General features: G+C 63.7%; 48 protein-coding genes and 4 pseudogenes (1 of these 52 running past the window's edge). 31 read left to right on the forward strand and 21 right to left on the reverse strand.

Features of this window, described 5'->3' with window-relative positions; translation table 11 throughout:
- Positions 1-202: 202 nt before the first annotated feature.
- The 7 genes from FDW84_RS16965 to FDW84_RS16995 form a co-directional block, all read right to left on the reverse strand.
- Entirely contained in the window at positions 203-1,870 is a 1,668-nt protein-coding gene (locus FDW84_RS16965) for a thiamine pyrophosphate-dependent enzyme (protein ID WP_138610678.1), read from the reverse strand.
- 206 nt (positions 1,871-2,076) lie between these two features.
- Complete coding sequence (locus FDW84_RS16970; protein WP_138610679.1) at positions 2,077-2,385, reverse strand: hypothetical protein; 309 nt, start codon at positions 2,383-2,385, stop codon at positions 2,077-2,079.
- Between the two features lie 34 nt (positions 2,386-2,419).
- Positions 2,420-2,704, reverse strand: coding sequence for a hypothetical protein (locus FDW84_RS16975; RefSeq protein ID WP_138610680.1), 285 nt, complete (start codon positions 2,702-2,704; stop codon positions 2,420-2,422).
- Positions 2,705-2,772: 68 nt separating this feature from the next.
- Positions 2,773-2,964, reverse strand: a complete 192-nt coding sequence (locus FDW84_RS16980; RefSeq protein WP_138610681.1) for a hypothetical protein — start codon at positions 2,962-2,964, stop codon at positions 2,773-2,775.
- A gap of 559 nt (positions 2,965-3,523) precedes the next feature.
- Positions 3,524-7,102 (reverse strand): proline dehydrogenase family protein, encoded by a 3,579-nt coding sequence (locus tag FDW84_RS16985; protein ID WP_138610682.1) that lies wholly within the window; start codon positions 7,100-7,102, stop codon positions 3,524-3,526.
- A gap of 124 nt (positions 7,103-7,226) precedes the next feature.
- Positions 7,227-8,186, reverse strand: coding sequence for an ornithine cyclodeaminase family protein (locus tag FDW84_RS16990; RefSeq protein ID WP_138610683.1), 960 nt, complete (start codon positions 8,184-8,186; stop codon positions 7,227-7,229).
- A 654-nt stretch (positions 8,187-8,840) separates the two neighbouring features.
- Positions 8,841-9,536 carry a GntR family transcriptional regulator gene (locus FDW84_RS16995; RefSeq protein WP_138610684.1) on the reverse strand — a complete coding sequence of 232 codons (696 nt, stop codon included), beginning with the start codon at positions 9,534-9,536 and terminating at the stop codon, positions 8,841-8,843.
- A 299-nt stretch (positions 9,537-9,835) separates the two neighbouring features.
- On the opposite strand from FDW84_RS16995, the gene FDW84_RS17000 reads away from it, so the two are divergent.
- From FDW84_RS17000 to FDW84_RS17025, 6 genes are all read left to right on the forward strand, one after another.
- Entirely contained in the window at positions 9,836-10,603 is a 768-nt protein-coding gene (locus tag FDW84_RS17000) for an amino acid ABC transporter ATP-binding protein (protein WP_305775694.1), read from the forward strand.
- Between the two features lie 2 nt (positions 10,604-10,605).
- The gene (locus tag FDW84_RS17005; RefSeq protein WP_138610685.1) at positions 10,606-11,244 is read left to right on the forward strand and encodes an amino acid ABC transporter permease; all 639 of its coding nucleotides are present in this window, start codon (positions 10,606-10,608) and stop codon (positions 11,242-11,244) included.
- A complete protein-coding gene (locus tag FDW84_RS17010; protein WP_138610686.1) occupies positions 11,241-11,906 on the forward strand; it encodes an amino acid ABC transporter permease in 666 nt (221 codons plus the stop codon). Before FDW84_RS17005 ends, FDW84_RS17010 begins: the two co-directional genes overlap by 4 nt.
- Before the next feature lie 55 nt (positions 11,907-11,961).
- The gene (locus FDW84_RS17015) at positions 11,962-12,810 is read left to right on the forward strand and encodes a substrate-binding periplasmic protein (protein ID WP_138610687.1); all 849 of its coding nucleotides are present in this window, start codon (positions 11,962-11,964) and stop codon (positions 12,808-12,810) included.
- 124 nt (positions 12,811-12,934) lie between these two features.
- The gene (locus FDW84_RS17020; protein ID WP_138610688.1) at positions 12,935-14,182 is read left to right on the forward strand and encodes an FAD-dependent oxidoreductase; all 1,248 of its coding nucleotides are present in this window, start codon (positions 12,935-12,937) and stop codon (positions 14,180-14,182) included.
- A gap of 276 nt (positions 14,183-14,458) precedes the next feature.
- Positions 14,459-15,193, forward strand: a complete 735-nt coding sequence (locus FDW84_RS17025; RefSeq protein ID WP_138610689.1) for a GNAT family N-acetyltransferase — start codon at positions 14,459-14,461, stop codon at positions 15,191-15,193.
- A gap of 200 nt (positions 15,194-15,393) precedes the next feature.
- Here FDW84_RS17025 and FDW84_RS17030 read toward each other — a convergent pair whose 3' ends face one another.
- The 7 genes from FDW84_RS17030 to FDW84_RS17060 all read right to left on the reverse strand — a co-directional run bounded on the left by FDW84_RS17030 (position 15,394) and on the right by FDW84_RS17060 (position 23,802).
- A complete protein-coding gene (locus FDW84_RS17030; RefSeq protein ID WP_138610690.1) occupies positions 15,394-16,593 on the reverse strand; it encodes an MFS transporter in 1,200 nt (399 codons plus the stop codon).
- Between the two features lie 842 nt (positions 16,594-17,435).
- A complete protein-coding gene (locus FDW84_RS17035) occupies positions 17,436-18,614 on the reverse strand; it encodes a Gfo/Idh/MocA family protein (RefSeq protein WP_256371740.1) in 1,179 nt (392 codons plus the stop codon).
- The gene (locus FDW84_RS17040) at positions 18,611-19,390 is read right to left on the reverse strand and encodes a ThuA domain-containing protein (RefSeq protein WP_138610691.1); all 780 of its coding nucleotides are present in this window, start codon (positions 19,388-19,390) and stop codon (positions 18,611-18,613) included. Before FDW84_RS17040 ends, FDW84_RS17035 begins: the two co-directional genes overlap by 4 nt.
- Positions 19,391-19,440: 50 nt before the next feature.
- Entirely contained in the window at positions 19,441-20,193 is a 753-nt protein-coding gene (locus tag FDW84_RS17045; protein ID WP_371419184.1) for a carbohydrate ABC transporter permease, read from the reverse strand.
- 121 nt (positions 20,194-20,314) lie between these two features.
- Positions 20,315-21,334, reverse strand: coding sequence for a carbohydrate ABC transporter permease (locus FDW84_RS17050; protein ID WP_171046824.1), 1,020 nt, complete (start codon positions 21,332-21,334; stop codon positions 20,315-20,317).
- Positions 21,335-21,338: 4 nt separating this feature from the next.
- The gene (locus FDW84_RS17055) at positions 21,339-22,562 is read right to left on the reverse strand and encodes a sugar ABC transporter substrate-binding protein (protein ID WP_138610692.1); all 1,224 of its coding nucleotides are present in this window, start codon (positions 22,560-22,562) and stop codon (positions 21,339-21,341) included.
- Positions 22,563-22,596: 34 nt separating this feature from the next.
- On the reverse strand, positions 22,597-23,802 hold the full coding sequence (locus FDW84_RS17060) for a Gfo/Idh/MocA family protein (RefSeq protein WP_138610693.1): 1,206 nt from the start codon (positions 23,800-23,802) through the stop codon (positions 22,597-22,599).
- A gap of 231 nt (positions 23,803-24,033) precedes the next feature.
- Here FDW84_RS17060 and FDW84_RS17065 point away from each other — a divergent pair, with 231 nt between their 5' ends.
- Positions 24,034-25,071, forward strand: coding sequence for a LacI family DNA-binding transcriptional regulator (locus FDW84_RS17065; RefSeq protein WP_256371741.1), 1,038 nt, complete (start codon positions 24,034-24,036; stop codon positions 25,069-25,071).
- An 89-nt stretch (positions 25,072-25,160) separates the two neighbouring features.
- On the opposite strand, the gene FDW84_RS17070 is transcribed toward FDW84_RS17065, so the two are convergent.
- On the reverse strand, positions 25,161-28,064 hold the full coding sequence (locus tag FDW84_RS17070; RefSeq protein ID WP_138610695.1) for a beta-glucosidase family protein: 2,904 nt from the start codon (positions 28,062-28,064) through the stop codon (positions 25,161-25,163).
- 191 nt (positions 28,065-28,255) lie between these two features.
- On the opposite strand from FDW84_RS17070, the gene FDW84_RS17075 reads away from it, so the two are divergent.
- The 3 genes from FDW84_RS17075 to FDW84_RS17085 are packed head-to-tail and all read left to right on the forward strand — an operon-like array spanning position 28,256 to position 31,974.
- The gene (locus FDW84_RS17075) at positions 28,256-29,953 is read left to right on the forward strand and encodes an extracellular solute-binding protein (protein ID WP_138610696.1); all 1,698 of its coding nucleotides are present in this window, start codon (positions 28,256-28,258) and stop codon (positions 29,951-29,953) included.
- Between the two features lie 12 nt (positions 29,954-29,965).
- Complete coding sequence (locus tag FDW84_RS17080) at positions 29,966-31,024, forward strand: ABC transporter permease (protein WP_240721570.1); 1,059 nt, start codon at positions 29,966-29,968, stop codon at positions 31,022-31,024.
- The gene (locus tag FDW84_RS17085; protein WP_138610697.1) at positions 31,021-31,974 is read left to right on the forward strand and encodes a carbohydrate ABC transporter permease; all 954 of its coding nucleotides are present in this window, start codon (positions 31,021-31,023) and stop codon (positions 31,972-31,974) included. The genes FDW84_RS17080 and FDW84_RS17085 overlap by 4 nt, the downstream gene beginning before the upstream one ends.
- A gap of 29 nt (positions 31,975-32,003) precedes the next feature.
- Here FDW84_RS17085 and FDW84_RS17090 read toward each other — a convergent pair whose 3' ends face one another.
- Positions 32,004-33,029, reverse strand: a complete 1,026-nt coding sequence (locus FDW84_RS17090) for a LacI family DNA-binding transcriptional regulator (RefSeq protein ID WP_138610698.1) — start codon at positions 33,027-33,029, stop codon at positions 32,004-32,006.
- Positions 33,030-33,054: 25 nt separating this feature from the next.
- Between FDW84_RS17090 and FDW84_RS17095 the strand changes: the two genes are divergently transcribed.
- From FDW84_RS17095 to FDW84_RS19815, 5 genes and pseudogenes are all read left to right on the forward strand, one after another.
- A complete protein-coding gene (locus FDW84_RS17095) occupies positions 33,055-35,127 on the forward strand; it encodes a beta-galactosidase (RefSeq protein ID WP_138610699.1) in 2,073 nt (690 codons plus the stop codon).
- Positions 35,128-35,132: 5 nt separating this feature from the next.
- Positions 35,133-37,307, forward strand: a complete 2,175-nt coding sequence (yicI, locus tag FDW84_RS17100) for an alpha-xylosidase (RefSeq protein ID WP_138610700.1) — start codon at positions 35,133-35,135, stop codon at positions 37,305-37,307.
- Positions 37,308-37,627: 320 nt separating this feature from the next.
- Positions 37,628-38,413 carry a sugar phosphate isomerase/epimerase family protein gene (locus FDW84_RS17105; protein ID WP_138610701.1) on the forward strand — a complete coding sequence of 262 codons (786 nt, stop codon included), beginning with the start codon at positions 37,628-37,630 and terminating at the stop codon, positions 38,411-38,413.
- Positions 38,391-39,370: pseudogene (locus FDW84_RS17110) on the forward strand (Gfo/Idh/MocA family protein). Before FDW84_RS17105 ends, FDW84_RS17110 begins: the two are co-directional and overlap by 23 nt.
- A gap of 12 nt (positions 39,371-39,382) precedes the next feature.
- A pseudogene (locus tag FDW84_RS19815) lies at positions 39,383-39,661 on the forward strand (gfo/Idh/MocA family oxidoreductase); the annotation flags it as partial.
- Here FDW84_RS19815 and FDW84_RS17120 read toward each other — a convergent pair.
- Positions 39,649-39,857 (reverse strand): annotated as a pseudogene (locus tag FDW84_RS17120) (hypothetical protein); the annotation flags it as partial. The pseudogenes FDW84_RS19815 and FDW84_RS17120 overlap by 13 nt on opposite strands.
- Before the next feature lie 300 nt (positions 39,858-40,157).
- Between FDW84_RS17120 and FDW84_RS19820 the strand changes: the two are divergent.
- The 4 genes and pseudogenes from FDW84_RS19820 to FDW84_RS17140 all read left to right on the forward strand — a co-directional run.
- Positions 40,158-40,322, forward strand: a pseudogene (locus tag FDW84_RS19820) (N-acetylglutamate synthase); the annotation flags it as partial.
- 211 nt (positions 40,323-40,533) lie between these two features.
- Positions 40,534-40,860 (forward strand): ArsR/SmtB family transcription factor, encoded by a 327-nt coding sequence (locus FDW84_RS17130; RefSeq protein ID WP_138610702.1) that lies wholly within the window; start codon positions 40,534-40,536, stop codon positions 40,858-40,860.
- Positions 40,857-41,684, forward strand: coding sequence for a cation diffusion facilitator family transporter (locus tag FDW84_RS17135; protein ID WP_138610703.1), 828 nt, complete (start codon positions 40,857-40,859; stop codon positions 41,682-41,684). The genes FDW84_RS17130 and FDW84_RS17135 overlap by 4 nt, the downstream gene beginning before the upstream one ends.
- The gene (locus FDW84_RS17140) at positions 41,681-42,349 is read left to right on the forward strand and encodes a DsbA family protein (protein WP_138610704.1); all 669 of its coding nucleotides are present in this window, start codon (positions 41,681-41,683) and stop codon (positions 42,347-42,349) included. The genes FDW84_RS17135 and FDW84_RS17140 overlap by 4 nt, the downstream gene beginning before the upstream one ends.
- A gap of 202 nt (positions 42,350-42,551) precedes the next feature.
- Here the strand turns inward: FDW84_RS17140 and FDW84_RS19825 are convergent, their stop codons facing one another.
- A complete protein-coding gene (locus tag FDW84_RS19825) occupies positions 42,552-42,845 on the reverse strand; it encodes an ANTAR domain-containing protein (protein WP_240721571.1) in 294 nt (97 codons plus the stop codon).
- Between the two features lie 315 nt (positions 42,846-43,160).
- On the opposite strand from FDW84_RS19825, the gene FDW84_RS17150 reads away from it, so the two are divergent.
- From FDW84_RS17150 to FDW84_RS19835, 6 genes are all read left to right on the forward strand, one after another.
- Positions 43,161-43,913: a lytic transglycosylase domain-containing protein gene (locus FDW84_RS17150; RefSeq protein WP_138610705.1), complete on the forward strand. Its 753-nt coding sequence runs from the start codon at positions 43,161-43,163 to the stop codon at positions 43,911-43,913.
- A gap of 158 nt (positions 43,914-44,071) precedes the next feature.
- Entirely contained in the window at positions 44,072-44,947 is an 876-nt protein-coding gene (locus tag FDW84_RS17155) for an SMP-30/gluconolactonase/LRE family protein (RefSeq protein WP_138610706.1), read from the forward strand.
- 30 nt (positions 44,948-44,977) lie between these two features.
- A complete protein-coding gene (locus FDW84_RS17160) occupies positions 44,978-46,009 on the forward strand; it encodes an aldo/keto reductase (protein ID WP_138610707.1) in 1,032 nt (343 codons plus the stop codon).
- Positions 46,010-46,060: 51 nt separating this feature from the next.
- Entirely contained in the window at positions 46,061-46,720 is a 660-nt protein-coding gene (locus FDW84_RS17165; RefSeq protein ID WP_138610708.1) for a cyclodeaminase/cyclohydrolase family protein, read from the forward strand.
- A gap of 343 nt (positions 46,721-47,063) precedes the next feature.
- A complete protein-coding gene (locus tag FDW84_RS19830; protein ID WP_240721573.1) occupies positions 47,064-47,264 on the forward strand; it encodes an alpha/beta hydrolase fold domain-containing protein in 201 nt (66 codons plus the stop codon).
- On the forward strand, positions 47,198-47,641 hold the full coding sequence (locus FDW84_RS19835; RefSeq protein ID WP_240721572.1) for an alpha/beta hydrolase: 444 nt from the start codon (positions 47,198-47,200) through the stop codon (positions 47,639-47,641). Before FDW84_RS19830 ends, FDW84_RS19835 begins: the two co-directional genes overlap by 67 nt.
- A gap of 79 nt (positions 47,642-47,720) precedes the next feature.
- Here the strand turns inward: FDW84_RS19835 and FDW84_RS17175 are convergent, their stop codons facing one another.
- Complete coding sequence (locus tag FDW84_RS17175; RefSeq protein WP_138610709.1) at positions 47,721-48,422, reverse strand: SCO1664 family protein; 702 nt, start codon at positions 48,420-48,422, stop codon at positions 47,721-47,723.
- Positions 48,423-48,470: 48 nt separating this feature from the next.
- Positions 48,471-49,142 (reverse strand): MSMEG_4193 family putative phosphomutase, encoded by a 672-nt coding sequence (locus FDW84_RS17180; protein WP_138610710.1) that lies wholly within the window; start codon positions 49,140-49,142, stop codon positions 48,471-48,473.
- An 82-nt stretch (positions 49,143-49,224) separates the two neighbouring features.
- On the opposite strand from FDW84_RS17180, the gene FDW84_RS17185 reads away from it, so the two are divergent.
- The 3 genes from FDW84_RS17185 to FDW84_RS17195 are packed head-to-tail and all read left to right on the forward strand — an operon-like array spanning position 49,225 to position 53,677.
- Entirely contained in the window at positions 49,225-50,613 is a 1,389-nt protein-coding gene (locus FDW84_RS17185) for a sigma 54-interacting transcriptional regulator (RefSeq protein ID WP_138610711.1), read from the forward strand.
- A 53-nt stretch (positions 50,614-50,666) separates the two neighbouring features.
- Positions 50,667-52,670 (forward strand): vWA domain-containing protein, encoded by a 2,004-nt coding sequence (locus tag FDW84_RS17190; RefSeq protein WP_138610712.1) that lies wholly within the window; start codon positions 50,667-50,669, stop codon positions 52,668-52,670.
- 35 nt (positions 52,671-52,705) lie between these two features.
- A complete protein-coding gene (locus tag FDW84_RS17195) occupies positions 52,706-53,677 on the forward strand; it encodes a 5'-3' exonuclease (protein ID WP_138610713.1) in 972 nt (323 codons plus the stop codon).
- Positions 53,678-53,972: 295 nt separating this feature from the next.
- On the opposite strand, the gene FDW84_RS17205 is transcribed toward FDW84_RS17195, so the two are convergent.
- The gene (locus tag FDW84_RS17205) at positions 53,973-54,386 is read right to left on the reverse strand and encodes a CBS domain-containing protein (RefSeq protein WP_138134568.1); all 414 of its coding nucleotides are present in this window, start codon (positions 54,384-54,386) and stop codon (positions 53,973-53,975) included.
- 283 nt (positions 54,387-54,669) lie between these two features.
- Between FDW84_RS17205 and FDW84_RS17210 the strand changes: the two genes are divergently transcribed.
- The 3 genes from FDW84_RS17210 to hrpB form a co-directional block, all read left to right on the forward strand.
- Positions 54,670-55,017: a hypothetical protein gene (locus tag FDW84_RS17210; protein WP_138610714.1), complete on the forward strand. Its 348-nt coding sequence runs from the start codon at positions 54,670-54,672 to the stop codon at positions 55,015-55,017.
- Between the two features lie 64 nt (positions 55,018-55,081).
- Positions 55,082-55,609 carry a hypothetical protein gene (locus FDW84_RS17215; RefSeq protein WP_205754759.1) on the forward strand — a complete coding sequence of 176 codons (528 nt, stop codon included), beginning with the start codon at positions 55,082-55,084 and terminating at the stop codon, positions 55,607-55,609.
- 69 nt (positions 55,610-55,678) lie between these two features.
- On the forward strand, positions 55,679-57,671 hold the 5' portion of the coding sequence (gene hrpB, locus FDW84_RS17220; RefSeq protein WP_138610716.1) for an ATP-dependent helicase HrpB. 656 nt of this gene lie beyond the right edge of the window; the window shows 1,993 of its 2,649 coding nt (coding positions 1-1,993); its start codon is at positions 55,679-55,681; its stop codon lies beyond the right edge, outside the window.

The raw sequence follows: 57,671 nt of genomic DNA on the forward strand, positions 1-57,671 counted from the left end.
GGCCGGGTCTTCGACGTCGAAGGTCTTGCCGGAAGCGGCATTGCGCCACTCATCGTTGATAAGCAGGCCAGCGGGAACGTTGGCGAGGAGCTCGGTCTCCCGGGAGGAGGCTGTTGTTGCAGTAAGTGTCATTTATCTCTTCCAGTGCTAAGTGGTGCCGGGCCCAAAAATTGTTTGCCTTCGGCTGGTGAAATTGGCAGGGTTAGTACGCTTTGACGCGTTGTTCGACGATGAGGTGGATGAGTGCGAAGACTTTGTCCTCATCGATGGCTCTCAGGGCTGCCTCGAGTGCTTGGGGGACATTCTCATCGTTTTCGACTCTGATGCCGAAGCCGCCGAAGGCTTGGGCCATGAGAGCGAAGTCCGGGTTCTTCAGCTGGGTTCCGGAGACGCGTTCCGGGTAGTGGCGTTCCTGGTGGGTGCGGATGGTGCCGTATTCCTGGTTGTCCATGATGACCACCAGGGGTGTGGCACCGTATTGGGCGGCGGTGGCGAGTTCCTGCCCGTTCATGAGGAATTCCCCGTCGCCGGCGATGGTCACCACCCGTCGTCCTGGTGAGTCAAGCGACGCGGCGATCGCCGATGGTATGGAATATCCCATGGATCCATTGCGTGCGCTGATCATGGAGGCGTAGCGGCGGGTGGGGAAGTATCTGTGGGCCCAGTTGGTGTGTTCGCCGGCACCAAAGGTGACCATGGCATCGTCCGGAAGTGTCGGGACGAGGTTGGCCATGAGGGTATTCATGCGGGCCGGTCCGCTGCCCTGGCTCGCCGGCGGCAGCGCGGAAAAGCTTGCTTGCTCATCCCGCATGCGGGAAGTCCAGGCCTTCCATTCCTCTTTTACTGGCAGCTCGATGGTGATGAGGTCGCGGACGAAGACGTCGGGTTTTGCCAGGATCTGCCAGGAGACGGGGCCGGAGCGGCCCCGCAGGGAGGGGTCGATACTGACCAGGAAGTTCTGCTTGGTCCAGTCCTGCCTGCAGACGAACCCGTCAGTGATGACATCGCCCGGTACGGTGCCGACGAAAATCAGGAGGTCTGTTTCTTCCAGGAGGTCATAGGTGGGGCGGGGGCGGCCGTACCCGATGGGGCCAACGTACGAAGGGGAGTCGAAGGGGACCGTGCCTTGGGTCCGCCACTCCGCGGCTGCGGGGATGTGATGCCTTTCCAGCCATTCCGTGAGCTGGTCCGCGCCTTCCTGGGTCCAGTCGTTCCCGCCGGTGACGAACAACGGTTTCTTTGACTTCATCAGTGCTTCGGCGACTGCGGCAGAATCCACGGTTGTCATTCCGCCTGTTGCCACGGGGATGACCGGATGCAGTTCGGGATTGATGTGCTCGCGGATCACGTCTTCGGGAAGACCGACGACGACAGGCCCGGGCCGGCCGTTCATGGCTGAGAACATTGCTTCAGCGACGATTTCGGAGGCGCGTTCGGCGTGGTCGAGCACCATCACGCGCTTGGCTCCGGTGTCGAACCAGGCCTTGATATCGAATTCCTGAAAGGCTTCCCGGTCCCGATGGGCGAACGGGATGAGGCCTACGAAGAGGACGAGGGGAGTGGAGTCCTGCCAGGCGGTGTGAAGGCCAACGTGGGCGTTGGCTGCACCGGGGCCCCGGGTCACCATCGCAACTCCCGGGAGCTGTTTCATCTTGCCGTCGGCTTCGGCCATATAGGTGGCCCCGCCTTCATGCCTGCAGACGATCGTGTCAATGGGTGAGTCGTGCAGGCCGTCCAGGACGTCGAGAAAACTTTCCCCGGGAACCACATAGGTGCGCTTGACCCCGTGGGCGACCAGCGAATCGACAATAATGTGCCCGGCAGACTTGGTCAGCTGCGCCCCCGGATCCTCCCCGGAATCAGGCCTCACTGTTCTGTCCGGTTGGCCCGTCGGCGCGGGGGATCCCGGGGCTGGAGGGATGAGGTGGGGGGTTTGAAGGGAAGCTGACTTCGTTGTCACTGTTTTTTCTCGTCTCCTAGGTTTTTGCGTGGCTTGGTCAAGGCGGGTTTAAATGTGTCGGGCCGGTGTCTGTTTTTGAGATGGTTCTGTGCTGCGCGTGTACGGGGCGAGGGCATTTAAGTGGTCGATGCTCCGGCCCGAGATGGCTGCAGCCCAAGGAGGGTCAAGCGCGCCGCTTTCAAGCGCGTGAACCCGATTGATCTTGCAGTGGCGGACGTCAGGCCAGCCGTTGATGCCACAGTCGGGACATCAACGTCGTCCCAAATTGCCTGGGCGATCTCCTGGTCCCGTTGGCCGTCGAGTGTGGTGATCCTGGCGAATATGCCGGTTATGGCCCTGCGGTGGCTGAGGATGCCGAAGACAAGTTTCTGTTTCTGCTGCTCTGCCTGCTGGCCGGTGCCTTTGTTTCTGTAGGTGTAGCTCATTCAGGATCCTTGTGGGCGTTGTGGCTCTTGTTTTTCACAGGTTGATGGCGGTGTCGGACATCAGCGCGGTCGGGGGTTGTTGGCAGAGCATGGATGAGTAGAACTCGTCAGGTACGTCATGGGGATCAGCCCATATTTCGTATCCTTCTGCTGATTCGAAAAGTGCACGGTTTCCGTTCTGGTCCGCGGCCAGCCACAGGATGGTCGCGTCGGGCATGACTGTATCTACTACGCCGGCGCGGACCAGGTGTCCGAGCTTGTGGATTTCGACCTTCGCGCCGGCAAGGCGGCTCCAGTCATCGCAGCGGTATGACTTCATGGCGGTTCTTTCCTCATTGAGAGACACGCAGAGTCGTGTAGGGGCGGGTCGTTGGGGAAGGGATGGTGCTAGTCGGTTTCCGGACCCTCGCAGAAGTGGCAGCCCTCGTCGCAGCCTTCCGGGGCCGCGGGGAATTCCTTGCTGGGCACCCCGGCGTTGGGGATGAGGGTTGGGGGTCCTCCGCGGTCAGGGGCATCGCTAAGAACGCGCAGCGGCATCCTAAAGGCGCTTTGAGGGACGGTGGGGCTAGTAACTGTCAAGGGAGGCTCCTACTGCCGGGTGGGGGTGCCGTGGTTTAGGGGAGCCAGGTTTATGCGCGACCAAAGTCCAAGTGACGGACGCTACCTCTTCCGGTGGCATAAGGCTCCCTTCTGTGATGAACCGCCTATTTACGATCCCGGCGGTCAGCGTCCACCATCCGGTCAGGGGGCAGTGTTCGCCGGTTTTCGCCGCATGTGCCTTCTGGGAGTTTCTGCCGGGAAGATTGTTGTGGGGAATACGTTTTTTCATCGCTTATTCGGCCTGGGTCTTCTGTGGACTAGCTGCGGGCGGCCTGTTTGGTGTCGCGAGTGGTGACTCCGGCAGAAACCCCGCCTGCACCTACGGTAAGAAGGACCAAGCCGGCTCCAAGGCCGAGCGTGGACGTGGCGGAGACAGCACAGACCATCCCGGTTGTCGCCAGCAGAATCATTATTGAAAAGTAGATCCGCATCATTGAGGTACCTTCCTGGTGGTGGCAATAATGCCTTGGGGGACTGAAAATCGTTGGTCGGGTCTGCCCATCGAGATGGGCGGACCCGACCGTGTTGGTGCTTTGTTTTAGATCAGGGCGCCGGAGAGGTCGTTCGGGGTGCCGAACCGGTGTGCTGTGATGGAAACTGCCTGCTCCTGCAGGAAGGTCAGCAGCTCGACGCGGCTCGCGGCGACGACGTCGTTTGCGTAGATGGCGACGTCGGGCTTGCCGTTGGCGGCCTCCGCAGTCGCCAGTGCAGCTGCGCCGATAAGGCGGATGCGCACGCCTGATTCCGGTCCGGTCTTACCTGCGTAGCGCTTGACCCGCGCGGCCCAGGCTGCCGAATTTTCGACCACCATGACGACTCCGGCGTCCCTCAGGACGCGTGCTACTGCGTCGGTGAGCGGTTCGGGGGTGCTGACCGTCAGGGCGTTGAGTTCGGGGTGTCCGTTCCATGCGGTCAGGCCGGCAGAGACCACACGCAGCAACTCGGCCAGTCCGTGGCCGGAGGTTGCGGCCTCATAGCGGATCGTTACCGGAAGGGGCCGGTAACGGAAGATGTTCCGTTCTGCCCCGAGCCCTGAGACGTCCCGGGCTGCACCGAACTCCTTCTCCCATGCCTCGGCGTCAGAGATCAGCGCCGATTCGAGCCATGTGACATCGGTGGCCGAGATGGACCCGGCACTGGCTATGTCAGCAGCTGCGCTCAGGAGTTGCCGGGCCGCCGCGGGGAGCTGTGCCAAGGGGTTTGCCGTGATCGGGGCGTCCTTCCACTCACCGAGGCCGACAAGGTAGTTTGGACCGCCAGCTTTGGTACCGGCGCCGACTGCTGACTTCTTCCATCCGCCGAAGGGCTGGCGCCGCACGATTGCCCCCGTGATACCACGGTTGATGTAGAGGTTGCCGGCCTGGACGTTGTCCAGCCAGTACTTCAGCTCCTGGGGGTCCAGGGAGTGCAGGCCGGAGGTCAGTCCGTAGTCGATGTCGTTGACGATGCTGACCGCTTCTTCGAGGGTTTCGGCGGTCATGACGCCCAGGATGGGTCCGAAGTATTCGGTCTTGTGGTATTCGCTGCCGCGTTTGACTCCGGTACGCACACCGGGGCTCCAGAGCTTTCCGCTGTCATCGAGCTTGCGCGGTTCGAGCACCCAGGACTCTCCATGACCCAGAGTGGTGAGGCCGCCCAGCAGCTTTCCGTTGGCCGATTCGATGACCGGTCCCATCTGGGTCTGCGGGTCAACGGGGTACCCGACTTTCAGGGAGCGGGCAGCGTCGATAAGTTGCTGGTTGAAGCGGCGCGACGTTGCGACGGAACCGACGAGGATGACCAGCGAGGCCGCAGAGCATTTCTGCCCGGCGTGCCCGAACGCGGACTGCACAACGTCACGGGCCGCGAGGTCCAGGTCCGCGCTGGGCGTGACGATGATGGCGTTCTTGCCGCTGGTCTCGGCCAGCAGGGGCAGGTCTTTGCGGAAGGACCGGAACAGTTCCGCGGTCTCGTACCCGCCGGTGAGGATGAGCCGGTCCACCTTGGGGTGGGACACCAGCGCGGTGCCCAGTTCCCGCTTGCCGACCTGAACGTATTGCAGCACGTCCCGGTCGATGCCTGCTTCGTCGAAGGCTTCCCAGAGGGCTTCGACCATTACGGCACCGGAGCGGCGCGCTTGGCGGGCGGGCTTGATGACGACCGCGGAACCGGCGGCCAGCGCCGCGAGGACCGACCCGGCCGGGATGGCCACAGGGAAGTTCCACGGGGGAGTGACCACAGTCAGCTTTGAAGGGATGAACTCGGCCCCGTCAACAGTGTCCAGTTCCTTGGCCAGTTCGGCGTAGTAGTGGGCGAAGTCGATCGCTTCGGAGACTTCGGGGTCTCCCTGGTCCAAGGTTTTGCCGCACTCGGATGCCATGACTTCAAGGAGGTCTGCCCGGTGTGCTTCCAGCCGGACTCCTGCACGGTGGAGCACCGTGGCGCGTTCGGCGCCGGTGAGGGCGCCCCAGCTTTTACCGCGGGTAAGGGCGGTTTCGATGACGGCTTCGAGCTCGTCCCGGCTGTTCAGTTCAGAGGTTTTGGCTGTTTCTTCACCCAGAATCGAGAACGGCACCTGGTTGAGGATTGACCTGCCCCACGTGCGGTTGGCCGGAAGGTCCGGATCGGTGTCGGGAGTGTTGGCGAAGCTTGCGGTGGGTCCGCCGTAGCCTTTGCCTCCGTTTTCGAGTCCGGCCCGTGAGGTCGCCTCAGTCAGTGCGGTAACGGCGTCGAAGCTGGTGCGGTCCTGGACGCGGTTGGGTCCGGGCACCTTGTCGGTGAGGGCTGCGAGGGAGGCGAGGAAACGCTGCTTTTCGCGTTCGAACAGGGCTTCGTTTTTGTCCAGTTCGAAGACTGCGGACATGAAGTTTTCCTGGCTCGCGCCTTCTTCAAGGCGGCGGATCAGGTAGGCGATCGCGACATCGAACTCGCTAGGATGCACGACAGGGGTGTAGAGCAGCAATGACCCGACGTCGCGTTTGACGGCCTCGGCCTGTCCCGTGGCCATGCCCAGGAGCATTTCGAACTCGAGGCCGGAGGTGATTCCGCGGGCCTTGCCCAGCAGGTGGGCGAGGGCAACGTCGAACAAGTTGTGCCCGGCAACACCAATGCGGACGTTCCGGATTCGTTCGGGTGTCAGGGAGTAGTTGATGACGGCTTTGTAGGAGGTGTCGGAGTCCTGCTTGGCGCCCCAGGTGGCCAGCGGCCAGCCGTGCAGGTCAGCATCAACCAGTTCCATGGGAAGGTTTGCGCCCTTGACAACACGGACCTTGATCGGCGCGCCCCCGTTCGCGGTGCGGGCCGCTGCCCAGTCCTGGAGTCCGATCATGGCGCTGAGGGCATCGGGCAGGTAGGCCTGCAGGACGATGCCGGCTTCCAGGTCGCGGAACTCGGGCATCTCGAGCAGGCGGGTGAAGACCGCGATGGTCAGATCGAGGTCTTTGTATTCCTCCATGTCCAGGTTGATGAACTTCCGCGGGGACGAGGAAGCAGCGAGCTGGTACAGCGGGGCGAGCTTTTCCACGATGTGGCCGACGGCTTCGTCAAAGGCCCAGTGGTTGTGCGGGGCCACGGTGGAGGAGACCTTGATGGAGACGTAGTCAACGTCAGGGCGGGACAGGAGTTTCCTGGTTCCTTCAAGCCGTCGGGATGCTTCCCCTTCACCGAGGATGGCTTCACCAAGCAGGTTGACGTTGAGCCTGATGCCGTCCTTCTTGATCTTGGCGATGGAGCGGCCGAGCTTGTCCTCGGTGGCGTCCACGATCAGGTGGCTGACCATCTCACGCAGGACCTTGCGGGCAACCGGGATCACGACACCGGGGACAACAGGAGCGACGGAACCGCCGAGGGCGACGGCGGACTTCATGTACCAGGGCAGGAACGAGGGGACTTTCGGGGCCAGGACCTTAAGGTTCTTGGCCGCAACGGCTTTGTCCTCGGGGCGGATAACGCCGTCCACGAAGCCGACCGTGAAGTCCAGGCCCTGAGGGTCCTTCAAAACACCGGCCAGCTGTGCAGCAGCAGCATCGACGGGAACTTTCGCTCCCTCAGCCAGCCACCGCCGGACCAATGTCACGGCCTCTTCGGCCAGGTCTCCGGGTTGAACCAGCGTGGCGCTGGTCCCAGCTGTGTTAGTCATTGCGTGTACTCCTCGAATGTGGTTGTTGGCTCGGGGCCGACTGAAGACTCCGGTCCGACTTCTCGGTCACCGGGAAAGAACAAGGGGAAGAAGCTGCAGGCGTGGCGCTTCCGGAAGTGGTCACCTAGCGGGCAACGGCGTTGGCTGTGGCCGAAGCCTGGACCACAGCCTTGGCAATGACCAGGTCTTCCCAGGACATTCCTGAGCTCTTGAACAGGACCGGCCGGTCGGGGTCCAGAGGCACTGCCCCGGTGACTGCGTCCTTCATGGGGATCAGGTCTTCTGCGGCCAGGGTTCCCTCGGCGATGGCCATGATGACGTCTCCGGATTCACGCAGGGCCGTGGGCACGTCCTCCACGATCACTTGGGCGCGACCGCAGAACGCTGCATCCACCTCACGGACGTGCGGTTCGTGGGAACCCACTGCGACAACGATCGCATCTGCCCGTACCAGGGATGAGTCGAACAAGGGGTCACTGGCAGATGTCGCGCAAACAATCACATCCGCCGCGGCCACTGCTGCCGCTGCCGCCGGTGACTCGATGGCGACGACGTCGCCGCCCGCGAAGGGCGGCAGGCTGACCCGGTCAGGGTGGCGGACAATGTAAGTGACACTTTCGATGTCGCGTTGGCCCTCCATCACCTCTGTGAGGGTCTCGACGTGTCCCGCTCCTTGCTGGCCGGCACCGAAGACCGCAAGCCGCAACGGGCTGGAACGCTTGCTAAGTACCGGGAGGATCCCAGCGATGGAAACGGCCGGCGTACGGAGAGTTGTCAGTGCCGTCCCGTCCAGGACTGCCTCCGGGGTCAGTGTTTGAGCGTCAAAGATCAGGTAGAGCGCCTGAATGCGGGGCAGGCCCCGGCTCGGATTATTGGGGGCAACCGTGGCCACCTTAACGCCGGCATAACCGGCGGCTTCTGCCGGCATGATCAGGAACTGTCCCTGCGTCAGCGGGACAATTCCGCGGGCAGAATCCGCTGCCGGATCCAGCCCCGCAACCAACGCGTTCACGATAGCCGCTGTCGCCTCGGCAGGGCCAACCAGGCTGCGCACTTCCGCTTCGGTAATGAAGTTAAGCTGCACGGCCTTCACCTCGGCCTCCGCTTACAGCTGCCTTACACGATGGGTTGGACGGTGTGGTCAAAGCTTTCACCTGTCTGTCAGAAGCGGCCACGCTGGGAGTTCGCCGGCCCCGCCTCTCCAATCTGACGAAGGTGAAGAGCTTGGGCGGACTGGTACTGCTTTGCCAACAACGAGCTGGCCTTCACAGTGAGGTATTACACCCCATGCTAGAGGGTGCGGCTAGTTTTTGCCAGTACCAATAGTTGGGAAGTGTGGGAAGCACTTATCGGCGATCTGCCGCAGGGGAGGCCGCGAACGGGCGGAACAGTCGTCTATGAAGGGGGGAGTGGCTGCCTTCCTCATCGGACTCCGAAGTGAAGACCGGGGGCAGACCGAAGCAGGAGTAAGGCGTACGGCCTTACTCCTCTCGCACTGGAGGGGACGAGGGGAAGGAAGCCGGAGCCAGGGCCTGTCATGGACTAATGAAGTCCCCTGACGCCGGCACCTTTGAAGTCGCGAGGGAGCCGCGGCGCAGCTAAAGGCCTTGTGTCCGGTCGCGGCGGCGTGGACAGCACGCACCTGCAGGAGTGCCCGGCCTTGCAGGCATGAAGTGCTGTTGGCCTCGGCGAGAAGCTTCGGCAAAAATTTACCTGGCTGCTCCTGCCTGCGGGGGAGTTAGTCCTGCCCGGGTTCTTCGTCCTGGCCGGCCCAGATGCCGCGCACGTGGCGCATGTGGCTGCTCATAATGTCCGCGGCTCCTTCGGCGTCCCCGGCTTCCATGGCATTGAGGAGTAGTTCGTGCTCCTTCGTGGATTTCAGGAACAGGTCACTTCCCGCCAGGCGGCCAAGCCCAAGGAGTCTGCTCTGGTCCCGCAGGGATCCGACCAGTTCCAAAAGCTTCGGGTTCCCCAGGGCTCCTAGGAGTGTGAGGTGAAATTCGCGGTCAGCGTCCACGAATTCCTCCCATTGGCCCGCTGCTGCAAAGGCATCGGTTCTGCGGCAGAGCTGGCGTACAGGGCCAAAATCGGTGATCAGGGACTTTTCTGTTATTTCTCGTACCGCGGAGACCTCGATCATGGACCGGATCTGGACGATGTCGTCGAGTTCTTTGCCTGTGGGCTGCCGCACAAGGAAGCCCCGGTTGCGTTTCATCTCGATAAGGCCCTCCTTCGCGAGGTCATGAAGGGCTTCGCGTACCGGAGTGATCGAAACGTTAAGCCGCTCGGCGACAGCTCCTATCGAGTGCAGGGAGCCCGGCTCCAATCGCCCGGAAACAATCTGGGACCTGATGATGCGCACGGCCTGCTCCCGGAAGCTCTGGGTACGTACGGCCTCGCCAGCGCTGTCATTCCATGTCAGTGCAGTCGCCATGTTTCCTCCAGAGAATAGGGTTTTACACCTGATTTTACCCTGCCCCGCTGCGAGGAGGGGACCCTTCTACGTCCCAGCCTGTGGAATCCAGACTACGTCCCAATGTAGCCAGGGAGGAGAGTGACCTTCGCCGCCGACAAGAGGGCGAGCGGCACGGGCCGGCCCAGCCCGCGGAATTTTCCGCAGATTGCACACAAAAGTCTTCGGAGACCAGTAAGGTATTACACCGCATCCGGTGCTATGCTGAACCGCAAGAGATATGCGTCACACCGTGGCGGATCTGGACTAAGGAGTTTTCAATGGCTGTTTCCACCCTGCCGAAGCAGATGGTTAGCCTCAGGGGAGTTTCGAAGAGCTACGGGGACAAAGTCGTCTTCCGTTCTGTTGATCTGGATGTCGCTGCCGGCGAGGTGACGGCCATGATCGGCCCCAGCGGTGCTGGCAAGAGCACCCTGCTTCGATGCATCAACATGCTCGAACATCCCGATGCCGGCGAGATCACCATCGGCGGAAAGACCATCGCGGCCGGTAAAAGTACTTCGCTAAAGGAGATCGAGGCGCTTCGGCGCAAGGCCGGCATGGTCTTCCAGCATTTCAATCTCTTTCCCCACATGTCAGTGCTGCAAAACGTGTCCTTTGCGCAGCAGCGGGTCCTCAAGCGCAGTAAAGCCGAGGCCGACAAGCGATCCCGTGCTCTGTTGGACCGGGTTGGGCTGGCTGATTTTGCTGATTCCTACCCCGCCCGCTGCTCCGGCGGCCAGCAGCAGCGCATTGCCATTGCACGTGCGCTGGCGATGGATCCGGAGGTCATGCTGTTCGATGAACCTACCTCCGCCTTGGACCCGGAAGTAGGCCTTGAGGTTCTGGCGGTCATGAAGGAACTAGCCAAGGAAGGCATGACCATGATCGTTGTCACCCATGAGATGGCCTTCGCCCGGGACGTATCCGACCGTCTGGTGGTCATGGCTGACGGGGCAATCATCGAACAAGGCGACCCGCACAAGATCATGTCCGATCCGGAGCACCCGCGCACGAAACTGTTCCTGCGCGCTGTGGTGGGGCGCTAGCCATGGAACACTTGCAGGCCGTCATCCTAGGCGTCCCCCTCACACTGCTCATCACCTTCTCCTCCCTTCTCATCGGCGCCGTCGGCGGCGTTCCACTGGTCCTGGGGCTTAGGTCGCGGCAGATAGTCCTCCAGGTCATCTGCCGCACGCTCGTTGACCTCCTGCGCGGCATTCCCGCCGTTGTCTGGCTTTTCGTCATCTACTTTGGTGTCAGCATAGGTGCCTTCCAGTTCGAGGCCACTACCGCAGCGATCGTCGGTCTTGGCCTGGTCTCCGCCGCCTACATGGCCGAGATCTACCGGGGCGGAATTTCAGCCGTGCATAGCGGTCAGTGGGAGGCAGGAAGCGCCCTGGGCGTCGGACGGTGGGCGACTTTCAGCCGCATCATTGGTCCACAGGCGTTCCGGGTCTCCGTGCCGTCGATGACGTCCTATGGAATCAGCCTGATCAAGGATTCATCCCTTGCCTCGACGATCGGCGTGACTGAAATTGTGTTCCTGACAACGCAGGACGCCCGATCCAACGCCGGCGGACTCACGGTCTATATCATCGCCGCTCTCGTTTACCTGGCCCTGAGCATTCCGCTCGCGCTTCTCGCTCGCCGCGTCGACTCCGTCCTCCGGAAAAAGGTATCCCGATGAATTTCCTCTCCGACTGGTCCACCTGGTTCCCCACCCTGCTGGACGGTCTGTCCCTGAGCCTGCAGATCACCGCCATCAGCCTCATCGCCGGGCTGCCCATCGGACTGCTGCTCGCCCTGATGGCATCCAGCCGGCTCCAGGTCGTAAGGGTTACCTCGGTAGCGCTGGTGGAGATCGGCCGCGGAGCACCTACCCTGGTTGTCCTCCAACTCTTCTACTTCGGGCTGCCCAGCGCAGGAATCACACTGTCTTCCTTCGTGGCCGCCTGCGTAGCCCTGGCCCTGACCACCGCCGCCTACACCAGCGAAATACTCCGCGCCGGGCTTCAAGCCGTACCTTCCGGTGAAACCGAAGCCTGCCAGACACTCGGCGTCTCTCCACTGGACACCCTTCGCTTCGTCATCCTTCCCCAAGGTTTGAGAATCGCTTTGCCCGCACTCATGGGCTTCGCCATCATCATCTTCCAGGCAACATCTCTGTGCTTCACCATCGCCGTGCCTGAACTCCTCAGCCAGGCCTACTCCATCGGCTCCTCAACCTTCAACTACCTCAGCGTCCTTGCCCTGGCAGGGCTCATGTATGCCGTGATCACCATCCCTGCGTCCTGGCTGGTAGGCGGCATGGAAAAGAAGATGTCCCGCCACCTGGCACACGTCCACTGACACTTGCCCCTCCGCCCACACCCCTCTCATCCCGCATCGACACTTAGGAACTCCCATGAAAAAAGCAACACGGAACCTGTCAGTGGCAGCCCTGGCCATCGGTCTGGCCGCCTCCGCCACTGCCTGCAGCCGGAACGCAGAACCAACGGTCGCCAGCGACTGCAAGCCCCAACATGAGTTCGCAACCATCGAGAAGGGCAAGCTCACCGTCGGCATCACAGAAATCCCGCCCTACAGCTACACCAAAGACGGAAAACCCGCCGGAGCCGACGTGGAGCTGATTAAGGAATTCGCATCGGAAAACTGCCTTGAGCTCAAGCCCGTTCCGCTGGCGTACAGTGCAGCGGTCCCCTCGGTCCAGAACAAGCGCATCGATCTCACTGTCGGCGACTGGTACCGAACCGCAGCGAGGAGCGAAATCGTCAGCCTCACAGCCCCCATCTACCTCGACGAATTCGGCGTCATTTCCCCTGACGGGATCACCAACGTCGGTGATCTTAAAGGCAAGAACGTCGGTACGGTCGACGGCTACCTGTGGGTCAACGACCTCAGGACCATGCTCGGCGGCCAACTGAAGGTCTACCCCTCCAGCGTGGAACTGAAGCAGGACCTTGACTCCGGACGCATCGACGTCGGCGTCGACGCCTACGGGACGGCCCTTTACAACTTCCCCGAAGGCTCGAAGTTCAAGGTCACCACCGTAAAACCCGACCCGCAGGTCCAGGCGACCGTCGAGCCCGCCCAGACGGGGTTCCCCTACACCAAGGACAATGCCGACCTGGGCAAGGCACTGGACGCAACCATCGAGGAAAAGCGCACCTCCGGCGAACTCGTCAAAATTCTCGAGGCGAACGGCCTGCCCGCCAGCTCGGCAGAAGTCGGCGAACCCCGCCTCATCCCCTAAAAGACCAACGCCCTGAGCTCCGTCAGCGCACAGCTGACGGAGCTCAGGCCTCAAACCCAAAGCACAACCGCTCCAGCACGCACTGCGCTGCCAGGCCACCAAAAGACCATAGGACTCGGAAATTATGAAAACGATCGTCATCGGCGCCGGTGCCATCGGCCTGTCTTCTGCCTACTACCTTCGCAAGGCAGGATCAGAAGTAACCGTCGTGGACGAATCCGAGCCGGGGTCAAAGGCTTCGGCACGTAACGCCGGGTGGGTCGTGCCCAGCATGTCGGTCCCTGTACCGGCCCCGGGCATGATGCCCCAGGCCCTCAAGTGGATGACCCGACGGGACAGCCCACTGTACGTAACTCCCAGCCTGACCCCGCACTTCCTGGGATTCATGGCAGAAATGCTGCGTAACTGCACAACCGGCCGCTTCGAGGCAGGACTGAAAGTGCTTGCCCACCTCAGCCGTGACACTCTCCAGCTGTTCGATGAGATGGCAGCAGACGGGGTGGCATTCGAATCGCACAGTGACCCCCTCACCATGCTCTACAGCAATGCCGAGAACCTTCAGAAGCACGCGGTGGAGTTGGAGGCCATGGAAGCTCACATTCCAGGGTTCACATGGCGGAGCATCGACGGCAACGACCTCGTCAAGGAAGTGCCCCACGTCCTTGACGGTCTCGCAGGGGGTCTCCAGACCTTCGGTGACCGGTCCCTTGATCCAGCGTCCCTGACCCGCGGCCTGACCGCAGCCTGCAAGCGCGACGGAGTCGAATTCCGAATCGGCAAAGCGGCGAAACTGCGCACTGCAGTTGGCGGCTCCGTCGAAGTTGTCCTGGGCGAAGAAACTCTCAAAGCAGATAAAATCGTCGTCGCGGCCGGGGTCTGGACCAATAAGATCCTCGCAGGCATCGGCGACCGCGTCTCCCTAATCTCCGGGAAGGGCTACGGTTACGACCTGCCACCGAGTACAAACGGCCCGCAGAATCCCTTGTACCTCGCTGAAGCCAAGGTCGCCGTCACCCCACTCAACAATAAAATCCGTATCGCAGGCACCATGGGCTTTGGCGGAATCAACGAACGAATCAGCAAAGTCCGCGCCCAAGGCCTTCTCACCAGTCTCCCCAAGTACTTCAACAACTGGCCGCCCCTGCCCACCCAGCCTGAACCCTGGACCGGACTTCGCCCAATGACACCCGACGGGCTCCCCATCATCGGCCCCTCACGCAAGCGGACAGACGTTCTCATAGCAACAGGCCACGCCATGCTGGGCGTGAGCCTGGCGCCCCCAACCGGGAAACTCATCGCCGAAATCGCAACAGGCGATACTGCTTCACGCCGCCATCTTTCAAGCCTGTCATCCGACCGCTTCCTGCTATAGCCGAGCGAAAGGCAACCCGGCGGTTTCCCCAAAAACCTTTGTAGGCGACGCCCTGCTTGGCCAGGGCGACGCCTTCCCGCTGGCGTTCCCTGATGATCAGCCCCGCGCCTGCCCAGCTCCATCGGCCAGTACCTGTTCGCTATTTCCCCTTTTCACCCGTCCACTTCTGGTGACGTGACCGTGGACGTGGACCCATGGAACAGCTCTGGTGTGGACCTTATCAGGGAGCCAAGCCAACGCCTAGCCTCTTAAGAAGCGACTAGTGGGAGAGAGAGAATGTCCAAACTTGTGAACGAGTACACCCAACCGATTGGCCGGCCGTTGCCCGACTGGACCGCTCGTCCCGCACCGTCACGTGTTACTCTCACGGGCCGTTTCTGCAGTCTTGAGCCACTGGACGTGGACCGCCACACAGACGACCTGTACACCGCTTACTCCCATGCATCTGATGGCAGGGACTGGACGTATATGCCAGTCGGCCCTTTCGGTAGCCGAGATGAATACCATCGCTTTGTGATGACAGTGACGCAAGCCGATGACCCCTTGCACTACGCAGTGATCGACCTCAGCAGCGGCAAAGCGGTGGGCACGCTTTCCCTGATGCGGCATGACCGGTCCAATGGCGCTGTCGAGGTAGGGTACGTGGCATTCTCCCCCCTGCTGAAGCAAACTCCGGTGTCGACCGAGGCGCAGTTCCTCCTTATGTCATACGCCTTCGACGAACTCGGCTACCGGCGCTATGAATGGAAGTGCGACAGCCTCAACGCCCCCTCGGGGAGGGCAGCACAGCGACTGGGCTTCACCTTCGAGGGGATCTTCCGCCAAGCAGCGGTCTACAAGGGCCGCAGCCGGGACACCGCCTGGTACTCCATCATCGATTCCGAATGGCCCCAGGTCGGCAAGGCCCTTCAGGAATGGCTCAGCCCGGACAACTTCGACAAAGACGGCCGGCAAAAACGGTCCCTGTCGGACCTCCGCGCTTCCGGAGCGAACATCGACGCAGAGAATTGACGCGCAGCCTTGGCTAAGTTCAGGAACCGCGGGCACCTGCAGATTCAGTGTTTATCTAATGCGGTTTTGGGAGCCGGATATTCGGCGGTGCCCTGATGGCCCACCGGAAGCTGCCTTCTTACTGCGGGCACCAAGGGTTTGTCTATCGGAAAATCTTGGTCAGGAGCCCAGGCAGGGCGGAGAACAGAAGTGCTGCAAAATCAACCGATTTGACGGTCCCGCGCGGCCAGTACGGCCGTGACACACAGGACGAGCATGACCAGGGCGGTGACAGTGAGCGGCAGCGTCCAGTTGCCGCTGAGATCACGGAGGGCGCCGAAGGCCACAGGCCCGGCGGCGGCGATCGCGTAGCCCACGGATTGCGCCATGCCGGAGAGCGAGGCGGCCTGCTCGTGATTTCCGGTTCGGAGGCTGAAAAGCGACAGCGCGATCACAATAAGGCTCCCGCAGCCCAAGGCCCCTACAACCACCCACAGCAGGGTGAGTTGCGGGACAAAAGCCAGGCCCGCGTACGCGCAGAACGCGAGGATGCTGCTGCCAAGGGCGATAGGGCGCTGGTTCGCAGTGTGATGCAGCACCGTTCCGGCGGTCAGGCTGGCCAGCACGCCAACCATAAGGAACACCGAGGTGTGCAGGCCGGACGTGGCAGCAGGGATCCCCTGTTCTCGCTCGATGCTGGGTAGCCAGGCGAGCATTACATAGAACGCCAGTGACTGCAGTCCCATAAAGAGCGTGACCTGCCACCCCAGGGCTGACTTCCACGGGGTACGGAGATCGCCATGCACGCGGCCTTTCCCCTGGGCGGCGGTGAAAGGCCGGGACCTGAGCTTCGGGAACAGGATGGCCAGCGCGATAAGCGCCAGTCCCGCCCAGACGCCCAGCGCCAGCCGCCAGCCGTATGTGCTGGAGTTGGTAATGGGAACGACAACGGCGGCACCGGACGCGGCAACGGCACCTGCGAAAGCAGTGTAAATTCCTGTTATCTGACTGACATGCCCAGGAAGGTCCCTCTTGACCAGCGAGGGCAACAGGACGTTCAGGAAGGCAATGCCGGTTCCAATCAGCACGGTACCCGTCCAGACGGTGGCTTCCACCGGGACAGACCGCCCGATAATTCCTGCCGCGAGCAGCAACAAGGCTGCTCCCAGTGCCCTGTCCAAGCCCAACCCGCGAGCCAGAGATGGGGCGACGGGGGAAAAGACGGCAAAAGAGATAAGCGGCAACCCGGTCAGCAGGCCTGCGGAGCTGCTGGACCAAGCGAATTCGTCACCAATATCGGAGAGCACCGGGCCGACGATGACGAAGGCTACCCGCAGGTTCACCGCGATTATCAGTATACCGAGGAAAACGGCGCCAACCCGTGCCTTGCCTACTGTTACTGCCCGTTCAGCCACCGGCACGCGCTCTGCTCCTGCTCCCGTTTTGTATCCGGTATGCGCCCGAACTTACAGCGCAAACTCCCATTCTGGCATGGCGCTGGCATGGAACTTCTGCTCTCTGCTCACGTAATGGATATTCGGTCAAGTGGCTATCGGGTAATGCCAAGAGGCAGAAAACGTAGGAGGGTTCCCTACACGCTGTACCCATCAAGGTTCTCGGAGGTCGTCCCGCCGTAGAGCAGCGCTGGACAGGGGGCCGGGGGAGCGCGGGCAACTTGCGGGTGCCGATCCGCCGTCCTCATCTGATACCCGAAATTCGACCCGACCGTCTGCGTCTGGCGTCAGAATAGCGCGAAATTCCGCTTTGTTGACGGTGGCTCATGATGTTCTCAGATCTCACCCTGACAGGCCGAAGAATTGGGTCTTATGGAAGTCGCTCGGCGAAGGGGCCTGCGATGTCACCTCTTGCGGTTCGTCGGGTGTAGGAGAACCAGACGGGGTTGAGCCTCACGAACCATCCCGAAAGGTACATCGGCATTGACGGCAATACTGAACTTTTGAGCCGAATGGCGTGTGACCAGGATCTCCCGCATTGCTGGTCTGACGCATCGCCGAGGAGCTCTGCGACCGCTTTGTCGAGCTGATCTTCGAGTTCAGACCGTTCGCTTATGTGGAGGATCAGAGGGCGGTACAAGGGGAAAGTTGTCATGGTGCTCCGTTTGCCGTGACCGTTCAGACGGTGGTGGGCGAAGTTGTTTGTTGCTCGTCGGAGAATGCCTTTTACAGCTGGGTGGGGGCCGAGGCCGGTTTTGGTTTGTGTCAGTCTCCCATTTAGGAAGATGGGCCCGGAATGGGCCGTGTCCCTATTCGGTACCAATCTCGGCCGGTTCTACTCTGAGGGGAGCGACAATGTCTTGCTCCCGGCCCGAGTCCCGTCCAACGCGCAAAAGCGGTGACTCCCAGGATTCCATGGCCATCCGTATGTCGGGGCGCTCTTGGGAACCAATGGCAATCTGATAGGCCTCTTCAATCACGTCCCTGATGAGTACTTTTTGCTGCACTGATGCCGACTTTACGGCTGCTTCAACCATGGCGAGGCTCAGTATGTTTGAGTGGACCTCACCTGAGGGGACCGCGCCGGTCCGTAGGGCGGTGACAAAGTCTTCGAGGGCCCCAGCAATCTCTTGGGCATGGTCCGCCCGTTGGACGTGCGGAGAACCGGAGAGGGTTTCCATCCTCGGCGTCCCTTCCCCGTCCCAGGCAGCCGTGCCTGCTGCGCCATTCACCCTCCAGGTGCCGTTCCATGAGGTTTCGAGGCCGTCAGCGCACCAGCTTCCGGTGTAGGTGTACCTGGTGCCTGCGCTCATTTGGAATACGGCCGTTGCTGCTGCGTTTCCGTCGTACCAGCTCCAGGAGGGGTTGAACTCCTCGCAGTACACGGACACGGGGTCCTGGTCCAGGAGGAAGCGTATGGCGTCGAATTGGTGGACTGCCATGTCCACGAGCAGAACGTGCTCCATTTCTTCGCGGAATCCGCCAAAATGAGGAGCTTTGAAGAACTCGGTAGTGACCAGGCCGATATCGCCCAGCTGACCGGTGGCCGCCTTGAGCTGCGTCAGGCCGTGAAAGTAGCGCCGTGATTGACTGATCATCAGCAGCTGCCCGCTGACCTCCGCAGCCGCAACCAAGGACAGACCTTCGGCCACTGTGGGAGCGACTGGTTTCTCGCACAGGACGGGCAGGCCGGCGAACATCGCCTCAATGTTAACTGGATGGTGGGCGGCGGGAACGGTGACGTTGATGACGGCCTGGGCGCCGGTAGCGCCGGCTACTTTGGTTACACTGGTGCCGAGCGCGACCCCGTGAAGTCCGAATTCGGCTACTGCCGCCTTGGCGCTGTCCAGGTTCAGGTCTACCAGGCCCACCAATTCCACGTCCGGGTTGGCTTGGAGGGTGCGGATCCAGGCTTTGCCCATGCCGCCTGCGCCTACTTGCACGACGCGGAGCGGTCCGGGACCGGTGATGGTTTCGAAGGTGATCAATTGTGCATCGCTCCTTGGTAGCCGTGGCCGTTGTGGAAGTCCTCGGTTTCGTATCGAAGGAGCACCGGGGCGGTGCGCTCTGGCCGGAGGGTTTTGGCCCAGGCCACTCCGTTGGCGATGACCCGGCGGACGTCCTTGTGGTGGTAGACGGGGTAGTCCTGGTCTCCGGGGCTGAAGAAGAAGATCTTGCCGAATCCGCGCTTGAAGGTGCAGCCGCTCCGGAAGGCCTCACCGCCGCTGAACGTGCTGATGAAGACCAGTTCGTCCGGCGCGGGGATATCGAAGAACTCGCCGTACATTTCCTGTTGGGGAATGATGAACGGGTGGGGGATCCCCTGGGAGATGGGGTGTGTGGGGTCGATGGTCCAGACGATTTCGCGGTCCTGCTCGGAGCGCCACCGCAGCGTGCAGGACGTGCCCATCAGCTTGCCGAAGATCTTGGACCAGTGTCCTGAATGGAGGACAAGGAGGCCCATCCCGGCCAGCACGTGCCGGTGGACGCGTTCGACGACGACGTCGCTGACCTCTGAGTGGGCGGCGTGTCCCCACCACACCAGAACGTCGGTGTCGGTCAGGACCTCCTCGGTGAGGCCGTGCTCGGGGTCATCGAGGGTGGCCGTACGCACCCGAGCTGCGCTGCCGAGGTTTTCTTCGATGCCTTCCCGGATGGTGTTGTGCATGCCGTCGGGGTAAATTTCCGCGACGTTCGGTTGGACCTGTTCGTGGCGGTTTTCGCCCCAGACGAGGACCTTCACTGGTTCACTGGATTCTGTCATTGGTTCTTCCTCAGGTTTCGTTTGGTTCGGTTCCGGGGTGGGAGCGGGGGCTATTTGACGGCGCCGCCGGTAGCGCCTGCCGCAATGTATTTCTGGGCCAGGATCAGCAGGGCGATGGCCGGCAGGGAGGACAGGACGGCGGTGGCCATCACGGCGCTCCAGTTGGAGACCTGGGTGCCGAGGTACTGGTAGATGCCGAGGGTCACAGGCCGCACTTCATCGGTGGTGGTGAGGGTAAGGGCGAAAAGGAAGTCGCTCCAGGAGAAGAGGAAAGCGAACAGCCCCGCGGTGATGAGGGAGTTCCTGCTGATCGGCAGCACGATGGACACGAAGGCCCGCACCAGCCCTGCACCGTCAACTCTCGCGGCTTCAACGATCGAGGTGGGTATGCCGATCATGAATGCCCGCATGATGAGGATGACGAACGGGATGGCGTGGGTGGCGTCAGCGAGGATGAGGCCCGGGATGCTGTTCAGCAGTCCAAGGTCGTTGTAGGCCGCGTACAGCGCGTTGGCGATCACTATTCCGGGAATCATCTGCGAGACCAGGATGACCAGCAGCGCGATGCTTACCCACCGGAACCGGAACTGTGCCAGGGCGTAGGCGGCCGGTGCGGCGACGGCAAGGCTGAACAGCACAGTCCCCAGGGACACTATCAAGCTGGTCAGCAGGTTGGGGCCCTGCTCTGAGATGGCCCGGGCATAGCCGTCAAAGCTTGGGTTCCAAGGGAAGAAGTCTGCGGTCAGGGTGTTGCCCGACGGTTGCAGGGATGCGTTCACCATCCAGTAGACCGGGAAGAGCATCACGGCGAGGAAGAGGATGCCCAATGCGGTGAAGCCGGCGGATCGGACGGTTGCCTGACGGGCACCACGGCTTACGGAGGCGGTTGAAACGGCGGTATCCATGGTGGTCACGGAATGCTCCTTAATCATCTACCGCGCGCCGGTTGGCGCGGAGGTAGATCACGGCGAAGACCAGCGAAATCAGGATCAAAATGTTGCTGAAAGCTGCGCCTACGCCGAACTCGAAGTTGATGAATGACTCCTGGTAGGACCGGATCGACAGGGTCTGAGTGGCGTTCGCTGGCCCGCCGTTGGTCAGACCCAGGATGATGTCCAGGACCTTGATGGTGTAGACGACGCCCAAAACCAGCACCACACTGACCACAGGTTGGAGGTTGGGCCAGGTGATGTGCCGGAAAGCCTTCCATCCGGTGGCCCCGTCCAGCGACGCAGCCTCGTACAGTTCGTCGGGAATGTCCTGGAGCCCGCCGTACATGATGGTGACGTTGAAGGGGATGCCCACCCAGATGTTCACCAGCACGACGGCGAGCAACGCCACTGTCGGGCTGGTCAGCCAGGGAATGGGCTGGGAAATGATTCCCAGCCCCGCCAGGAACTGGTTCAGGATGCCGCTGTCCTGGTCCAGGATGGAACGCCACGTGGCACTTGAGACGATCAGCGGCAGCAGCCACGGCAGCAACAGCATGGAGCGCAGGAAGTTGTTCAACGGGAACCGGCGCTTGAAAAAGCATGCCAGGGCCAGGCCGATCACGAACTGTCCGGCGATGGATCCGATGGTGAACAGTGCCGTGTTGACCATGGCCGGACCGAACAGGTTGCTGTTGACGACAGCGACGTAGTTGGCGAGCCCTACCCAAGGCGCCTCGCCTGTGAAAAAGGTTTTGGTACCGTAATCCTGAAGGCTCATGGTGACGTTCTTGACCACCGGGTAGCCGAAGAACAAGAGCAGGTACAGTGCCGCCGGAGCCACGAAGAGCAGCCGGACCACGGCTTCCCGGGAGAACTTTCTGGCGCGTGGCGTCAGCTTGTTTGTTTCCGGTGCCGGCCCTCTCCGGGCCGCTGCAGGGACCGATTTGCCGGTTCGCGTCAGGGAAACATGCCCTCCCGCCGTCGTTCCCTGCATGTCTTGGGTGCGGTTCATTGCTTTAGCCCGCCGCTGCTTGCTTGAAGGCGTCAGCCGGGGACGCCTTGCCGGTCAGGGAGAGCTGGATTGCGTCGTAAATGACGGTGGCGGCTTTGGGCCAGTCTTCGCCCAGTTTGCCGGTGCGTGAACGTGCCGTGGCAACCTGTTTCGTGAACGATTCCATCTCCGGGACCCGCGAGACGTATTCGTCAGCCAAGGCGGTCCGGGTAGGAACGGTGTAGCGGGCTTCTGCGAGGGCAAGCTGGTTTTCATCGCTGCTGATGCACTCTACGAATTCGGCTGCCTTTGCCTGTTTGGCGTCATCGCCGGTGACGGGGACGGTCCAGACTTCCCCGCCCAGGGGTGCCACCGATTCCTGGCCGGCCTCTTTGACGGGGATCTGTACCGAGTCCCACTTGATCTCAGGGACCTTTTGAAGCGCGGGGATCTGCCACGGGCCGTTGACCATCATCGCTGCTTTTCCAGCAACAAACTGGTCCTTCACGTCAGCCTGGGACCAGTTGATGACTGATGCTGATGCTGATCCGCTGTTCACCAGCTCTTGCCAGAGGGCCAGGGCCTCCGCAACTTCTGGGCTGGTCAGATCGGTCTCGTCGCCGCCGTTGGACCACATGAAGGGCAGGAACTGCCAGCTGCCCTCATACGTGGCGATACCCGAGAAGGCTATGCCGTACTGGTCACCGCTGGTGAGCTGCGCGGCTGCGGCTTTCAGCTCGTCCCAGGTCTTGGGTGGCTGGACGCCGGCTGCTTCCAGCAGCTCCTTGTTGTAGTAGATGCCCAGCGTGTTGACGGTCGGTGCCAGCCCGTAGACCTCACCGTCGTAGGTGGCGGCTTCGAGGATGCCCTCGGCAAAGCCGGAAGTGTCTACATTGTATTGGCTGAGCGGGGACAGTCCGCCGGTGGCCGCGATCTCTTGGACGTCAGGATTGTCCAGCATCAGCACATCGGGCAGTGTTTTGGAGGATGCGCGCTGCAGCACTTTCTGAATGTGGTCCTTGCCGGGTACCGTCTCGCGATTGATGCTGACACCAAGCTCAGCCGCGCAACGGTCCAAGGCGGTCTGAACCAGCGATTTGTCCGGCTCGTTGTTGTAGTAATCAACGATGCTCAACGTGTTCACGTCCCCGCCGGCCTTTTCACCGCCGCCCCCGCCGCTGCATGCGGACAGGACCAGCGGGGCGATGGCCAATGCTGTGACGGTGGTGATCTTGTGGGACTTTTTCATGGATGGCTCCTTTGCCGTGCTTTGAGTTGTTGATTTAAGCGGTTGCTGGGACATGACCGACAGGCTGCCACTGCTGCCCGGCGGCGCTTGCTTCGACTGCGGCCAGGACCTGCTGGACCTGGAGACCGTCACGGAATGAAGGTGACGGGGTCTTGTCCTGTGCGATGCACCGGACAAAATCTGCAATCTGGTGGACGAAAGTATGGTCGTAACCAAGGCCGTGGCCTGCCGGCCACCATGCGCCGGCGTAGGGGTGCTCGGGCTCGGTGACGAGGATCCGGCGGAAGCCTTCTGAGGACGTTGGTTGGGTGTTGTCGTAAAACTCAAGTTCATTCAAGGCTTCAAAGTCGAAGGCGAATGATCCCTTCGACCCGTTGACCTCGATCCGCAGTGCGTTCTTTCGTCCACTGGCGAAGCGAGTGGCTTCGAAGGTAGCCAAAGCGCCTCTGTCTGTCCGTGCCAAAAAGATTGCAGCGTCATCGACGGTAACCTCCCCGCGTTCTGCCGTGCCGGCGCTATGGGCAGACGTGCCGCTGAGGCCCCCAGACGTCGAGGGCAGTGGCCGGGTCGGGACAAAGGTTTCTGTCAGGGCGCTGACGCCGGCGATTTTATGTCCGGTGAGGTGTTGGGCGAGATCGATGATGTGGGCACCGAGGTCACCCAGCGCACCTGTTCCGGCCTGCTCGCGGTCCAGGCGCCAGACGAGCGGGAAGTCCTCGTCAGTAATCCAGTCCTGCAGATAAGCCGCCCGAACGTGCCGGATGGTGCCGATGCTGCCGTTGTCCACCAGTTGCTTGGCGTAGGCCAGGGCTGGTGTGCGGCGATAGCTGAAACCGACCATCGACTTCACCCCACAAGTGGCAGCATTCTCGGCTGCCATGGTCATCTGCCTGGCCTCTTCCAGACTGTTGGCCAAGGGCTTCTCGCACAGGACATGCTTGCCTGCCTCCAAGGCAGCCAAAGCAATGGGGGAGTGCAGTTTGCCCGGGGTGCAGATATCGACAACGTCGACCTCGGGATCAGTCACTACCTTCCGCCAGTCCGTCTCTACCCGGTCCACCAGGAATTTCCGGGCGAATGAACCAGCTGCGTCAGCACTGCGTCCGCAAACCACGGCAAGCTCGGGGTCGACTCCCAGATCGAAGAACCGGGGTGCTGTCGCCCAGGCTTGGGCGTGAATTGATCCCATGAATGAATAGCCGACGAGGGCAACTTTCAGGGGGCGATGAAGCTGGGGCATCTTTGCCTGCTCTCTGTAACAACGATAGTAAAGCGCTTAACCGATGAGTTGCATCGGAGCTTCACGAGGTGGAAAGGGGCTTAGGCAAAAGTCTGCGGGGTCGGCGCAAGCCTTGTCAAGAAAAAATTTAAACGCTTTACTGGAAAGGTTCTTTGAGAACATCGGATGAAGCCTAGGCTCGCCCGCTATTGCGGCGGGCGCCCGGCCAAGGGAGGGACTTAAGTGGCGACGATGCAGGACGTTGCACAGCGAGCTAACGTGTCGATCGCAACGGTGTCCTTCACGGTGAACAACACCAAGCCTGTGTCAGCGGCGACGCGGGCCAAGGTTGAAGCGGCCATGCGGGAGCTGGGCTACCAGAGAAACGTCGTGGGGAGAGCGCTGGCGAGTAAACGGACGCGGATCATTGCGCTCCTCTTCCCGGCCCTTCAGCACACCTTTAGCGGCACGGTTGTCCAGTTCTTCACCAGCGCTGCCGCGACTGCGCGCGAACTCGGATACAACCTTGTGCTCTGGCCAATCAGTAACGAGGCAGGGCAGACAACTGAGCTGACCTCCAGCGGACTGGTCGACGGCGTAGTTCTCATGGAAGTGGAACTCGACGATCCCCGAGTACAGGAGCTATTGGAGTCCGGTACGCCCTTTTCGCTCATCGGACGTACCCGTGACCCTGCCGAGATGACATACGTTGATATCAACTTCGAAGACACCCTCGTCGAAGCAGTCCGGCACCTCACCTCCCTGGGCCACAGACGGATCACCCTTCTCGACGATGCAATTGGCAGCCGCAGCCTGGCCGCCTTCGGACCTGTGGGCCGTTCCCGCGCAAGCTACGAGGCAGAGATGGCCCGGCAGGGTCTGGAACCGTCATCTTTTACCTGTGATGCAACCCCCGCTGCCGGCAAAGCGGCGGCGGCGGAACTGCTCGGGGATTTTCCCGACACAACTGCTGTCATTATCCAGAACGAATTGGCCGCCACGGGCTTCGTGAGCGGCTTGAGGTCCGCAGGCCGCCGTATCCCCGACGACATCTCTGTTCTGTCAGTTGGATCCTCGGTAGAAATGGCTGCCATGGCCGATCCTGAACTGACTGTTATGTCCTCACCCGGTACAGAACTCGGACGGATGGGAGTGGAAGCGTTGATCGATCAGTTGGAGGGACGGGCCTCCAAACTGCGCCAGGAGCTTGTCATGTGCCGGATGGAAGGCGGAAAATCAACTGCCCCGCCATCACCCGTCCCCGGGCACGGGAATCACGGTGACGCCTGAATGCCCAGCTCCGCTCCGCTCGATCAGCAAACCTGGACGAGGCATCCATCCGGCTTCCGAACATCTCCGTGAGGACCTGTCCAAGCGTTCTATCGCAGCTGCACCGTACTGACGGTAACGGCTCCCTGCAACGTTAGCCGGAGGGTTTCCACCCCGCCTAAATACTCGGTCGCCCCAGTACCCCCCTCAAGTCTGACCCGCAGTTCGCCACTGAAACCCTTGGGCACAGACGCGCTGCCCACTGTCTTCCAGGTGTCCGCCGTCCTGGGCACCTGGACACTGATCTTGCCCCCCGCGTTGTCAGAAGGGGAACACACAACGACGCGGAGTTCGAAGTCCTCCGTCCCTCCGCTGACGCTCCAGCCGCGATAAATTGCCCAGGCAGGACGGGCGGCATCAGCGGGTGCAATGGCCGTGCCGTGTAAGCGAGTCTCCGGTACTAGTGCGAGGTTGCTGCAGGTGTCAAAGTTCACGGCGCGGAACCATTGGCCCGTCGGTCGCCACGCACCGCTGGTTCCGGGCACGTCAAGTGCCAGTGCCAGCGGGAGGTTCTCCGCAGAGGCGCCCGCCAGCAGCTGGTAGATACCGGGCTCCACCAGCATCCGTTCCTCCACCACGCTGTAGGTGGCCAGGCGGTCCAGGGGAACGGCGATGGTGGCTGTTGCGGTCCCTCCGGCCGGAATCGCCACCCGTTGATGGCCCACCAGGAGCCGGCGCGGGAATTCGAAGCGGTGGCCGGGGGCGGAGGCGTAGACCTGCACCAGCTCAAAGGCTGGGCGGGTTCCCTCGTTGCGCACTTCCACTGTCAGTTCGGCGACGTCTGCACCTGTGGTTCCCCCGCCCGGCATCTCGCGGAGGGCAATGGACTGGTACTTGACGTCGCTGTACGTCAGCCCGTGCCCGAGCGGGAACAGGGGCTCGGCGCGGCTGTACACATAAGTGGAGCGTGAGGTGATGATGTCGTAGTCCAGGATGTCCGGCAGGTCTGCATCCCGGGCAAACCAGGTCTGCGCCAGGCGTCCGCTCGGCTCAATGTCGCCACTGAGGACATCGGCCACGCCGCTGCCCAGTTCCTGCCCGCCATGGCTGGTCCAGACGATGGCGGGAGTGTCAGCCAGGGTGCCGAGGGCATAGGGGTAGGACGACACAATGAGGAGTATTGTCCGGGGGTTCGCCTCGCGGACGACACGGACAAGTTCCTGCTCAGCCAGCGGCAGTTCCAGTGTGCTGCGATCCAGCGTTTCCCGGCCGCCCAGGTGCGGATCATTGCCGACAACCACGACGGCGGTATGGGCTTCTGCGGCGGCTTTTCGGGCGGCTTCGTGTCCGGACTTGAGCGTCCGGAGCACAAACCGCTCAGCCGTCGCGGCGTCCAGAACCAGGGCGGCGCTGTTCGTTCCGGACTCGATGCGAAGCCACTTTCCGGTGCCTACGTGCTGCAGGGCGGCGGTGCCGTCAGCAGCGTAGTCAAGCCTGAAGGTCTCCTGCACCACCCAGCCACCCACACGGTTTGCCTCCGCACGGAGGTATCCGTCGCCCGGGTCCGTCACGAATTTGCCGGTCAGCATCGATTGGAGGGTTACCTCACCGGCGCCCCAGTCCTTCAAGGTAAACGATTCCGCCATGCCGGGTGCAGCCGCGGTGGCGGTAAGTACCGCTCCTGCCGCGCCGCCCAAATAGCCGCCCGTCCTGACGCTGCGCAGGGCCACCACGTCGACACCCTCTTCCGTAACAACATTGGCCCCCGCCGTCCCGCTGTAGCGGCGGCCGAGTCCATCGGCGATGCTGACGGCGTTCTGCAGGGTGCCGCTGTACCAGTCAGTGAGTACGCGCGCTCCCAGGCTTCCGATGACGGCGATCGTGCCGGGTGTTCCGCCCAGCGGCAGGAGGCCGGCGTCGGCATCGTTGCGCAGCAGCACCACCGACCTTGCTGCCGCTTCCCGTGCCAGCTGAACGTGCGCCGCCGCGCAGATTTCTTCTGCCCCGATCGAGGCATAGGGGTTGTTCGTAAATTCACCAGTCCTGGCCCTCAGGGTGAGGAGCCGCAGGACAGCCCGGTCGACGTCAGACTCGTTGATCAGCCCCTGCTCAAGCGCCTCGGTAAGGTAGGCGATGGACGGTGCCGGGTTGTCGCCGTCGTCCGTGAAGCTGTCCACTCCTGCCTGCAGCGCGGCGGCGTAGGCTGCCGGGCCGTCGTTGAAATATTTCTCGGCGCGGAAGAGCGAACCGGGAGCACCGGCATCGGACACGACGGCCAGAGCGTCTCCGTTCCGCCATTGCCGAAGTTGTGACTGCACCAGGTCGGAAACGTGGGCAGGCCTGCCGTTGACCAGGTTGTAGGACAGCATCACCGCCCCCGCTACCCCTGCTTCAATGGGGGAGCGGTAAGCGGGAAGCTCATACTCATGTAGCACCCGGGGGCTGAGGTTGCTGGAGGAGACGTTTCTGTCGAACTCGTTGTTGTAGCCGAGGAAGTGCTTGAGGGTGGGAACCGTCAGCCACGTGTGCGGGTCCTGGCCCTTCAGCCCCCGGCAATAGGCGCCGGCCAACTCCGCCGTCAGGTGAGGGTCCTCGGAAAATCCCTCTTCGTTTCGCCCCCACAACGGATGCCGTAGCGGATTCACTACCGGCGCCCACACGTTCAGGCCCACCGAGGAATCTTCTGCCTTCTTTCCGCGAAGCTCCCGGCCTGTAGCCTCGCCGAGCCGCTCGATCAGGTCAGCATCCCAGGTGGCGGCCATGCCCACCGGCTGGGGAAAGACGGTTGCCGGACCCAGCCACGCAACTCCATGAGCCGCCTCCGCCCCGGTGTGGAAGGACTCCAGCCCCAGCTCCGGAACAGCCGGCGCGTGCTGGTGCAGCATGGCCACCTTCTGCTCCAGGGACAAGGAGGCCAGGATGTCACCGGCAAGGACGTTTGCGGTGGAAAGCCTTCCGGCGTTGGGATTGAGGCCAGAATCGGGCGCGGATGTTTGAACTGTGGAGCGGGGCACGAAGATCCTATCGGTGTTGTATCGAACCGCTTACGTGGTCAGGTTGGCTTTCAGTCTGGCACTGAGTCTTGTGGTGCGCAACACGTTTTCTCTTGCAATGCTCCTGCAACATGCTCTACGCTGATGCCCAATCGAACCGATTCGACACATCGATCACATCGTCTTTCCATCTCACACAAAGGAGTGCGATTATGCTTGGTTCCCATGTTGATCCCACTAAGGGCCGTCTGCACAAATCATCCGCACGGTCGCTTAGTGAGGCATCGTCAGGCGTTAATCGCCGCTCTTTCCTCGGCATTCTCAGCGGGGCAGTATTCCTCGCAGCTGCGCCGGCTGCGCTGACGGCATGCTCCAGCGGCGGCGCACCGCAGGCAACGACCTCCGGAAGCCTGGCGGAAACGGTCGCCAAACTGGTACCTGCCTACAAGCCGCTGGAGCTGGTCAAACCTGATATCCCTTCGGTGAAGGGCTCCACCCCGGGCTTCACCAGCATTCCCTCCTCTCTGGTCAAGTCCGTGCCCACGCCCCCCGGAAGCGGCGGAACCTACACAGCCATGACCCCCGCCTGGTGGGCTGTCCCGCCGGCACTGCCGGAGAACAGCTACTACAAGGCAGTCAACGAAAAGTTGGGCGCCACCATCAACTTCCAGGCGAACGACGGCAACGCCTACGCGGACAAGGTCCAGACCGTCCTGGCTTCACCCAAGGATGTTCCGGACTGGATGGTCATTCCCGGGTGGAACCTGCCGCCCCGGTTCGGACAGGCGGCAGCCGGCGTTTTCCAAAACCTCTCCGAATTCATTGCCGGGGACAAGGTCAACAAGTATCCCAACCTCGCCAACATCCCGACGGCGGCCTGGAAGATGGGCTGCTTCGAAGGCGGCCTCTACGGGCTGCCTTATCCGGGGGCCCTGATTTCCGACGCCATATTCTACCGGGCAGATCTCTTCGAGGAACTCGGTGTAAAGCCGCCCAAAAACGCCGATGAATACCGCAGCCTGGCCAAGGAACTCACGGATGAGTCCAAGAACCGTTGGGGGTCCGAAGATGTTTGGACCGGCGCGCAGATCATGCACGGCGTCGTCCCCAAGTGGAAGGAAGTGGACGGCAAGCTGCAGAACAAGGTTGAGACCGAGGAGTACCGGGCGGCCCTGGAGTGGACCGCCAAACTGTTCGCTGACGGCTCAGTCCACCCGGATGCCGTGGCCGGCAATTCCCAGCAGTCCAAGCAGCGATTCGAATCCGGCGCCTCGCTGATGGCCTCAGACGGGATGGGCTCCTGGCACGAAGCGCTGGCGCGGGTCCTTCCGTCCAACCCGAAGTTCAACATGCAGCCCATGGACTACTTTGCCCCCGACGGTGGCAAGCCCACCCTTTTCCGCGCACAACCGGCAGCGATCTTCAGCTTCATCAAGAAAGCTGAGCCCAAGAAGGTGGAGGAGATGCTGGCGCTGGCCAACTTCATGGCCGCCCCGTTCGGCACCGAGGAAAACCTCCTGATCAATAACGGCGTGGAAGGGGTGCACTTTACCCGCGATGCGCAGGGCGTCCCGAAGGCAACTGCCAAGGGCACCGAGGAGGTCACCAGCACCTACGCGTTCCTTGTCAGCCCGCCAATCGTGAACTCCATGGTCCAGTACCCGGGACTGGTTAAGTCCCAGTCCGAGTGGGAGGCACGGCAGGCACCCAACGTAGTGGAGGACGTTTTCTTCGGCATGCAGATCCAGGAGCCGGCCAAGTTCGGATCGCTTTCCAAACCGTTTGACGATCTGGCCAAGGACATCATCCGGGGACGCAAGAGCATGAAGGATCTCGACGCCGAGCTCGCCAGATGGAAGAGCAAGGGCGGCGACGAACTCCGGGACTTCTATGCCGGTTTCCTGGCCTAGGACATGGTACGGATGACTGCCGGAATACAGCGCAAGATGCCTCCGCTGGAGAACGGGGGCGAGCCGCCTGCCGAAGACCCCATGACAACAGGGACGCCACCCGAGCGTGGCAGTGCCATCAATGGTCGCCTAGGCAGGGGCGTGGAAGTCGTGCCGCGTGCAAAAGCCAACCTCAGAGTCCGGTTCAGGCGGGACCGGTCCCTGGTGTTGATGGCGCTCCCCGCCGTACTCCTGCTGGCCGTCTTCGCGTACCTTCCCATGCTGGGCAACGTGGTTGCGTTCCAGGATTACTCCCCGTACATCGGGATTCCTGGCAGCCCCTGGGTGGGAATGGACAACTTCACCCGGGTGCTGGCTGATCCCGACTTTTGGCTGGCCGTCAAGAACACCCTGGTGATCACGGCATTCCAGCTGGTGTTTTTCTTCCCGGTTCCCATCGCCCTGGCCATGCTGCTCAACTCCCTGGTCAGTCCGCGGCTGCGGTCAGCCATCCAGGCCGTGATGTACCTGCCGCACTTTTTCTCCTGGGTCCTGGTGGTCTCCGTTTTCCAGCAGATCTTCGGCGGTGCCGGGCTGCTGAACCAGTCACTGCGCGCCCACGGCTGGCAGGCCGTGGACATCATGACCAACCCGGATACCTTCCTGTTCCTACTCACCTCCCAGGCTGTATGGAAGGACGCAGGCTGGGGCATCATCGTGTTCCTCGCCGCCCTCAGCGCCATCGATCCCGCACAGTACGAAGCAGCAGCGGTGGACGGGGCCAACCGGTGGAAGCGGATGTGGCACGTGACCCTTCCCGGGCTCCGCAGCGTCATCGTGCTGCTGCTGATCCTGCGGCTGGGGGACTCCCTGACGGTCGGCTTCGAGCAGATGATCCTGCAGCGGGACGCCGTCGGGGCCGAAGCCTCAGAAGTCCTGGACACCTTCGTGTACTACACCGGCGTGCAGAACGGCGACTGGAGCTACGCTGCCGCCGCCGGCCTGATCAAGGGTCTGGTGAGCCTGGCCCTGATCCTGACTGCCAACAAAGTTGCCCACATCTTCGGTGAGAGCGGTGTCTACTCCAAATGAGCACACTAACCAACAAATTGCCCGTTGCTGCCGGCCCCGCCAGGCCCCCCCGGCAGCCGCGCACTAAAACGGAACGCCCCATTTGGGACGAAGAACCCGGAGCCGTGGTGAAGGCCGGCAAGATCGTGGTACTCGCCGTCGTCGTCCTTGCCGTTCTGGGGCCGCTCTATACGATCGTGCTGACCAGCATCTCCTCCCAGGCCACCATCACCCAGGCCGGCGGCCTGGTCCTGGTCCCGGGCGAGATCTCCTTCGCCGCGTACCAGCAGATCCTCAGCGGGGGCGTGGTCACCAAAGCGGTGCTGGTCAGCGTGGGCGTCACCGCCACGGGCACTGCCTTGAGCATGGTGGTGTCCATCCTCTGCGCCTATGGCTTGTCCCGGCCGGGATCCTTCGCCCACACGCCCATCCTGTTCACCCTGCTTATCACCATGTTCTTCAGCGCCGGCATTATCCCGGCGTACCTGCTGGTGTCCGGGCTGGGCCTGATCAACACCTATTGGGCGCTGATCCTGCCCAGCTGCATCTCGGTGTTCAACATCATCATCCTGCGCGGCTTCTTCATGGGCATCGACCGGGGGATCCTGGACAGCGCCAGAATAGATGGCGCCAGCGAGTGGCGCACGCTGACCCAGATCGTGCTGCCGATGTCCAAGGCCGTCACCGCCGTGATCGCGCTGTTTTATGGTGTGGGCTACTGGAACGCCTTCTTCAACGCCATCCTCTACATCAACGACAGCTCCATGAACCCGCTGCAAGTAGTGCTCCGGTCCTACGTGCTCCAGGGCGTCTCGGTTCCCGGCCAGGTGGATGTAGGAACCGGGGCGGCGGCCGGCCCGGCGCTTCAGATGGCCGTGATCGTGCTCGCCATGATCCCCATCCTGATCGTGTACCCCTTTGTGCAGAAGCACTTCACCAAGGGCGTGATGATCGGAGCAGTCAAGGGATGAGCCGCCTGGTTCCGGTCCCCCTGCGGGCCTCAGCGGACCGCTGCGGTGGTTGCCCCTTCGCTGAGGGTGGGGGCGATGAGCCGCAGCTCCGCAGGCTTGGCAAGGCTCAGCCGGTCCATCACCATCTCCACAGCGGCCCGGCCAATGTCCATCGCCGGGATGGACACCGCCGTCCACGGCCGGACGGCAGCTGCGGCCACGTCGGCGGGAGCGATGACCACCACGGAGATATCCTCCGGGGCGGACAGGCCGTGCGCGGCGAGGTTCTCGCGCAGGATGGGCAGCAGCCCCTCGTTGTGCACCACCAGGGCAGTGACGGCATCGGGGCCGGAAAAGACCTTGTCCAAAGCCCCGGACAGATCCTTGGAATTCGCCTCGCAGGCAACCGAGACATGCGTGATCCCATCCTCCCGGCAGGCCTCCTCGAAACCCCGCAAGGCACGGTCCGCATAGGTGGCATGCCGCCGAAGCGAGGCGGGAGGGGAACCGATGAAGGCGATACCGCGGTGGCCCGATTCCGCCAGGTGCCGGACAGCGGTACGGGAAGCGCCGGCGAAGTCGAAGTCAACGCAGCTCAGGCCCCGCGGATCGTCCGGCATGCCGATGAGCACTGCGGGCTTGTCCAGTCTGGCCAGTACGGGGATACGGGGATCCCGGGCCTCAATGTCCATCATGACCAGCCCGTCCACCATGGACTGGGACGTCACCCGCTCGATGCTGCCGGCATCATCCTGGGTCAGCAGCAGGACGTCCTGGTTGAAGGATCGGGCGGTGGTGACCACGGCGGTAACGAACTGCATCACAACGCCAACGTTCACGTCAGCGCGAAGCGGCACCACCAGCCCCAGGACATTGGATCGGCTGGAGGCCAGGGCTCGGGCACTGGACCGGGGACTGTACTTCAGTTTCCGCATCGCTGCTTCGACGATATCGCGGGTTTCTTTCGATATGGGACGGTTCCCGCTCATCACGTAGGACACCGTACTTGTAGAAACCCCGGCCTCTTTCGCCACGTCACTGATGGTGGCGGCAGTTGAAACCTTTCGATTACTCATGTCCATCATTTAACCAAGGAATTCCATGCGATCTCGAAGCCACGGCCTGAACGCCGTGACAGAGCAGACAGGGTTGCTCTTCGGCGCCGACTACAACCCCGAGCAATGGCCGGAAGAAACGTGGCCCGAGGACATCCGCCTCATGCAGCAGGCGGGCATCAACCTGGTCACCCTTGGCGTGTTCAGCTGGGCACGCCTCCAACCCACCGAGGGCACCTGGAACTTCGGCTGGCTGGACCGGATCCTTGCCCTGCTGGAGGAAGGAAACATCAAGGTCTGCCTGGCCACGCCCACCGCATCACCGCCCCCCTGGCTGGGACACCGCTACCCCAGCACACTGCCCACCGACGCAACCGGAACAACGCTCTGGTACGGCGCGCGGAACCAGTTCTCGCCGTCGTCGGCCGTCTACCGCAGCGCCGCCCGCCAGGTCACCGCAGCGCTGGCAGAGCGGTACGGCAAGCATCCGGCTGTGGTGATGTGGCACGTGGGCAACGAGCTGGGGCAGATCAGCTACGACGACGAAGCGGCCGGCGCGTTCCGCACCTGGCTGCTGCGCCGCTACGGCTCCCTCGGGAACCTGAACACGGCCTGGGGGACCACCTTCTGGAGCCAGGGCTACAGCACCTGGGAGGAGATCCTGCCGCCGCGGACGGCCCCGTACCTGCATAATCCCACCCAGGTCCTGGACTTCAAGCGCTTCACCTCCGAGTCGTTGCTGAAGCTCTTCACCGAGGAACGGGACATTATCCGACAGCACTCCCCGGATGTTCCGGTCACCACCAACCTGATGGGGTTTTTCCGCGGCGCGGACTACTTCAGCTTCGCCGGGGAGACGGACCTGATCGGCAACAACTGGTACACCGATCCGGCCCAGCCACAGACCTGGGAACTAGGCGCCCTCACCCACGACCTGTGCCGCGGACTCGCCAAGGGCCAACCCTGGCTCCTGATGGAATCCGCTGCCTCCGCCGTGAACTGGCGGCCCCACAACAGCGCCAAGGAACCCGGAGCGCTGCTGGTGGACTCCCTGTCCGCCCTGGCAAGGGGCTCTGACGGCATCTGCTTCTTCCAGTTCCGTCAGTCCGCCTTCGGCGCCGAACGCTTCCACTCCGCCGTGGTGCCATTGGCGGGGGAGGACACCCGGGTGTTCCGGGAAGTCGCGGAGCTCGGCTGCAGGCTGCAGGACCTGCGGCTCCTCGCCGGTGCCCCCGCACCGTCCCGGATTGCCGTCCTGTTCGACTGGGACAGCTGGTGGGCGGCAGAGTCCCCGGATTGCCCCACCGACCGGCTCGGCGTCCTGGACCAGCTGCAGGCCTACTACCGGCCCCTACTGCGCCGGGGACTTTACGTGGAAGTGGTGCACCCCTCCGCGGCGCTGGACCGGTTCGACCTGGTGCTCGTTCCCAGCCTCTTCCTACTCAAGGACGAGGATGCAGCAGCACTGACTAGCTGGGTAAGTCAGGGAGGGACGGCCGTCGTTGGACCATTCAGCGGACTTGCGGACAGCAACGGCCACCTGCGCGAAGGACGGTTCCCTTCGGTCCTCGCCGACCTGCTGGGTGTCAGCGGGGAGGAATGGCGGCCCCTGGCTGACAATGTCGTCCTTGACTTCATGGAGCTGGGTCCCGCCAGCAGGAGTGTAGGCACAGGACAACTGCCTGATGCGCTTGAGGCCTCCGTCTGGTCCGAGGACTTGCGCCTCCACGGACCAGGTGCTGCTGCGGTGGCCACATTCACCTCCGGCCCCCTGGCACGGAAACCCGCAGTCGTGCGCAACGTCCATGGCAGTGGCACCGCGTGGTACGTCGGCTGCGATGTGCCTGCTGCTGCCTTGGGTTACATCGTGGGGGCAGCCCTGACAGAGGCCGGCATCACATCACCGGTCGTGGGCGAGCTGCCCCACGACGTGGAACTCGCCACCCGCGCCGGCTTCTACTTCCTGCTGAACCACAGCCCGGAACCACGCACCGTGACGCTCACCGAGCAGTCCGTGGACTTGCTCACCGGAGAGGCCCACGGGCTTCACGTGAGCCTGGACCCGTATGGCGCCCTGGTCCTGAAACACAGCTTTGACCACATTGAGAACGGAAACTGAGACCCATGAAATTCACCGACGGCTACTGGCTGTACCGCAAGGGCTTTTCGGCGCTGCACCCGCGCGACGTGTCGGACGTGGTGACGGACGAGCGGACCCTCACGGTATACGCTCCCACCAAGCGCATCAACTCCCGTGGGGACGCCCTCAACCTTCCCCAGCTGACGGTCACGTTCGACGCGCCCCTGCCGGACGTCATCGGTGTGACCATTGAGCACTTCCAGGGCGGAATGGATAACGGACCGCACTTTGAAGTGAACCGGGCAGGATCAGAGCCGCAGTTCAGCCGTGACGAGGGCACTGCCAGCATCACCTCCGGCAGCCTCACGGCACGGATCAGCACCTCGGGGGACTGGGCAGTGGACTTCCTGGGGAACGGCAGGCTGCTGACCAGTTCCACTTCCCGCAGCGTCGGCGTTATCACGGACGACGGCGGACGCACCTTTGTGCACGAACAGCTCAGCCTGGGGGTGGGCACACATGTGTACGGCCTGGGCGAACGCTTCGGCGCGTTCGTGAAGAACGGCCAGTCGGTGGACATCTGGAACGAGGACGGCGGCACTTCCAGCGACCTCGCCTACAAGAACGTGCCGTTCTTCATCACCAACGACGGGTACGGGGTGTTCGTCAACCACCCGGAGAAGGTGTCCTTTGAGGTGGGTTCCGAGGTGGTGTCCCGGACCCAGTTCAGCGTGGAAGGCCAGAAGCTTCAGTACTTCATCATCCACGGGCCCTCACCCAAGGACATCATCCGGCGGTACACCCAGCTGACCGGCCGGCCGTCACGGATTCCGGCCTGGTCCTACGGGCTGTGGCTCTCCACCTCCTTCACCACGGACTACGACGAAAAGACCGTGAACTCCTTCATTGACGGGATGGAGGAGCGCAACCTTCCCTTGTCCGTCTTCCACTTCGACTGCCACTGGATGAGGTCCTTCCACTGGAGCGACTTTGTCTGGGACCCGGCCACGTTCCCGGACCCGGAGGGCATGCTGGCCCGGCTGCACGACCGTGGATTGAAGGTGTGCGTCTGGATCAATCCGTACATTGCGCAGCGTTCGCACCTGTTCCGGGAAGGCCTGGAGCGCGGCTTCCTGGTCAAACGGGCGGACGGTTCCGTGTGGCAGTGGGACATGTGGCAGGCGGGCATGGGACTGGTGGACTTCACCAACCCCGACGCGGTGCTCTGGTACCAGGACAAGCTCCGGGGCCTGCTGGGCCAGGGTGTTGATTCGTTCAAAACCGATTTCGGCGAACGCATCCCCACGGACGTGGTGTGGCACGACGGCTCGGACCCCGACAGGATGCACAACTACTACGCACAGTTGTACAACAGGACGGTCTTCGATCTCCTGTCCAAGGAACTGGGGGAGGGCGAAGCTGTTGTTTTCGCCCGTTCCGCCACGGCCGGTGGCCAAACGATGCCGGTGCACTGGGGCGGTGACTGCGAGTCCACGTTCGCGGCGATGGCTGAATCCCTGCGCGGCGGACTGTCCCTGGCGGCGTCAGGCTTCTCCTTCTGGAGCCACGACATCGGCGGCTTCGAAGGAACCCCGGAGCCTGAAATCTTCAAACGCTGGATCGCTTTCGGGCTGCTGTCCTCGCATTCACGGCTGCACGGTTCCAACTCCTACCGCGTTCCTTGGCTCGTGGACGAGGAATCCGTGGATGTCCTCCGGCATTTCACCGAACAGAAGATGCGGCTGATGCCCTACCTGCAGACGGCAGCCGAAGAAGCGTATGCGGAAGGCATACCGCTGATGCGCCCCCTCTTCATGGAATTCCCGGAGGACCCGGGCTGCGCCCACCTGGACCGGCAGTACATGCTCGGGCCGGACCTGCTGGTAGCACCCGTCATGGACCCCTCCGGCACAGTCTCCTTCTACCTGCCGGAAGGAACCTGGACCCACCTTGAAACCGGGGAACAGTTGGCAGGCCCTCGCTGGCACCGTAAGGAGTATTCAGTCATGGAAGCGGCAACCTGGGTTCGGGAAGGCGCCATTCTGCCCATCGGCACGGTCTCGGACCGCCCGGACTACGACTGGGCACAGGACATGCAGTTCCAGGCCTTCGCAGCACAGGACGGCACGCGCCGGATCACGGTGCCGTCGCCGGACGGGTCCACCACCGTTTTCGACGTGATCGTCCACGGCGGCGACGTGTCCGCCATCGTTATCTAACCCGACCTTTCATGGGTTCCGACAGGAAGTTGATATTCGCCGGCATTCAGCAGTGCCCGGGAGTCGTTCAAGGTTGCAGGGAGCGGCCAGATGGTCCGTCCGATGACGCTGACCTGTGGGTATACACGAACGACGATGCCGCAGCGGGAAAACCTGCCTGCGCGGTAGCCACGCAGAGCGGCAGCCCAGCCCGCACCCTCCCGCACAGCCTGGTTCAGCCCACGCGAGGGTGATCGTCAGCGCGCAAACAATAGCCGTTGCGCCCTGACGGCCAGCCTCATCTCCGACCATTTGAATGCTTTTGCTAAGGAACACAATCAATGAACTACTCAATTCAGCTCTATACGTTGCGCAACGCGATCCAGGAGGACTTGGCAGGAACCATCAGGAAGGTGGCGGAGATCGGCTTCACCCACTTGGAGCCGTACAACTTTGTGGCCACAGCCAGGGAACTGGGCACGGCGCTGAAGGAAAACGGCCTGGCCGCACCTTCCGGCCACGCTCCCTTACTCAGCCAGGACCAGGACGAAATTTTTGCCGCGGCCAAAGAACTTGGCATTGCTACAGTGATCGACCCGCTCGTGCCGGCTAACCGCTGGCAGTCCGTCGGGGACATTGAGGACACGGCCGCAAGGCTCAACGCCGCGGCGAAAAGAGGCGCCGGATACGGCATCCGGGTGGGTTATCACAACCACCAGTGGGAGCTGCAGTCCCTTATCGAGGGGCGCACGGCGCTGGAATACTTCGCGGACCTCCTGGACCCGGAGGTGGTCCTTGAGGTGGACACCTACTGGGTGGCAGTCGGCGGCCAGGACCCGGTGGAGATCCTCACCAGGCTGGGCGACCGGGTGAAATTCATTCATATCAAGGACGGCCCGCTCACCACCGACACCAGGGCCCAGCAGCCGGCAGGACAGGGCAAGGTAGCCGTCCTGGACGTGCTCGCCGCAGCCACGTCGCTGGAGGTGGGCGTGGTGGAGTTCGACGACTACGCGGGTGACATCTTTGAAGGCATCACCGACAGCCTGGCCTTCCTGAAAAACAACACGGCGGCCATCATCCCCGCTGAAGGAGCACACAGGCGTGAGCACCTTTTCAACGGGTAAGGGCCCGGTTGGCGTCAGCGTTATCGGCGCCGGGAACATCAGCAAGCAGTACCTGGACAACCTCACCACCTTCCCGGACCTGAAGGTCCACGTCATCGCCGACCTTTTCGAAAAGGCGGCCAAGGCACGAGCCACAAGTACGGTATCCCTGAATTCGGCGGGCCGGAGAAGGCACTGCAGCACCCGGACGTCGAGATCATCGTCAACCTCACCATCCCTGCAGCCCACGTGGAGGTCGCCACCGCTGCAGTAAACGCCGGCAAGCATGTCTGGACCGAGAAGCCCTTCAGCCTGGACCGCGAATCAGGCCTCGGTCTGCTCAAGACGGCAGACGCCGCCGGCATCCGCCTCGGGACCGCCCCGGACACCTTCCTCGGCGCTGGCCTCCAAACGGCGCTGCGGCTGATCCAGCGCGGCGACATCGGCACCCCGCTGACCGCGATGACCACGTTCCAGACCCCCGGCCCGGAGTCCTGGCACCCCAACCCCGCGTTCCTCTTCCAGTACGGTGCCGGACCGCCGTCGAGGTGCCCACGCACGTCTCGACGATGGCGCGGTCGAGTCCGGCGCTTCCTCGCACAGTGTTTTCTCCTTTGAGTCCCCCCGGGCACGGATGGGCTTCGTTGAGATCACCGGCACCGAGGCCACCATCTCCCTGCCGGACCCCAACTACTTCGACGGCGACGTCAGGCTTTGGCGTGCAGGAGACAAGGAATGGACCACAACTCTGCAACCGGACCCGCGAACGGACGTGGCATGGGTGTGCTGGACATGGCCCGGTCCATTCGCGCCGGCGTCCCGCACCGCGCCACCGCAGACCTGGCCTATCACGTGCTGGACAGCATGGTGTCCAATTCCGAATCCATCGATTCCGGCATGTTCATCAACGTTGACAGTTCCGCCCCGGCATCCCCGGCCCTCCCCGAGGACTGGGCACCCGAAACCGCCACGCTCTAGGAAACCCTGACCATGACACAGCAGACACAAAGCAGCGGTGCCCGTCCCCTCGGCGTTGCCGCCATCGGTCACGCCTTCATGGGTAAGGAGCATTCAAATGCGTGGCGGAACGTGGCCAGCTTTTTCAACATTCCGGCGTTCGGGCAGAAGGTACTCGTGGCCCGTGATGCCGGGCAGGTGGCCGAAGCCGCAGCACGGCACGGCTGGGCTGGCCCGGCCACCGACTGGCGCACAGTGATTACCCGCGATGACATCGACGTCGTGGATATCTGCGCCCCTGGCCAGGCGCACCCTGGGCAGTCAAATCCGCCGCGCTGGTTCAGCCGCAGCAGCGACTGGGCGGTGCGGGTCACGCCCGCCTGCGCCACGGCGCGCTCGAGCGCGACCATGACGGCCTTGACGCCGGCAGCCTCGGTCTTGGGCTTGTGGACTTCAAGGTCGTCCTCGTTGATGTCCTCCACGGGGCGGGCTGCTTATCGAACTTCACTGTCTACCTTTCTATGCAACACCGCTGACCGGTCTTGCTTTTGATACGTAGCGTCCGCCTGCGATGAACGGGCCGGAAGCCTCTTGAGGAGTTAACGAAGGCTCGACGAACCTGTTTTGCGCTGACGCTGCCGACGCCCTTCAGCAGCACGGTTTAGCTTCCTGCAGGATAAAAGCGCACGGCTATGCCACGATAGTAGGGGAACCCCTTCGGACACGTCACCGTACACTTCGTCAAAACGCTCGCTTCCGGCTGTACAGATCGCCGAAACAAGCAGGGCGGCGCTCATAGGATTAGCCTGTGACCGAGTCCTTCCGCATCCGGCCTGCCCGCACCAGTGACGTGCCCGCCGTCAAGAAGTTGGTTGCGCCCCTGGCGGAGCAACGGATCCTAATGGCGAAGGAGACGGTGGCTTACTACGAAAGCCTGCAGGAGTTCCGAATCGCGGCCCAACACCCTGGGCAACACGCGCATGATCCGTGGATCCACCGAAAATCGGATAGTTCCCGACCGGCTGAGGCGGAGTACTTCAGCTGTCGGACATCGAATCGGGGATAGTCAATCACAATCCTTTCCGGTGTGCGCAGCTGGCGGTTGGGGAGTAATCGGTCGTGGGGGACAACACAGGTTGTTTACACCTTTGCGTGAATTCATCGATTTCTGTACTGTCGGGCTTATGGAAACACTTACGCAGGCGCCGGTGTTGGCCCGGTTTGGGTATGCGGTCTCGGATCCGACCCGTTCCCGGATCCTTTTGGCTCTTTCGGAGGCTCCGGCCTATCCTTCCGATCTTGCTGATTCTCTTGGTGTATCCCGGCAGAGCATGTCCAACCATCTGACGTGTCTGCGTGGCTGTGGGCTGGTGGTGGCTGTTCCGGACGGGCGGCGGACCCGGTATGAACTTGCGGACGCGCGGCTTGGCCATGCGCTCAAGGACCTGCTCGGTGTTGTCCTGGCCGTTGATCCGGCCTGCTGCGCCCCGGACGGGGAGTGCCTGGCATGACCACGCTGCTGCAGGCGCCTCCTCTGGAACGCCGGGCCGTGCTGAACCGCCGGATCCGGCTGTTCGCCGCTGCGACCATCACCTACAACGTTATTGAAGCCGCTGTGGCGATCTGGGCCGGCAACGTGGCTGATTCCGCTGCTTTGATCGGTTTCGGGCTGGACTCGGTCATCGAGGTGACCTCGGCCATGGCGCTGTCCTGGCAGTTCTCCTCCAAAGACCCGGAACGGCGTGAGCACCTGACGTTGCGGATCATCGCCATCTCGTTCTTCGCCCTGGCCGCGTTCGTAGCCATGGACGCTTACCGGTCGCTGACGGGCGGCGAAGAAGCCCAGCACTCCACCCCGGGCATCGTGATCGCAGCGTTGAGCCTGGCCATCATGCCTGTGTTGTCCTGGGCCCAACGCAGGGCAGGGCGGGAACTCGGCTCCCGTACGGCCATCGCTGATTCCAAACAAACCCTGCTGTGCACGTACCTTTCTGCCGTTCTTCTCGTTGGCCTGATCCTGAACAGCACCCTGGGCTGGTGGTGGGCCGACGCCGGCGCAGCCCTGATCATCGCCGGCATCGCGGTCCGTGAGGGCATAAATGCCTGGCGCGGTGAAGCCTGCTGCGCGCTGCCGCACACCGTTGAGGCGCATGGCCATGGTCACCGCCGGGAAGACGATGACTGCTGTGCACCACCAGCCAGCACCAGTAGCTCTGCAGTACCCGAAGCTCCTGCCGCGGAGGAGCAGGAAGAGACGTGCTGCGCCGGGTGCCGAACCGAGGTGAAGCCGGCGCCGGTGACATTGGCCCTCGGGACGACATTGGACGACCGGTGAGCGCTGTCTCGACCGCGCGTAACGTGAGGATCGCCATCTGGGCCATCCTCGCGGTCCTCCTGGCCACCGGCGTGATCTGGTATGCCGTGGTCTCGGCCAACAAGTCTGCACCGGAGGCAGCCCCGCCTGCGTCCGATGCCCAATTGATTCGCGAGGACAGCCATCGCCTTACGAACCCCGCCACAGAGAAAGCCCAGCTGGTCGAGTTTCTCGACTTTGAATGCGAATCCTGCCGCGCAGCCGAGCCGCTCGTGCAGGAACTGAAGTACGAGTACGGGGACAGGATCACCTTTATTCACCGCTACTTCCCCCTGCCCGGCCACGCGAACTCCGGCACCGCCGCCCTCGCGGTCGAAGCCGCCGCCCAGCAGGGCAAGTACGAGGAAATGGCCACCAAACTCTTCGAGACCCAGCCGCAGTGGGGGGAAAAGCAGGACTCCCAAGCCGCACTGTTCCGGACCTACGCTGAAGAACTCGGACTGGACATGAACAAATTCGACGCCGCCGTAGCGGCAGAGGAAACAAAGGAGCGGATCCGCCAGGATATCGCCGATGGCAGAGCGCTCGGTGTCACCGGTACCCCCACGTTCTTTCTTGACGGAAAAAAGCTCACGCTGAACAGCGAAGCCCAATTCAGGCAACTGCTCGAAGAAGCGCTTCGCTGACGTCAGCTCACATTGGGGAGCGGCACGCCGGCTGCCCTTCCAGCGCAACCTCCTACATCGGCCTGCGGCAACGTCTGCCTCAGCCTTGGGTTGGCGTTAGTGGTCTCCTGAGCAGTAGCGAGGTTGAGCTTCTTCCTCCGACGGCTACAGGGAGCGCCCCACGCCTGCAGCGGCAGCGGCCCAAGAGTAGCGGCGATTGCTTTCACGCGTCGAAGTGGGTGTGGATGTTGCCACCGGAAAGCCGCTCGATGAGCTCGATGGCTACATCGCATAGCTTTTTGTTGCGGTTGCTGGAGACCTTGGTGAGGACTTCCATCGCTTCGGCTTGCGAGCAACGGTTCTGGGCCATGATCACGCCGCAGGCGAGGTTGATGGCGGTTCGGCTTTCCATAGCTGTTTCCAAATCATCCGCGCGGTTTTGAGAGGTGCCGATGCGGACCGACAGGATCAGTGTGGTGCGGGCTGCAGCAGCGAAGCCCAGAGCCTTGCTGGACACGTCCTGCGGCTGTCGTGGGCCTACGAGTCACCTTGACGGTGACTGCGCATTCGATTCCTGTGTTCGCGGCATGGGAGACCCCCTCGGCGGCGAGTTTGGAGAGCGAAAAAAGGGAAAATAACTGCATCTTCTGCATTCACAAAAAAGTTTTGCAGTTGCTCTAAAGGCTCGCCGTAATTGAGATTCGAATGGGCCAATCGTGCGTCCCACATTGTCCGTTCCGCAGAGTAGCCGAGTAGGAGTGAGTAGGAGTGAATGAGGTGGCGCCTAAGTCCGGTGTCAACGGCGGGGGGCTTGGGGTGGTTTGATTAGGCAGTGCTTCGTCTCAGACGCCTCATTGTCCTTGTCCTGTTTGCGGTTGGTGTCACCACCGCTTCCTTGTTCTGGGCGATTGGGCAACCTGGTACTGACGTCCGTGGTGCGTTTTCCCCGCCGCCGCGTGCGGAGGCTGAGCTCGAAATGCTGTCCTCCGGTATGACCACCGCCGTGAACGTCACCAGAAACCCGGACGCCGATTGGGTGATCCGGGCCGCGGCACTGACCGGGATCCCTGAACGCGCCCTGCGGGCATATGTTGCCTCGGCCGAGACCGTAAATGCTACTGCTCCGGCGTGCGGGATCGGTTGGAACACTTTGGCGGCCGTCGGCTTCGTAGAAACAGCACACGGGACGTACGGCGGAGGCAGCCTGACCGCCGCGGGGCAGATGAGCCGCCCGGTGGTGGGCCCGGCTCTCAACGGGGCAGGATTCGCAGCTATCGCCGATACGGACGCCGGTGCGCTGGACGGGGATACCCGCTGGGACCGTGCCGTGGGGCCGATGCAGTTCATCCCTTCCACCTGGCAGCTCGTGGGGCGGGACGGCAACGGGGACGGAACAACCGATCCCTTCAATATCGACGACGCAGCCCTTAGCGCGGCGACCTATCTGTGTGCTCGCGGTCGTGACCTAACAACCGCGGACGGCTGGATCGATGCGATCTACGCCTACAACCAGTCCGATGCTTATATCCGGCAGGTGCGTGAGCAGGCCACGGCATACGCAGCGAAGGCAGGCGCCGCGGGATGAGCGGAGATAACCAAACGCCGGCACATCCCCTGCGTAGAGGGTGTTGTTTCCTTTTATCCCAGCGCGCTCCATCTCCCCGCGCTATCGTGTCCGGTAATGCGTAAGGCCCGGCGATTGGCGAGGCCGTACGGCAACGGGCCTTGGCGAAGGGGACAAGCATGAATGAAGAACTGACGACCGGCGGGCTCGAGTGCCTGTTCACGGGCTCGCTTTGGGCAGAGGGTCCCCTCTGGGTGCCCTCGTCACAAACTGTGCGCTGGAGTGACATTCCCAATAACCGCATTCTCGAATTTGACCCGGCCGGCGAAATAACCAGCGAGTACGCAGTCGATGTGGAATTCACCAATGGCAGGACCCTTGACGCCGCCGGCAGCGTTGTGCAGTGCAGCCACGGACAGCGGAGGATTGAGCGCGACCGCGCGGGCACCGTCGAAGGAATCGTCAGTTCCTTCGATGGGCGCCGCCTGAATTCGCCCAACGACGTCGTGATTGCGCGGGATTCCAGCATCTGGTTCACGGATCCGCCGTACGGGATCCTTCCCGGCACCAAGGAGGGGCACGAGGGCGAGCAGGAATACGGCGGATGTTACGTCTTCCGCTTCGAGCCGGCGTCCGAGGCTCTCACCCCGGTGATCACTGACCTCGCCTATCCGAACGGGCTGGCCTTCTCACCTGACGAGTCGGTCCTCTACGTCACGGACACGGCCGGACCAAGCCAGGGAGTCCCGCTGAGGATTGTCGCCTATGACGTGGCCGACGGCGGATGCAGCACTGCAGGGATGGTCGAGCTGGAAGAAGACCACCCCGCCGATGGGTTGAAGGTGGATCTGGAAGGCAGGATCTGGACCTCCGCCGGCGCGTCCGTGCGGGTCTATTCACCGTCCTTCGAACTCCTGAAGACCATCCCGCTGCCGGAAAAGGTATCGAACCTGTGTTTCGGCGGCCCGGGCGGCCAGGACCTCTACATCACCGCCAGCACCAGTCTTTACCGGATCCGTACCACCAGCAGGGGCGCCGCCGCCCTGAACGTATGACCCCAATGAATTCTGACTTTAAGGAGCACCATGGAATATAGAACCTTGGGCAACAGCGGCGCCGTCGTGTCCACCTACGCACTGGGGACCATGACGTTCGGGGCAGAGGCCACCGAGGAGGCATCCCACGCCATCCTGGACGACTACTTCGCCGCTGGCGGAAACTTCATCGACACCGCCGACGTTTACAGCACGGGCGTCTCGGAGGAGATCATCGGACGCTGGCTCGCCAAGCGGCCTGAGGTGAGAGACACTGCGGTGGTTGCCACCAAAGGCCGCTTTCCGATGGGAACGGCGCCGAACGACGTCGGGACCTCCCGCCGGCATCTGACGCGCGCCTTGGACGATTCCCTCCGCCGCCTGGGGCTGGAACAGATCGACCTGTACCAGCTGCACGCGTGGGACCCGCTCACTCCCCTGGAGGAGACGCTGCGGTTCCTGGACGACTCCGTCAGCCGCGGCAAGATCGCCTATTACGGCTTCTCCAACTTCCTGGGCTGGCAGCTGACCAAGGCCGTCCACGTTGCCCGCGCCCACGGCTGGGAAGTGCCGGTGACCCTGCAGCCCCAGTACAGCCTGCTGGTCCGGGAGATCGAGTCAGAAATCGTTCCGGCGGCACTGGACGCCGGGATCGGCCTGCTGCCTTGGTCTCCCTTGGGCGGCGGGTGGTTGTCCGGCAAGTACAAGCGGGACCAGGATCCAACAGGCGCCACCCGGCTGGGTGAGAATCCCGAACGCGGGATGGAGGCCTGGAAAGAACGCAACGCCAATCCGGCCACGTGGACAGTCATTGATGCCGTGGAAAGCATCGCTGCGTCCCGCGGTGTGAGCCCTTCCCAGGTGGCTCTGGCGTGGCTGGCCGACAGGCCCGCGGTCACGTCGGTGATCCTTGGTGCCCGGACCCAAGAACAGCTCGCCGACAACCTTGCTGCAGCCCAGCTGGAACTCAGCCCGGACGAAACGGACCGGTTGACCCGGCTTAGTGAGCCCCAGACCGGGGTCTACCCCTACGGACCCCTGGCCCAGGAGCAGCGGAGCCGTAAGATCGAGGGCGGTCGGTAAAAGTTGAGCCGCTCCCGCCACCAGTCCTCCAAAGCAGGCAGACTTGATGCCATGACTGATGCTGATGACGTAACCACCCAGAGTTCAACCGTTGCAGAATGGACGCGTGCGCTCGCCGGGTCCAAGGGTTCACCCGGCGGAGGGGCAGGGACCGGAGTAATGCTTGCCATTGCCGCCTCCTTGGCGTCCATGGTGGCCGGCTACACGGAACCGAAGGAGCACCAGCAGGAGGAGCTGGCTTCCCTTCACGCCCGCGCCCGGGCATTGCGGGAGGACGCCCTTCAGCTGGCCGACGATGACGCGGCCGCCTCCGAGGCTTTCGGCGCCGCTTTCCATTTGGATCGAGGCCCGGAACGCGATGAGGCGATACATCGCGCATCCGTTGGTGCCGCCAAGGCCTCGGCTGTCCTGGGTGAACGCGCTGTTGCTGCCATCGACGACCTTGACTGGCTTGCGTCCTATGGCAACCCGGCACTCATTGCCGATGTCGTGGTCGGCTGCGGTGCATTGAGGGCAGCAGTGGCGGGGGCGCGCACCAATGTCAGCTTCGACCTTGCCACCCTCAGATCCGCCGGTGCCACGCTGGAGCAGGTCAGGGAACAGCATCCCGCCCTGTGGGCGTCGGTGGAGCAGTTGAGCTCGGCGCTGGAGCGCATCGACCGGTTGACGGCAGCCGTGGACGACCGGGCCGCGCCGACCGACGCCGGCTGAACTGCCGACCCCCTGCACCCATACCGGCGGCCTTCAAAAATCACCCGCCGGTATTATTGAGGGATGACCATGGCGGTCCGCCACTCCCAAGCCGCCATCCCGCTCGCGCGCAGGACCCGGCGACTGATTCGTCGGGTACCCGTGTGGACCTGGCGGCCCCTCATGCTGGGCGTGAGCTCCCGTGAGTGTGCGCTTCAACACGGACCTCCTCACCGATATCGAATACACACTCGATATCAACTACGCAGAAGATGGCGGGGCCGCGCACCAACTTGACGTCCTCAGGCCCCTGCCAATCACCCACAATTTCCAGGCCGGCCACAGGGACGGCCTCCCCGTCTACGTGTACTTCCAGGGCGGCGGATGGACATCCGGAGATAAGTCAGCCCTCACCAAGTACTGTGCCAACCAGGCGGCCGGGGGAATGGTGGTGGTGAACGTGAACTACCGCAAGCCGCCCCGGTCTCCTATGGGCATGTGCTTGAAGACGCCAATGCCGCCCTGGTGTGGGTGCGCAGCAACATCTTCAAGAGCGGCTTCGTGATGAGCCTGAACTTCGTTCGCATGCTGCTGCCGTCCCAGCCCGGAAACCGGCGGCGGGTTCCCTTTTCCCGCAGAAAGGCGCTGGAGCGGCTCCGGGAGGAGGCCGCCTGCATATCACCGATTGAATGGCTGGGCGGCCGGTTCCCGCCAGTGTGCATCACGACGTCGAAACGTGACTTTCTCTATGAGGCCAACCTGAATTTCGAGACCAGGCTGGAAGAACACGGTGTTCCGGTGGATTCCCTGGTCTACCAGTGGTCAAACCCCAACACTGAACACACGTGGCAACAGGACTACCGCTTCGAGGAATCCCAGGAAGTGTACCGGCGCCTGCACGCCTTCGTCAGGCAAGTCGCCGGCCGCACAACGAACATCTGAACCCCAAGCATCTGGCACTGTACGGGCTGCCGGCGCGATGAGCCCCGAGGATTTCCGTTATATCAGGGCTCAGCAACGGTTACACCAGCGGCCAGGGGTAACGCATTCCGGTCCGGTCGACCGGGAGCACGCCTTCCCGAAGCAGGCGCGCCACGCGCCGCTGCAGGGCCGCCACCTCGTCGTCGTCCAGAAGTTCTGCCACCTCGTCAGGCACGGCCCCGGCGAGCGCGCTGACGTCCCGGAGCAGGGGCTCCGGGATGGCTTCCCCGGCAAAGTCCCAGATGACGGTTCGCAGCTTGAAGACTGCGGAGAAGCACAACCCGTGGTCAATGCCCCACACCCGCCCGTCGCGCCCGCGGAGCACGTGCCCGCTCTTGCGGTCCGTGTTGTTGGCGACGACGTCGAAGAGGGCCAGCTGCGCCAGGACACCATGGATCTCGGGGGCCTCGGCGTGCAGGGTGAAGTAGTGCTCGCGGAAATCGCACTCGACGAACCACTGCAGTGAACCGACACCCAGCGGGGCGTCCTCCCGGATCACGGTGGGCGGCACGAGGTCCCATGCCAGGTGGCGGCTAAGGAGGTAGGCAGCGCGCTCCCGCCGGTACAGTCCGGGCTCAAAGTCATGCAGTGGGCGTTCCCCCGACTCCGGCTTGTAAACCGCCATGGAGGAGTCCTCCCCGCAGGAGACCCGGGCCAGGAACGTCGCATTGCTGCTGCGCGGGATGCGCGCCACCAGTTCCACCCGGCCGTCGGTCAGCAGCTTCAGTTCACGCGTGGACACCGGCTGTCCCTTGTGGGCTGGCCGGCACGGTGCACATGGATGCAGGCGTCATGGCCCCGCCAGCCCCGCCAGGGATCCGGCAACGGAGTTCACACCGAGCACGGCAGGAGGACGTCCGTCCGCGAACGAGATGGCCGAGACGGATGCAGGGCTGATGACGATCCGCTGGAACAGGTCCAGGTGCGTGCCCAGGGCATGGGCAACGGCGGCCTTGATCGGGTCGGCGTGCGAAAAGCACAGGATCACACCGCCCCGGTGCGCGGCGCGCAGATCCTCCAGTGCACCGACTATCCGTGCCTGCATCTGGGTAAAGCTCTCCCCACCGGGAAAACGGAAGGACGACGGCGTGTGCTGGACGGTCCGCCATTCAGGCAGTACGGAGAGTTCGGCGAGCGCAGCGCCGGTCCAGTCGCCAAAGTCGCATTCGGTCAGCCCTGCCTCCTCGGCCACCGGAAGTCCGGTCCGGGCTGCCGCGGGGGCGGCAGTCTCCCGGGCCCGCTCCAGCGGCGATGAGTAAAGGGCGTCCACAGCGAGCCCGTCGAGGCGTTCCGCGATCCTGTCGGCTTGCGCCTGGCCCCGCTCTGACAGGTGCAGTCCCGGTGCCCGCCCGGGCAGCACCTGCCCGGTGGTGGGCGTCTCCCCGTGGCGCACCAACAGCAGAAGCGTGCGCTCCTGCCTTGGCGGGGGAGTCGGCTGTTCCGACGGCGTTCCTGCAGTCACAGACCCAGCGTAGCCGTTCAGTGCGGCACGGCGTTTGCAGAATCCCCTCGATTCCGGGCAGGGTCGGGGCTACCGTGGAGGGGTGAGTGAGCGTCCCGAGATTTTCACTGTTGGTGAACTGCGTGCAGCCGGGCATGTCCTCAAGGACCTGCGCCAGGAAATCCGCGACAACCTGCTCGCCGCGCTCGCGGCAGGACGGGACCCGTGGCCCGGGATGTACGGGTTCAGCCGGACCGTCCTTCCCCAACTTGAGCGTGCCCTGATCGCCGGGCACGACGTCGTCCTGCTGGGTGAGCGGGGACAGGGGAAGACACGGCTCCTCCGCACCCTTGCCGGGCTGCTGGATGAGTGGTCCCCGATCATTGAGGGCTCCGAACTGAACGAGCACCCGTTTGAGCCGATCACCGAACACTCCCGGGCCCTTGCGCTTACCGAGGGGGACAGGCTGCGGGTGGCCTGGCGCCACCGGTCTGAACGGTATGTGGAGAAACTGGCCACGCCGGATACTTCCGTTGCCGACCTCATTGGCGACGTCGACCCCATGCGGGTAGCGGAGGGGCGTCGGCTGGGGGACCCGGAGACCATCCACTACGGGCTGGTCCCGCGCTCCAACCGGGGGATCATCGCCATCAACGAACTGCCGGACCTCGCCGAACGGATCCAGGTCTCCATGCTCAACGTGATGGAGGAGCGTGACATCCAGATCCGCGGCTACGTCCTGCGGCTGCCGCTGGACGTCCTCGTCGTCGCCTCCGCCAACCCGGAGGACTACACCAACCGCGGGCGTATCATCACGCCCCTGAAGGACCGCTTCGGCGCCGAAATCCGCACCCACTACCCAATAGAGCTTGACGACGAAGTGGCCGTCATCCGGCAGGAGGGGCAACTGGTGGCCGACGTCCCGCCGGTGATCCTCGAGATCCTGGCTCGCTACACCCGCGCCCTGCGGCAGTCCCCGGCCATCAACCAGACCTCAGGTGTGTCTGCCCGGTTCGCCATCGCCGGAGCAGAAACCGTGGCCGCCGCGGCGCTCCGCCGGGCCAGCGTGCGCGGCGAGGATGAGGCTGTGGCCCGGATCATCGATCTCGCCACGGCGGTGGAAGTCCTCACCGGCAAGATTGAGTTCGAATCCGGGGAGGAAGGCCGTGAACAGGCAGTACTCGACCACCTCCTGCGGACCGCCACCGCGGAGGCGGTGCGGGCGAACTACCAAGGCCTGGACCTCGGCCCGCTGGTGGCAGCCCTCGACGGGCGCACCACGGTCACCACCGGGGAACACGTCACGGCACAGGAATTCCTGGATAACCTGCCGTCCCTCAACGGCTCGGGCCTGTACGACGAAATCGGCCGCCGGCTGGGCGCGCAGAACAGGGGGCAGCGGGCAGCCGCCATTGAGCTTGCCCTGGAAGGCCTCTATCTCGCCCGGCGGATTTCCAAGGAGTCCGACGACGAAGAGACGGTCTACGGCTAGCGGCACCAGCCTGCGTGGCCGGGCTAAGGCTGGAGAAAGGGACAGTCGGCACCATGAACATCCACAACCACTCAGCCAGGTACGGCAGGTACTCGGGCGGACCGGACCCCCTCGCCCCGCCCGTTGACCTCGCGGAGGCGCTGGACGCCGTTGCAGAGGATGTCATGGCAGGGTATTCGCCCCGCCACGCCCTGCAGGAGTTCCTGCGGCGCGGCGCCCGGAACCGGCAGGGCCTGGACGATCTCGCCCGCCGGGTCCAGCAGCGCCGGAGCGACCTGCTGGGCCGGCACCGGTTGGACGGCACCCTCGACGAAGTCAGGAAACTCCTGGACACGGCGGTGCTGGAGGAACGCAAGCAGCTGGCCCGCGACGCCATGATGGACAACACGGACCGCGCCTTCCGGGAGATGCAGCTGCAGAACCTGCCTCCGTCCACCGCTGCGGCCGTCAACGAACTTGCCTCCTACGACTGGCAGTCGGGTACCGCCCGGGAAGCGTATGAGCGGATCAAGGACCTGCTGGGCCGCGAGGCCCTTGACCAGCGGTTCGCGGGCATGAAGCAGGCACTCGAAAACGCCACGGAGGAGGACCGCGCAGCCGTCAGCGAGATGCTCCGCGACCTGAACGAACTGCTCGCCAAACACCGCCGCGGGGAGGATACCGATGCCGGCTTCCAGGAGTTCATGGCCCGGCACGGCAACTTCTTCCCGGAGAACCCGAAATCCGTTGAGGAGCTGATTGACGCACTGGCGAAGCGCGCGGCCGCCGCGCAGCGGCTCCTTCAGTCCATGTCCCCGGAACAGCGGGAGGAACTGACGCGGCTGTCGGCCCAGGCTTTCGGGTCACCGGAACTGGCGGCCCAGCTCGACCAGCTTGACGACACCCTCCGTGCCCTGCGCCCAGGCGAGGACTGGACCGGCTCCGAGCGCTTCGAGGGCCAGGAAGGCCTGGGCCTCGGCGATGGCACCGGTGTCCTCCAGGACATCGCCGAACTCGATGAGCTGGCCGAACAGCTCTCCCAGTCCTACAACGGCTCAAACCTGGGCGACCTGGACCTGGACGCCCTGGCCCGCCAGCTGGGGCAGGACGCCGCCGTCACTGCCCGCACCCTCGCCGAGATTGAGCGCGCCATGCAGGACGGCGGGTACCTGCGGCGTAGCGCGGACGGAGACCTCCGGCTCTCACCCCAGGCGATGCGGCGGCTTGGCAAGTCACTGCTGCGGGATACTGCCAAGCAACTGTCAGGCCGGCAGGGACGACGGGACACCCGCACTGCCGGTGCCGCAGGCGAGCAGACCGGCTCCAGCCGTCAATGGGAGTTCGGGGATGCAGAACCGTGGGACGTCACGCGCACGCTGACCAACGCGATCAGCCGCACGGCTGGCGACGGCGGAAACCTTGGCGGCGGACTTCGGCTCACGGCGGCAGACATCGAAGTGTCAGAGACGGAAGCCCGGACCCAGGCCGCCGTCGTCCTCCTCGTGGACGTGTCCTTCTCGATGGCTGCCGAGGGGCGGTGGGTACCCATGAAGCGCACCGCCCTTGCCCTGCACCACCTCGTCTCCACCCGCTTCCGCGGCGACAGGCTGGAGCTGATCACGTTCGGCCGCTACGCCCAGGCCATGGACATCGGCGAGCTCACGGCCCTGCCAGCCCGCCGCGAGCAGGGAACGAACCTGCACCACGGCCTGCTGCTGGCCGGCCGCTTCTTCCGCCGCCACCCGTCCATGCAGCCGGTACTCCTGGTGGTTACCGACGGCGAACCCACAGCCCACCTGCTGGCAGAGGGTGAGCCATGGTTCTGCTGGCCGCCCGACCCGGAAACCATCCGCGTCACGGTGGGGGAACTGGACCGGCTGGGCCGTGCCGGCACGCAAGCCACCTTTTTCAGGTTGGGAGATGACCCGAGCCTAGAGAGGTTCGTCCAGTGCATGGTGCGCAGGGTTGACGGCAGGGTGGTCGCGCCCGACGCAGGCGACCTCGGTGCCGCCGTGGTGGGGGAGTACCTGCGGGCGCACTTCCGCGGCCGCGCGTTCGACGACGCCGACTGGGCTTGATGCAGCAGCCTGCCCATCCGTGTCAGGATCAGGGTATGGCTGAACGCTTGATGCTGCTGGACACCGCGTCGTTGTACTTCCGCGCCTTTTACGGCATGCCCGACACGCTGCGCCGTGCTGACGGCACGCCAGTGAACGCCGTCCGGGGGCTGCTGGACATGATCGCCCGGCTCACCACGGACTACCGGGCCACCCACTTGATTGCCTGCTGGGACGACGACTGGCGGCCGCAGTGGCGGGTGGACCTGCTGCCGACCTACAAGGCCCACCGGGTGGCGGAGTCAGTTGCCGGCTCCCCGGACCTTGAGGTGGTTCCGGATGCGCTGGAAGCGCAGCTGCCAATGATCCGCCGGGTGCTTGCGCTGGCAGGGATCGCCGTGGTGGGCGCCGCCCACCATGAGGCCGACGATGTTGTGGGCACCTACGCGAGCCACGCCGACCTCCCGGTCGATGTGGTCACGGGTGACCGTGACCTCTTCCAGGTGTGCGACGACGAACGCCAGGTGCGCGTAATCTACACGGCCCGGGGCATGCGGAACCTCGAAGTCATCACGGAAGAAACAGTGGTGGCCAAGTACAGGGTGCTGCCGCAGCAGTACGCCGATTATGCGACCCTGCGCGGCGACGCCTCCGACGGGCTGCCGGGAGTTGCCGGCATTGGTGAGAAGACCGCAGCCTCACTGCTCCTCAAATACGGCACCCTCGAAGGGCTGCTGGAAGCTGCCGGGGACCCTGGCAGCGGCCTCGCCGGTCCGGTCCGGGCCAAACTCGCCGCCGCCGCCGACTACCTGAAGGCAGCCCCCGCCGTCGTCAGACTGGTGCGCAACCTGGACCTGCCTGCCCCGGACCAGGCGGGGGCCCTGCTTTCCCCGGTCCTGGGCGAACCGCGCGCCGAACTCGAACGGCTGGCAGTCGAATGGAACCTGGGCGGGTCGGTGCGAAGGCTGCTGGCAGCGCTCGACCTGCGGGAACAGGCCCGCACCGTTACCCCGCGTGTAGCGGAATGACGCCCCGTCGCCGTGCGCGTCGGCCCATGTCAAAGAGCTTGAAGAGCGTGCTGCCGTGATGGTTTGGTGAGGTAACGATCCAGACGAGAGGGCATTTCCAATGACAGCCACATCAGATCTTGCTCCCCGCCGGCTCCGGGACATTTTCGGAACCTTCGCCACCGGGGGCCGGTACGCCGGACTGGCACCGGTTGAACGCCTTCTCGAGGCGGCGGGCTGAACCGGGCGTCAGCGCATCAAGAAGCTGCCACAGCCATGACGGTTGTGGCAGCTTTTTGATGTCAAGCCATGGAGTTCAGTAAGAAATGAAGGCAACCAGTTCGCCCACCCGGTCCTCCGGGTAGTTCTTTGCAATGTCCCCCTGGCTAAGGACGCCCACCAGGTTGTGCCCGTCGATTACCGGGAGCCTGCGCACCTGGTGGTCCTGCATGGTCCGGATCGCTTCCTCGATCGAATCATCCGCGCCGATGGTTACGGGCTTGCCCTCGCCAAACTCGCCTGCCTTGGCAGTCCGGGGATCCCCGCCTTCCGCCAGGCATTTAATGACGATGTCGCGGTCCGTCAGCATGCCCTTGAGCCGGTTGTCCTCCCCGCAGATGGGCAGCGAACCGACGTCCAGATCCTTCATTTTCCGGGCTGCTGCTTCCAGCGTCTCGTTCTCGCCCACGCATTCCGCGCCCCCGGTCATGATTTCCCGTGCCGTTGCCATGATCGTCTCCTTCGTCCATGATGATGTGCCGTGCCTGCGGCCCGTTCGGCAGGCCCTTCGGGACGTCGCCGGCGATGCGGCGGCTCCGAGGAGCTGACCGATGGAAAAATGCTAAGCCTGCTGATTATCTGTGTCCAGAGCATCGCTCCCGGAAGCTTCCCGCAGGCACCCCTCCACTAAACCGTCCACTTGCAGAGTCCGAACGAAGTAGTAAGCTTGCTGACCATTAGTAGTAAGCTTGCTGATTAATTGACAGCGACAGAAGTGGGAGCAAGGTGAACGCATGGGTGCTGTGATCGTCGCCATCTGGTCACTGGTGGCCGCTGCCGGCGCTGCCCTGGCTGCCAGCGCACCGTTCGGCGCTTTGGCGCCCGGTGGCCAGTACCTGGCCGGCCATGTACTTCTCGGCCTGGGCCTGGGGCAGCTGCTCGCCGCAGCACTGCGGTCCGCTGCCAGACGGGTGGTCCGGAAAGCATCATTCCGTATCGGGCCAGCCGCGGGCGCAGCTGTCCCGGCGGTACCTTCCCCAGTGCCCGCTTTGCGCCACAGCGCTGCGGATTCGGCGACTGTCACTGTCCTCCGTCCCCGGCCGGCCGCCGTCGTGCCGCTGCGCGGCCGCCATGCGGCCTAGGATGGCAGGGCCCGGCCAAGCGGTGGGAGCACCGCCCAAAGCACGGGGACAGGCCTGGGCCGGCATGGTTGCCGTCATCGCAGCTGCCGGCCTGGTTGCCGGCATCACCGCGTCCTTCGCGCTGCGCGGCCCGGACTCCGATGAAGCCACGCTCCGCGGCTTCCAGATCCGGGTGCTCAACGTGAGCCAGGCCGCGGCGGAAAACCGGCTGGACGGCGCACTCGATGCACTCGAGGCGCTGGAAAAGGACCTGGACCTCGCCGCCGGTGAGGGGCTGATCTCAGCGGCAAGACACCGCGGCATCGAAGCTGCACTGGAGGCCGTGCGGACAGACATCAAGGGCCACATCGCAGCCCAGGCCGCCGCCGTGGCCGGGACGAAAGCGGTGGATGCGGCGGTGGCGTCCCCAGCGGCGGAAACGGCGGTGGCCGAGCAGCAGGTTGTCCAGGTCCAGCCGGTGGTGCCGCCCGCTCCTGCACCTGCCGCTGCACCTGAGCCGGTACCCGGACCTGCGGCTGAAGAACAGGAATCGGACCTTCCTGAGGCTGCCAAGGAAGCCAAAGGCAAGGGCAAGGGTGCAGGCAAACCCTGAGCCCAGCCGGCACCGAAGATCGCGCCGGGACGCACGTCTTCCGCATGGGTTCCGGGGCAGAATGGACGGGTGACTTCCCGAAACGGGCGGCAGCCGCTGCCGGCCTTTGATCTTGCGGCCATCGGCGCCGGGCTGCCCTTCGCAGACTCCATCGCAGCGCTGGCGGAGGCGGCGGGCAACGGCGCGGCTGGAACCGCCGTGGTGCAGGCGCCGCCGGGGACCGGTAAAACCACCATCGTCCCGCCGCTGCTGGCAAACCTCCTGGCGGACGTCCGGGCAAAGGCAGCTGTAGAGGATCTGCCCGCCCGCGTGGTTGTCACCCAGCCGCGGCGGGTGGCGGCCCGCGCCGCTGCCCGCCGGCTCTCGGCCCTGGACGGCAGCAGACTGGGCAGCCGGGTGGGATATACAGTCCGCGGGGAACGCCGGGCCGGCCCGGACACGCTGGTTGAGTTCGTGACACCCGGCATCCTCCTGCGGCGCCTGCTGTCCGATCCTGACCTGCCTTCCACAGGCGCCGTGGTCCTGGATGAGGTGCACGAGCGGGGCATGGAAACAGACGTGCTGATCGGCATGCTGGCCGAGGTCCGACAGCTGCGGGGCGACCTTGCCGTGGTGGCGATATCCGCCACCCTGGATGCTCCCCGCTTCGCTGCCCTGCTGGTCGACCACGACGGAGGCGGGCCCGCTCCCATGGTCGAGTGCCCCTCCGTAAACCACCCGCTGGAGACGGAATGGCGTCCCGCGCCAGGTGCCCGGCTGGACAGCAGGGGAGTGACCCGGTCCTTCCTGGACTTCGAGGCAGCGACTGCCGCAGAGGCCCACCACCAGGCACTCACAGCAGACCTTTCCACGGATGCGCTGGTCTTCCTTCCGGGGGCGCGGGAAGTTGCGCACGTGGCGTCAGTGCTGCGCAGCCGGCTGGGCGGGCGGGCTGAAGTTTTGGAACTGCACGGCCAGGTGGCCGCAGCCGAACAGGACCGGGCAGTATCCGGCCGTCTTCCCGGGGAAAACCCCCGGATTATCGTGTCCACCGATGTGGCGGAGTCATCGCTGACGGTGCCCGGTGTCAGGCTTGTCATCGATTCCGGACTCGCCCGTGAGCCTCGCCGTGACGCCGGCCGGGGGATGAGCGGCCTGGTGACAGTCTCCTGCTCCCGTGCCTCCGCTGAGCAGCGCGCAGGGCGGGCCGCCCGCCAGGGCCCCGGAAAGGTTGTCCGCTGCTACAGCCAGCAGGTTTACGGGGCGGCGCCTGCCCACCTCACTGCGGAGATCCTCGTGGCGGACCTGACCGGCATCGCCCTGGTGCTGGCATGCTGGGGTGCCCCGCGTGGAAAGGGCCTTGCCCTGCCCGACCTCCCTCCGCAGCAGGCCATGGATGATGCGATGGAAGTCCTGCAGGAACTAGGTACCGTATCCGCGGACGGCCACGCGACAGCTGCCGGCAGGATCCTGGCCGGCATTCCTGCCGATCCCCGGCTGGGCCGCGCTCTGCTCGACGGCGCTGCGGCAGCCGGTCTGCAGGCAGCGGCCGAGGTGGTGGCCGCCGTCGCCGGCGACACCCGCGCCCAAGGGGCGGACCTGCCCGGCCTCCTGGGCAGGCTGCGCGGTGACCAGGGACCGTCCGGTCGGCGCTGGGCGGAGGAAACCCGCCGCTTCCAGGCCCTGGCGGAGCACACCCAACCCCTGTCTGCTACGTCAGCCCTGCCCGTCCTGGCGGGCGGGAATGACGCGGTGGGCGCCGTCGTCGCCCTGGCCTTTCCAGACCGGGTGGCGCGCAGGGTCCGCGGCGACGGGCCGGAACGGTACCTGCTCTCGTCCGGAACCCGCGCCGGACTTCCGGCCGGAAGCAGCCTGGCGGGACATGAATGGCTGGCAGTGGCGGAAGTATCCCGCGCCGATGGCAGGGACGCAGCCGGTACCGGCGCCGTCGTCCGCTCTGCAGCCCCGCTTTCAGCCGACCTCGCCGAAGCCGCTGCCTCCCACCTGCTGGTTGAGGGCGTAGAGGCGGCCTTCACCCACGGCCGCGTCACGGCGCGCCGCATCCGCCGGCTGGGAGCCATCG

Source organism: Pseudarthrobacter sp. NamE5, from assembly GCF_005796225.1.
Taxonomy (GTDB): Bacteria; Actinomycetota; Actinomycetes; order Actinomycetales; family Micrococcaceae; genus Arthrobacter.

What these genes read in the sequence shown, in the direction of transcription:
- FDW84_RS16970 (WP_138610679.1), bottom strand. Translation starts at nt 2,385, where the DNA reads ATGAGCTACACCTACAGAAACAAAGGCACCGGCCAGCAGGCAGAGCAG.
- FDW84_RS16975 (WP_138610680.1), bottom strand. Translation starts at nt 2,704, where the DNA reads ATGAAGTCATACCGCTGCGATGACTGGAGCCGCCTTGCCGGCGCGAAG.
- FDW84_RS16985 (WP_138610682.1), bottom strand. Translation starts at nt 7,102, where the DNA reads ATGACTAACACAGCTGGGACCAGCGCCACGCTGGTTCAACCCGGAGAC.
- FDW84_RS16995 (WP_138610684.1), bottom strand. Translation starts at nt 9,536, where the DNA reads ATGGCGACTGCACTGACATGGAATGACAGCGCTGGCGAGGCCGTACGT.
- FDW84_RS17000 (WP_305775694.1), top strand. Translation starts at nt 9,836, where the DNA reads ATGGCTGTTTCCACCCTGCCGAAGCAGATGGTTAGCCTCAGGGGAGTT.
- FDW84_RS17005 (WP_138610685.1), top strand. Translation starts at nt 10,606, where the DNA reads ATGGAACACTTGCAGGCCGTCATCCTAGGCGTCCCCCTCACACTGCTC.
- FDW84_RS17010 (WP_138610686.1), top strand. Translation starts at nt 11,241, where the DNA reads ATGAATTTCCTCTCCGACTGGTCCACCTGGTTCCCCACCCTGCTGGAC.
- FDW84_RS17015 (WP_138610687.1), top strand. Translation starts at nt 11,962, where the DNA reads ATGAAAAAAGCAACACGGAACCTGTCAGTGGCAGCCCTGGCCATCGGT.
- FDW84_RS17020 (WP_138610688.1), top strand. Translation starts at nt 12,935, where the DNA reads ATGAAAACGATCGTCATCGGCGCCGGTGCCATCGGCCTGTCTTCTGCC.
- FDW84_RS17025 (WP_138610689.1), top strand. Translation starts at nt 14,459, where the DNA reads ATGTCCAAACTTGTGAACGAGTACACCCAACCGATTGGCCGGCCGTTG.
- FDW84_RS17040 (WP_138610691.1), bottom strand. Translation starts at nt 19,390, where the DNA reads ATGACAGAATCCAGTGAACCAGTGAAGGTCCTCGTCTGGGGCGAAAAC.
- FDW84_RS17045 (WP_371419184.1), bottom strand. Translation starts at nt 20,193, where the DNA reads ATGCTCTTCCCGGTCTACTGGATGGTGAACGCATCCCTGCAACCGTCG.
- FDW84_RS17050 (WP_171046824.1), bottom strand. Translation starts at nt 21,334, where the DNA reads ATGAACCGCACCCAAGACATGCAGGGAACGACGGCGGGAGGGCATGTT.
- FDW84_RS17055 (WP_138610692.1), bottom strand. Translation starts at nt 22,562, where the DNA reads ATGAAAAAGTCCCACAAGATCACCACCGTCACAGCATTGGCCATCGCC.
- FDW84_RS17060 (WP_138610693.1), bottom strand. Translation starts at nt 23,802, where the DNA reads ATGCCCCAGCTTCATCGCCCCCTGAAAGTTGCCCTCGTCGGCTATTCA.
- FDW84_RS17065 (WP_256371741.1), top strand. Translation starts at nt 24,034, where the DNA reads ATGCAGGACGTTGCACAGCGAGCTAACGTGTCGATCGCAACGGTGTCC.
- FDW84_RS17075 (WP_138610696.1), top strand. Translation starts at nt 28,256, where the DNA reads ATGCTTGGTTCCCATGTTGATCCCACTAAGGGCCGTCTGCACAAATCA.
- FDW84_RS17080 (WP_240721570.1), top strand. Translation starts at nt 29,966, where the DNA reads ATGACTGCCGGAATACAGCGCAAGATGCCTCCGCTGGAGAACGGGGGC.
- FDW84_RS17085 (WP_138610697.1), top strand. Translation starts at nt 31,021, where the DNA reads ATGAGCACACTAACCAACAAATTGCCCGTTGCTGCCGGCCCCGCCAGG.
- FDW84_RS17090 (WP_138610698.1), bottom strand. Translation starts at nt 33,029, where the DNA reads ATGAGTAATCGAAAGGTTTCAACTGCCGCCACCATCAGTGACGTGGCG.
- FDW84_RS17095 (WP_138610699.1), top strand. Translation starts at nt 33,055, where the DNA reads ATGCGATCTCGAAGCCACGGCCTGAACGCCGTGACAGAGCAGACAGGG.
- yicI (WP_138610700.1), top strand. Translation starts at nt 35,133, where the DNA reads ATGAAATTCACCGACGGCTACTGGCTGTACCGCAAGGGCTTTTCGGCG.
- FDW84_RS17105 (WP_138610701.1), top strand. Translation starts at nt 37,628, where the DNA reads ATGAACTACTCAATTCAGCTCTATACGTTGCGCAACGCGATCCAGGAG.
- FDW84_RS17130 (WP_138610702.1), top strand. Translation starts at nt 40,534, where the DNA reads ATGGAAACACTTACGCAGGCGCCGGTGTTGGCCCGGTTTGGGTATGCG.
- FDW84_RS17135 (WP_138610703.1), top strand. Translation starts at nt 40,857, where the DNA reads ATGACCACGCTGCTGCAGGCGCCTCCTCTGGAACGCCGGGCCGTGCTG.
- FDW84_RS17155 (WP_138610706.1), top strand. Translation starts at nt 44,072, where the DNA reads ATGAATGAAGAACTGACGACCGGCGGGCTCGAGTGCCTGTTCACGGGC.
- FDW84_RS17160 (WP_138610707.1), top strand. Translation starts at nt 44,978, where the DNA reads ATGGAATATAGAACCTTGGGCAACAGCGGCGCCGTCGTGTCCACCTAC.
- FDW84_RS17165 (WP_138610708.1), top strand. Translation starts at nt 46,061, where the DNA reads ATGACTGATGCTGATGACGTAACCACCCAGAGTTCAACCGTTGCAGAA.
- FDW84_RS17190 (WP_138610712.1), top strand. Translation starts at nt 50,667, where the DNA reads ATGAACATCCACAACCACTCAGCCAGGTACGGCAGGTACTCGGGCGGA.
- FDW84_RS17195 (WP_138610713.1), top strand. Translation starts at nt 52,706, where the DNA reads ATGGCTGAACGCTTGATGCTGCTGGACACCGCGTCGTTGTACTTCCGC.
- FDW84_RS17205 (WP_138134568.1), bottom strand. Translation starts at nt 54,386, where the DNA reads ATGGCAACGGCACGGGAAATCATGACCGGGGGCGCGGAATGCGTGGGC.
- FDW84_RS17210 (WP_138610714.1), top strand. Translation starts at nt 54,670, where the DNA reads ATGGGTGCTGTGATCGTCGCCATCTGGTCACTGGTGGCCGCTGCCGGC.
- FDW84_RS17215 (WP_205754759.1), top strand. Translation starts at nt 55,082, where the DNA reads ATGGTTGCCGTCATCGCAGCTGCCGGCCTGGTTGCCGGCATCACCGCG.